This is a genomic window from Algibacter pacificus (assembly GCF_008033385.1).
GTDB lineage: Bacteria > Bacteroidota > Bacteroidia > Flavobacteriales > Flavobacteriaceae > Algibacter > Algibacter pacificus.
In genome coordinates, this window is record NZ_VOGY01000009.1 from 1 (window position 1) to 57,671 (window position 57,671).

A 57,671-nucleotide genomic window follows, 5' to 3' on the forward strand; every position below is an offset into this window, starting at 1 on the left:
TTTAATTTTTATGGAAAGGGAAAGTGTTATGTGTTATTACCATTTTAGGAGGTTGTTTGTTGCCTTTTTAGAATGAAGGTGGTAACTATTGCTACAACAGGACAGAAGTGGTCTAAGATTTTATTATTTCCTTGGCTGGTGGTTGCGGGAGCGATAGTAGTGGCATCCTTTTTACGAATGACTTTATGGTATTAATGGTTTAGAGACTTTGGTTAAGCACGATTATTTATTGGCCAGTTGTAAATACACTCGTAAAAAGATATAACGGATAGCGCGGTTTTTATTTTTCTTAAAAACCCGCCCGAAATAATAATTTCAAATTTATGTTATTTTAGATGGTTTAATTCAGTTTCTGGAGCCACTTCGTAAGGTGTTTTGTTATACTCAAAAATACGGGCTGTTAAGTTTCCTTTTAGAGTGATGGAGTTTCTGGATACTGCTAGCCAACTGCCTTCGCGTAGGCCGATGACTGGATTGGTATTAAAATTATGGAATTCTTTTATACGTGTTTCTCTAGTTTCTCCCATGTGTGTACTATTTGGTTCAGGGTCTAAATAGTGAGGGTTTATGTTAAATGGAACCAAGGCTAAAGCGTTAAAACTTGGGGGGTAGATTATAGGCATATCGTTGGTGTTTTTTATGGTAAGTCCGCAAATATTACTGCCTGCACTCGTGCCTAAATATGGTGTGCCTGTTTTTATAGCGGTTTGCAACGGTTTTATGAGGTTGTTTTTGTATAACTGATTGGTGAGTACAAAGGTGTTTCCACCGCCAACAAAAATGGCTTCTGCTTGTTTTATGGCTTCAACAGGGTTTTGGTGTGTATGAATACCGGTTACTGTTTTGTTAATTTTTAAGAATGCTTTTTCAACAGTTTTTGTATAAGTATCGTGACTTATACCTCCTGGCCGTGCGTATGGAATAAAAAGTATTGTTTCGGCGTTTTTGAAAAATTCGTTTAAATAATCTAATATGTATTCTAAATATCCGGATCCGTGTACCGTTGATGTGCTGGCAATAGTTATTTGTTGCATGAAGTATGATTTAGAAAGTAAAGCTAAATAATTTTATGTTTTGAACGTAATATTTTATGTTTTACTTGAATTATTATTGTTTATAATGTACTTTTAGTAAAAAAGAGATATGAAAAATAATTTATTTTTTCTGGTTTGTTTAATAAGCTCTTTAGCTTTTTCGCAAGATTTTCAACGTTATAATGTTGATGGAAAAATTATTGTTGAAAGTAGTGAGCTTGGAGGAATTACCGTTTTTAATGCTTCGGCAAATGCGGGGACAATTACCAACGATAATGGTGAATTTACTTTAGCAGTTAGGCTTAATGATGTTATAGAGGTGAGTGCTTTGCAGTTTCAGAATATTAAGTTTACCGTTAATGAGGATATTATGGGATCCAAAAAAATGAAGATTTTTTTAATAATGGAGATTAATAAGTTGGATGAAATTATTTTGTTACCACAAAAATTAACTGGAGATTTGGCCGCAGATATGGAAGAGGCAAAACCGTTTTCGCCTAAATTGGATGCGCTTTATTATGGAATAAAACACAAAGATGAATTTGAGTTTGCTAATGACTACAGTACTAAAACGGTTAATACGGCTATAAATGGGGCGTACTTACCAATGGTTAATGGACTTAATGTAATAAATGTTGTAGACCAGTTGTTATTGCCGTTATTTAGGTCTAAGGTAAAGAATAAAAAAGAAAAAGGAATTCCAGAGGTGCCTATCGAGGCTGTTAAATATTATTTTGGTTCTGAGTTTTTGGTTGATAATTTTAATATTCCGGAGCATCGTGTTGAAGAGTTTATTCAGTTTGTACAAGGTGATAATTTTGATTTCAGCTTGCTTAATGCCGGGAAGGAAATGGCTTTTTTAGAATTGCTTAATGCCAAGAGTATGGCGTTTTTGAAAGGGAAACTTCAGGAATAAAACTGTAGGTTTAACAAAATATTACATGGGTTTTGGGCTTTTTTTAAGAAACTATAAACGTAATTCGTAGTTCTAAAAGGCAAAGTTTGAAGCAAAAATTACTTTATATCTTTTTTTTTACTACCCTTAGTATCTATAGTCAATCTATTGAAATACTTGGGAAGGTTACTGGTATTAGTGACCTTGAAAATATTCATGTTATGAATACTTCTGCACAATCATTTACTATAACCGACAAAAATGGAGAGTTTAAAATTCCCGTAAAATTAAATGATACTTTAATGTTTTCCTCAATTCAATACAAACTAAAAGATATTGTTGTTACCCACCAGATGTTAAATAATCGGGCTGTTTTAGTAAAATTGGACGAGCATATTAATACGTTGGATGAAGTTGTTGTTGGTAGCATATTAACCGGAAATTTGCTTACAGATATTAATAATATGAAAGGAGATGGGCCTATTAATTTTTACGACGTTGGTATTCCTGGGTACACAGGAAAGATTGCAACTCAAAGTGAAAGACGATTAAGTGAAGCTTCGGATTTTAAACCTAGTTTAGGAAGTTCTGGTTTTGGATTGGGGGCATCGGTTGGTTTTACGCCTATAATTAATGCAATTACGGGTAGAACAAAAAAGCTAAAAAACCGGGTTAAGATTGAAGAAAAAACAGCACTCATGGAACGTATAAAAAGCCGATTGAGTAAAGATTTCTTTGCATCGAACCCTTTGGATGAAGACTATAGAATGGATTTTTTCTATTTTTGTTCTGATGATGTTAACTTCTTGAAACGTTGTAAAAATCAGGACGATTTTAAAGTACTTATGTTTTTAAGGATGAAGTATAAAGAATATACGAGTGATAATTAATGGGTAAAGTAACATCTTTTGTTTTTGGAATGCTTTTTGAAGCTTTGAAATAATTACTTTAGCAAAAAAAAGAATTAATGAACCAGTATAAAATAGTTTTACTTCTCGCAGTATTTAGTTTTTTGTCATTCTCTAGTTTTCATAAGTATTACATAGGTGTAACTCAGGTGGAATACGTAAAAAAACAACAATCCGTTCAAATTATTTCTAGAGTTTTTATTGACGATTTAGAGAAGGCACTTCGCTTTAATTATGATGAAGATATAACCTTGGATGAGGATAACGAAACAAACTCAATAAACAGATATCTAGAGCAGTATATTAACGATAACCTTCTAATTTCTGTTAATAAACAACCAAGGATCTTTCAATTTATAGGTAAAGAATATGATGGGGATATCATGCGTTTTTATGTTGAAATACCTGAAGTTAAAACCATTAATTCGTTTAAAGTATCTAATACCATGCTTTTTGAAGTTTGTCCAACGCAGCAAAATATTATAAAAACTAAAATAAATGCCAAGCAGAAAAGCATGATACTAACAATAGATAATACCTCTGCGTTGTTAAATTTTAATTAATTTTAGGTTAATTGACTTCTAGATTTATTATTTTCGAGCGTTTTTAGTTTTAATAAGTTGATTTTTTGAAACGAAAACTAAAAACTTGAAATTTGTTAAATCTATTTACAGCTAAAATGAGAATCTTAAACTATTGCTTCCTGTTTGTTATTTCTATTTCTTCAAGTCTTTTTGCACAACAATCTACCCCAGCTAAACAACAAGGTCATACCGATCAAAATAAGTTTAGGCAAATGAAAGATTTGTTAGCTACTCCAAACGAAACAAGAACTGCTTCTGGAGCTCCAGGATATAAGTACACCCAACAACAGGTTGATTATGTTATGGATATTCGTTTAGACGAAAATACAAGTCAAATTTTTGGTGAAGAAAAAATTACTTACCATAATAATTCTAAAGATTATTTACCGTATTTATGGGTGCAATTGGATCAAAACATGCGTGCTCAAGATTCTAAAACACCAGATATAAAAACAGAAAATTTTGAAACGCCGTTTAATGGGGTTAAAAAATTTACTAAAGATCACCTTGAAAAAAACTTCGAAGGAGGTTTTAATATAGATTATGTAAAAAATAATAATGGCTCCGATTTGTCGTATATGATTAATCAAACCATGATGCGGATTAATTTACCAAAACCATTAGCTCCTGGCGAGGAATTTAAATTTCAAATAAAATGGTGGTACAATATAAATAACCATGTAACTCAAGGTGGTCGCTCTGGTTACGAAGCTTTCCCTGATGGTAATAATACTTATGTTATTGCTCAATTTTATCCAAGATTATGTGTTTATAATAATGTTGAAGGCTGGCAGAATATGCAATTTTGGGGCAGAAGTGAATTTGCTTTAGAGTTTGGAAATTTTGATGTGAAGTTAACCGTACCTGCAGATCATAAAATGGAAGCAACTGGTGATTTGCAAAACCCCAAGGAGGTTTTAACTAAAGAACAAATTAAACGTTTCGAGCAAGCGAAAAAATCGTTTAAAGATCCTGTGTTTATTGTCACGCAAGAAGAAGCCGAAGCCGCAGAAAAACAACGTAGTAATAAATTAAAAACATGGCATTTTAAAGCGGATAATGTTAGAGATTTTGCCTTTGCAACGTCTAGAAAATTTCTTTGGGACGCCATGGCTGTAGATATTAATGGTCGTTCGGTAATGGCTATTTCTTTATATTCTAAAGAAGGAAATCCATTATGGGAAGAACATTCAACGCGAGTTGTTGCCAATACACTAGAAGAATATTCCAAATTAACTTTCGATTATCCTTATAATAAAGCCGTTTCTGTTCATGCAGAAATGGGTATGGAATACCCAATGATTTGTTTTAATTATGGACGTCCAAAGCCTGATGGAACTTATTCTGAAAGATTAAAACGAGGCATGATAGGTGTAATTACACATGAAGTTGGTCATAACTTTTTCCCTATGATTGTAAATAGTGATGAGCGCCAATGGACATGGATGGACGAAGGTTTAAACTCGTTTGTTGAAACATTGGCAGAACTAGATTACGATCCAAATTTTATTACAGGAAACTTACCAAAAGATATTGTGCCATATATGGGAGGCGATCAAAGTAATATTTCTCCAATTATGTCGCAAGGGGATTATGTGCATCAATTTGGACCAAATGCTTACACCAAACCAGCCGCCGCACTATATATGTTGCGCCAAACTATTATGGGACCAGAATTGTTCGATTATGCATTTAGAACCTATTCTCAACGTTGGATGTTTAAACACCCTACACCAGCGGACTTTTTTAGATCAATGGAAGATGCTTCTGCAATGGATTTAGATTGGTTTTGGAGAGGTTGGTTTTATACTACAGATTATACCGATATTGGCATTAAAGGTGTTAAGCAGTTTTATTTAACAGATAAACCAACCGAAAAAGCTATAGAAGATGCTAAGCGTTATAGAATTAATCTAGATGATTATGAGGGCAAATTAATTTATTATGCTCAAGCTGAAAATGGTGTTGTGCCTCAAGATGCTAAGAATGTTTCAGATTTTCCAGAACTTAATTCATACCTAAGTTCTTTGTCTCCTGAAGAAAAAGCGAAGTTAAAAGAAGCTCCAAAATATTTTTATGAAGTAACTTTTGAAAAACCAGGCGGATTAGTAATGCCAATTATTTTAGAAATTAATTATGAAGATGGCTCGAAAGAAAGAAAAACATATCCTGCCGAAATTTGGAGATACAATGAAAATGAAGTATCAAAAGTCTTTAAAACAGAAAAAGCAATAGCCCATTTTGTGGTCGATCCAGATTTAGAAACTGCCGATGTTGATACAACTAATAATACTTGGCCTAAAAAAGAAAATGACACTCCTTTTAATAAATTTAAAGAAAAAGTAAAAGACTGATTAATAGCAATTCAAAATTTTACTATAGCCAACTTGTTAAAGTTGGCTTTTTTTTAAATTTAATTTGCTGTTTTGAGTTAAACAAATTAAAAAATCTTTAATCTAATAAAACAAGTTACTATATTTGTGCTGTGATACAACAAGCAACATTCTTATTTATAAGTGGCGCAGAAATAGGTTTCATACTATTTATAGTCGTGATGGTTTTTGGTGCCGATAAAATACCCGAAATAGCCAGAGGTTTAGGAAAAGGTATGCGCACCTTAAAAGATGCGACCAATGATATAAAGCAAGAAATAACAAAAACTGCCGAAAATAGTGGCATTGATACTAGTATTACTAGTGATATAAAAAAAGAACTAGATCAAGTGAAGGATGATATTGAAGACTTCGCTGGTTCGGTTAAGCGAAAATTATAAGCTTGTACAGTTTATGAGACACTGCCTTATTTCATGATTTAACTATCATAGTTAGCTTTTTTCTTTAGAATACATATCCATACAATAATTTCTACTCAAAATGATGTATATGGGAATATGTAATACCTAGTATTTTATTTGTTTTTTTAGGTTCTATTATACAATTGAGCATGTAATAAAGCCATAATGTACTTATTAAATTGATAAACGTTTTATGGTTTTATTATACCAATTATAATTTCAAATGGTAAAAGATATTATGCTAAAGGTGAATTGTAATAGTCTTAAAAAAAAAAGGAGCCCTATTACGAGCTCCTTTAATTGCTATTAAAAATTCTTATTTAAAAACTTTCGTGTAAGTGGTGGTGTTCATCAATTAGTGGTCCACCTTCTATAATTTGTTCTGAAGCTTGTGCTGAGAATTTTTCAAAGTTTAAGTGGAATGAGTGCGCTAATTGAATAGCTTTTCCAACATAATCACCTTTTTTCAACCAAGTATTCATTGGATCTAAAATTTCAGTTGGTACACCAGGACAGTATTTAGGCATGTGTAATCCAAAAATAAAGTTTTGATCGTAATCTACACCTTCTAACTCACCGTTTAGAATGGCCGTAATCATCGCTCTTGTATATTTTAATTTAATACGAGATCCTACACCGTAAGGTCCAGCACTCCATCCTGTATTTATTAACCAAACGTTAACACCAGCTTCTGTCATTTTTTTACTTAACATTTCTCCGTAAACTGTTGGGTGTAATGGCATAAAAGGTTCACCAAAACAAGCAGAGAAAGATGGTACAGGTTCTGTAATTCCAGCTTCTGTTCCCGCAACTTTAGCAGTATAACCAGAGATAAAGTGGTAAGCCGCTTGACCAGGAGTTAATTTTGATACTGGAGGTAATACACCAAAAGCATCACAAGTTAAAAAGAAGATATTTTTAGGGTTGTTTGCGTAAAGTGTTTCTTGGATATTATCAATATGATAAATAGGGTAGCTTACACGTGTATTTTGAGTAATACTACTATCTAAATAATCTGGCTCTCCATCTTCTTTTATTAAGATGTTTTCAAGTAAAGCACCTGGTTTAACAGCTCTAAAGATGTCTGGTTCTTTTTCTTCAGATAAATCGATAACTTTTGCATAGCATCCACCTTCAAAGTTAAAAATGGTATTATCTGCTGTCCATCCGTGTTCATCATCTCCAATTAGTTTTCTTTCTGGATCGGCTGAAAGAGTTGTTTTTCCTGTTCCAGATAATCCGAAGAAAATAGCCGTGTCACCTTTTTTACCTACGTTAGCAGAGCAGTGCATTGGTAAAACATTTTTTTCTACTGGTAAAACCATGTTCATAGCAGAGAAAATACCTTTTTTAATTTCTCCTGTATAGCCAGAACCTCCTACTAAAGCAATCTTTTTTGTAAAGTTTAAAATAGAGAAGTTTCCTTGACGAATACCATAAGCTTTAGGATCTGGACATTCATAACCCGGAGCGCAAAGTACTAACCAATCTTCAGTAAAGTTTTCTAGTTCGCTTGCACTTGGGCGTAAAAACATATTGAAAACAAACATACTAGACCATGAGTATTCTGTAATTGTTCTAATATTTGTTCTAAATTCTGGTTCTGCACATACATAACCATCTCTTGCATATATTTCTTTTCCAGAAAGGTATTTTGTAATTTCTTTTTCTAATTTATCAAAATTTTCTGGTGATACCGCTTTATTGGTTTTTCCCCACCAAACGCGTTCTGCAGTATAATCATCTTTTACAATAAAGCGATCTTGTGGAGAACGTCCGGTAAATTTACCTGTGTTAATGACTAAAGTTCCATTGGCAGTTTCTTTACCTTGACCTGCTTCTACTGTTATTTTTTGAAGTTCTTCTGGAGATAAATTCCAGTTTACTTTTGCGTTTTCAATACCGTACTGTTTTAAATCAGGATTTGTTTTCATGTCTTCTGTTGTTTTTATTTTACTAATTTTTAAATTTTTAAAATTGCTTATTATTTTATAATAGCCATATTATTGGCGTAAAAATTAATGTTATTAAATCTACTTAAGGTTGTTGATAAAATTAAAAGAATAAAGTAGATCATATATTTATAATTGTTTGTTAGTTTGGCACTTTATATGTGCTTTAATAATTATATGGTAAAATTACAGTAGAACTAGATAAGTAATTATGACGAAAGTCATACTTTAGATTTAGCCTCAATTTTTTCATTATTATTATATTTGCGACATATTATGTATAAAAAATAATTACGAATACGTTTGCGCAATTGTAAGTTTTATGATATTTCTAATTTTTCGTAAGTTATTGTGATTATGTATGTTGAAAAGTGATATAAAAATTAAAACGAAGTTGAAATGAAATTAGACATTCTAGCCTTTGGGGCGCATCCAGACGATGTAGAGTTGGGTTGTGGAGGTACAATAGCGAAAGAAATTGAAAATGGTAAAAAAGTGGGTATTATAGATTTAACCCAAGGAGAATTAGGAACCCGAGGAACCGCTATAACTCGATTTGAGGAAGCAAGTAATGCAGCGAAAATATTGGGTATTTCTATTCGTGAAAACTTAGGCTTTGCCGACGGCTTTTTTGTTAATAATAAAGAGCATCAATTGGAGGTTATAAAAATGATACGTAAGTATAAGCCGGAAATTGTTTTATGTAACGCTTTTGATGATAGACATATTGATCATGGTAAAGGAAGTAAATTAGTTAGTGATGCCTGTTTTTTAAGTGGTCTTATTAAAATTGAAACTGTAGATAATGGAGCTCAGCAAACTGCATGGAGGCCAAAGCAAGTGTACCATTATATACAATGGAAAAGCTTAGAACCAGATTTTGTTGTAGATATCTCTAGTGTTATAGAAAAAAAGCAGGAGGCTGTATTAGCTTATAAAACACAGTTTTACGACCCAGATAGTAAAGCTCCTGTAACACCTATTTCTAGTAAAAATTTTACAGATAGCGTAGTTTACCGCGCACAAGACTTAGGTCGGTTGGTTGGTGTGCCTTATGCAGAAGGTTTTAATGTAGAGCGTTTACCAGCTGTTGGTAGTTTGTTCGATTTAAAGTAGTTACAGCGTTGCTGTAAATTATTTTTAAATTTTTAAATAATTTGTTTAAAAAGTCTTTGTAGATAACGTTTAAATAATATACATTTGCACACGCATTACAAAATGCAAGTTACATGGTGGTTGTAGCTCAGCTGGTTAGAGCATTGGTTTGTGGTACCAAGGGTCGCCGGTTCGAATCCGGTCTTCCACCCAAAAATAAAAGCCTTTCAATTTCTTGAAAGGCTTTTTTTGTGGATTTAAGTGAATCTAATTTTAGTTAAGTTTAATTCGTTCTGCACGATTTGCTATATTCCATGCTGTATAGAATACTAATCGAGCACGAGTTTCTAATAAATCGTATCTAATTTTATCAGGTGTGTCACTTGGTTTATGGTAATCGGCATGTGTACCATTAAAATAGAATATTACAGGAATATTATTTTTAGCAAAGTTGTAATGATCCGATCTGTAATAGAAACGGTTCGGGTCGTTTTCGTCATTATAAGTATAATCGAATTCTATTTTGGTATATTCTTTATTTACAGCTTCCGAGATATCGTGTAATTCTTGACTTAGTTTATCTGCACCAATTAAATAAAGGTAGTTTGGGTTATCTTCATGTTTCGGATCTACGCGACCAATCATATCTATATTTAAATCAGCTACTGTGTTCGCTAAAGGGAAAATAGGATCTACATCGGCATAATACCGAGAACCGTACAGACCAAGTTCTTCACCAGTAACATGTAAAAATAAAATAGAACGTTTTGGACCAAAACCCTTATCGGCAGCTTTTTTAAAAGCTTCAGCAATTTCCATTACTGCAACTGTTCCCGAGCCATCGTCATCAGCACCATTATTAATCTCACCATTTTTGGATATACCAATATGATCTAAATGAGCCGAAACAATGATAATTTCATCTGGTTTTTCAGTCCCTTTAATATAGGCTAAAACATTTTCAGAAGGTTTTATACCATCTTTAAAAAAGGATGCTGGAATCTCTTGAAAATAATCGCCATCAGCAATAGGAGAGGGAATACCATTCGCTGCATATCCCTGCTTTATAAACTCTATAGCTTTCTTTTGGCCAGGTTCACCTGTTCGGCGCCCTTCATACGCATCCGAGGCATAAGTGTAAAGCATATCCTTTAATTCTGATGCCGTTATTGTTTTAGCAAAAGTTTTGGCATTAGCCATAGTTTTTGCTTCGCTTTGAGCGCTACTACAGTTCATTAGTAAGAACATCACTAAACATAGTGGAAGTAATTTTTTCATAAAAATTGATTTTATCTGCTAAGATATTATAAAATTAAAAATCGACACAGCCCAAGCTAAATAATTTAACTTGGGCTGTGCATCTAAAATTTCTTTATTATAAAGAGCAATATTATGCTTTAAATATATTCTTAAAACTCAATATCTTCTAGGTCCGATTCGTTGATTTCCATATCATCTTCAAGAATCTCTAAGTCTTTTTCGTTAATTTCTAACTTTTCAGTTTTGATATTTAATTTAGGATCATTCTCCTCTAAGTGCTCTGTTTGAATATCTAATTCGGAGTCATCAATTTCTAATTCAGCATCATCAAATTCTAAGTCTGTATCATCAATTTCTAAATCTTCTATTTCTAAGCTTTCTAATTCATCTATGGCTTCTGCTTCAGACTCCACTTCTTTAGCTTCAATAATTTCTGTGCTAGCAACTTCAGTTTCTGTAAAAACAGATTTGTAAGTTACAATAGCTAAAGCCGCAATGGTTAATAGAAACGAAAACTGAATTATTTTTTTTACTTCACCAGTCTTTTTAGAGAGATAAAAAGCCACGCCTCCAAAAATAAGCGCTGCCGCCGCAGGAAAAATAGCTAAGTTAGAAATAGGTAATACCGAAAAGATAATAGCAAAAACCGATGCTATTACCGCTAGTATGGTGAATATCTTTTTCATGGGTTATATGTTTTTTGTATTTGGTAATTAAAAATAAGTAAAAAAAAGCCGTTAGTTTTTTAAACCTGTAGCCGATTTAATTTTCAATTCGCCATTTCCAACCGGTATTTTAAATTTACCATAAACCGGAATTTTATTTTCATCGGCGGTTAACCATAAAAAGTTACTCGATCCCTCTAAACCACTGGCACTCCCTGCACCAATAGATAGTTTGTAGCAAACTTTACTACCAATAGCAGTAGAAATGGTTTCTTTACCTAAATAAGTAATCTTACCGTTAAATTCTTTTCTATCAAAAATAATGTTTAAGCTTTTGCTGCTTCCTGTGCTCATGCTAGCATAATCAAACAAACGAATGTAATATAGCGCCGAAACAATATCTTTTGTACCACTATTAATAGAAACCGTTTTGTTTTCTACCCAATTATTCTTTTTAGTTTGTACCGTTTTAACCGTATTAGATTTGTGGCTAAACGTGTATTTCATGGCTTTGTAATAGCCACCCTCGTTAATATCTCGTTTATATAAATAAGGTGTTAAAGTTTTTGGATTTACATAACTTTCATACAAATCTCTAATTTTAAAAAAGTTGTCCCATTTGCTGTAAGTAACAGCAGTGGTTTTTAAGCGCATTAAAGTCGCTTTAGAGGTTTTTACACTAGAGGTTTCCATGGTAACCTGCGCAATATCGGTTAAAATACCCGACATGTTGTACGATGCCGTATAAACTAACTTTTCATTAGGAGCAATCGCATTATTCTGTGCCTGTGTGGCTATTGTAAAAAATAAAGCTATAAATAAGGTTAAACGCATCATACGTAATTTTGTTTTAATGTTATAACGTGGCATAAATCATTTATTGTGCCAAAAATACAACAAGCAAAATATTATAGCACATTTAATTTATAAATTATTAGTGTATCGGACTGTAACAAATTAAAGAAACCACCGTCATATAAATATCAATCAACAAAATAAAATAATCATGAAAAAAGATAAGCAACTCCTTATCCTCACACATTTAAGTCAATTAATTTGTTTGGTAACAGGCTTCGGAAGTTTACTACTCCCGTTAATTTTATGGCTAGTAAATAAAGATAAAGTAGATCAAATGGACGCACACGGAAAAAGCATCATCAACTTTCAACTCAGTTTAATTATTTGGTTTGTCATTTGCGTCCCGCTAATATTATTGTTTGGTTTAGGGCTACTCGGGTTTCTAGTTTTAGGAATTCTGTCTATTATTTTACCCATAGTAAATGCACTAAAAGTAAGCCGTGGCGAAACACCTGCATATCCATTCACACTTCATATTATCTCTTAATTTTATTAGTTATTAATTAGAGATTATAAAACGTTTGCTATTTAAGTGAACGTTTTTTTTGTTTTGGGCGTTACCCTCCGGGTCAGGCTTTCCGTTGCAAGTCCTCGCACCCCGATTACATCAGGGGTGCTGTGGGCTTTCCACTGCAATCCTTAACGCGGGCGTGTGGCTATGGGGTTTTCTAAAAAAAGACATTTGTTTTTTAACCGCTAGCAAATCGTATAAATCAAAAAAAGGCTATCCGAATATAACCGGATAACCTTTTTTATCAATTTAGAATGGTATTATTATATTTTTATTTTAGCCGTTTAACATTACAGGCATGACTAGCATGGTAATACGTTCGCCCTCATCCAAACCATCAACAGGGGTTAAAATACCAGCGCGGTTAGGCATGCTCATTTCTAGTTGCACTTCATCAGAACCTAAATTGTTTAACATTTCGGTTAAAAAACGAGAGTTAAAACCAATTTGCATATCATCACCTTGGTAAGCACAAGTTAAACGTTCTTCGGCTTTGTTGCTGTAATCAACATCTTCAGCAGAAATATTTAATTCCGCCCCCGCAATTTTTAAACGAATTTGATGCGTGGTTTTGTTAGAGAAAATACTAACACGACGCACAGAATTTAAAAATTGAGTTCTATCAATCGCTAATTTATTTGGGTTTTCCTTTGGGATTACCGCTTCATAATTCGGGTATTTCCCATCAATTAAACGACAAATTAATTCCGAATTCTCAAAAGTAAACTTCGCATTACTGTCGTTGTATTCAATAGTCACTTCATCTTCACTACCCGCTAAAATGCCTTTTAATAAATTTAAAGGTTTTTTAGGCATAATAAATTCTGCTACTTGGTTAGCTTGTATATCAGCACGAGTATATTTTACCAATTTGTGTGCGTCGGTTGCAACAAAAGTTAAGCCTTCGGTAGAAAACTGAAAAAACACACCGCTCATCACCGGACGTAAATCATCATTTCCAGCAGCAAAAATAGTTTTGCTAATCGCTGTTGCTAAAACATCACCAAGAATAATGGTTTTACTTGGGTCTTCTAAAGCGACTGCTTTTGGAAACTCATTACCATCAGCATAAGCTAAAGCATATTTACCGTGGTTCGAGCTAATTTCAATGGTATTATTATCTTCAACAACAAATGTTAGAGGTTGCTCTGGGAAAGTTTTTAAAGTATCTAATAACAAACGCGCAGGAATAGCAACACTACCTTCGCTATCACTTTCAACATCTAAGGTAGAAGCCATTGTGGTTTCTAAATCACTAGCCGAAACCGTCAGTTTATTATGGTCTAATTCAAATAAAAAATTATCTAAAATAGGTAAGGTGTTCGAACTGTTAATAACACCACCTAAAACCTGTAATTGTTTTAATAAATAAGTACTTGATACTATAAATTTCATGAGTTGAAGTATATTTTTTAGAGGTTAAATGCCACATTTATTATATCATTCTAAACAGGAACTTGCAGGTTTAGTAATAAAAGGTTCATTTATTAACTTTATTTAATTTGTAAATATGCTATTTACAAATATATTCTATATGTCTTATATTAAGAAACAAACTTATTAACATTTAAGAAGCGTATTTTTTGTTTCTGAAGTAATTAAAGATAAAACTAAATATCACTAGTAATGCTAGTGGTAACAAGGTGTTTATAAGTTGCCATTTGGTTTTTTCGGCGGCAATTTTTTGCTGATTTAAAAAGGCAACGGCAATTTCTTTCGATCTAATGTTTATAAGTCCATTATCGTCCAGTAGATAATTTACCGTATTCAGTAAAAATTCTTTGTTGCCGTAGTTTTTACCAGTCCACCTATCAAAACCTAACTCTTGAGGTATATTTTTAACCACATCGTTTTTAATAACGTCGCCATCGGCAATAATGACCATTTTAGTAGCCAGGCTTTTGTCCATGTCGTTATCAAGTTTAAAAGGTTTAATTCGGTTACTATAAACCGAAGGAAATTCACCTTCCAATAAAACCGCTACATTTTGTTTGCCTTTGTTAAAATCGGCAGGATTTTGTTCTTTGGTAACTAAGTCTAAACTAATTTTTCGTGGCGTACCTTCCAGTCGGGTTAGCGGTGCTGTTTCTAAAAGAATGGTTTTTTTAAGTCCATTTTTAAGCGTGTCTATTGGGTTGGCAAAATCAAATTTCACCAAGTCTAAATTATTTACAATAGGATGATTACTGTTCGAATTCCCGAAAGGTGAATACGGCCAACGTAAATTTTGAAATTGTGCCTGGCTACCTTCTCCCATAGCCAAAGTAATGGGGGCAGAATATAGCGAAGCTACTATGAGTGGATTAATACGTGCGCCATATTTAAAGAAAAAATCGGTTAAGTTTAAATCTCGGGGTACGGCATAATTTGTTCCCGAGGCATTGTATAAACTATCCTTTTCCATAGCAACGGCATCTATAAGCCAAAGACTTTTTCCACCATTCATCGTATATTGATCTAAAACTAACTTTTCTTTTTCGGTAAAAGCTTCGGTGGGTTTAGCCGAAATTATTAAATCGAAAGCGTTTAATGCTTTTAATGTGTTTTGTGGGTGTTTGGCAACGCTATCTAAAGTAAAAGGTGCTATTAAATAATACTCGCCTAATTTTTTTACAAAATCGGCAATGTATTTATCTTCCAATTGTTGGTTCCCTTTTAAAATCGCTATTTTTTTGCGTTTTGGTTTAGTTAGTTTGCTAAAAGCATCGGCAAAAGCGTATTCTAAATGCTGAACCGAGTTGGTTACTAGTTCTTGTTGATTGCTGCCTATTTTGTTTTTAATTAGCGGAATTGTTACGGTTTGGTTGTTGTAACTCGCCAAAGCCCACGGAAAAATAATAGCTTGAGTGGACGATCCGTTTTCTTGAACACGCATTTGCATGGGAGTTAAACCGCGTTGTGTAAGTTGTTTTATAATCACATCGCGATGGGCTTCATCTTCCAACGGATTGAAAAAATTAAAAATAATATTCCCGTTTTCCGAAGCAAACTCTTCTAGCAATTGCTTGGTTTCGGTTTGCAGACGTCTAAATTCCGAAGGGAAATTTTCGCCATCCAAAAAGATATCTATAATTAGAGGTGTTTCAACATGTTTTATAATATCTAAACTTGCGGTGCTTAAAGTATAGCGTGAATCTTTAGTAAGATCAAAACGTTTATGGGTGTTGTTTAGGGCGATATTCAAAATAAATAAACCAGCAAAAACTCCCGCCATTTGTAGCCATGATGTTTTGTGTAGTTTTTCGTTTTTAATGCCTTTAATGGTTATAAATATGAAAAAAATAGTAACACTTAAAAAGTATAAAATATCGCGTGTATCAATCACACCAAGACTCATACTTTTATAATGGGAACTCATGCCTAATTGATCAATAAAAAAGCTAGAAGTAATATCGGCTAGGCCTTCAAAACCAATATAGAATAAGAAACATATAAAAACGGAACTTATAAAAGCTACAATTTGGTTATCGGTAAAAATAGAAGTAAATACACCAATGGCGGTGTAGGCAGCTACTAAAAAAAGCAACCCAAAATAGGAGCCAACTGTACTCCCAAAATCTAAATTTCCTTCCGGGTTTTCTAATTGATTTACAGTGTAAACATAAAGTAGTGTTGGAGCTAGTGCTATTAAAATTAAAATAAGAGCTCCAAAATATTTCCCCAATACAATCTGCGTGTGCGAAATGGGTTTTGTGAGTAAAAGTTCTAAAGTGCCTTGTTTTTTTTCATCGGAAAAACTGCGCATAGTAACCGCAGGAATTAGGAAAATTAAAATCCAAGGCGCCAGTAAAAAGAAAGACGATAAATCGGCAAAGCCATAATCTAAAATATTAAAATCGCCTTTAAAAACCCATAAAAATAGTCCGTTTAGTAATAAAAAAATAGCAATTACTAAATACCCTATAGGCGATGCGAAAAATGCGTTTATTTCTTTTTTAAGTATGGAAAGCATGTGTTTTATTGCTATAGTAATAATTTAAAATAATTTATTTTCACGATCAATCCAAAGTCTCTAATTTGTTAACGCTCCAAGCTTCTGGTCTTATACTAAACAGTGGTTTTAATTGTTTCCAAAGCGTTCTAAATGCTTTCGATTGGCGATAGGCTTGCAATTGGCTATCACTTTCCCAATAGCTATAGGTGAAAAATACTGTTGGATTGTCTGTGGCTTGGTATAAAGCTAAAAACGTACAGCCATTAAACGCTCTAATTTCTGTTTTGTTGTTTTGAAATTTTTGTAAAAAAACATCAATATTTTGTTTGTAAAAACCCATTTTAACAATTCGGACTAACATATTTTACTGTTTTTGTAGTTTTTTAATTAAAAGCGCTCGTCTAAGGCAATATGCGTTTTTGTGGTATCAATGGGGGTGGAGGTGAAATTTACAGTCACCGTATCCATAATCCCTAAACCTAATAGTGTAGAGGCGCTTCCGTTAGTTTTGGGGTTACTTTTAAACAGGGCTATTTCCAAAAAACCACCCGAGTTAAACACGACTAATTTCCGACCTTCATCTTGTCGTTTTTCAATAGGAATATCAAAATTTACAATGTCGCTATAATTTTTATGTATTTTTTTAAATTTATAACTCCTTGCCGATATTTCAAATTCACGTCCCTTTTGTATACTTTCAAAAAAGTTTCGTTTTATATTGGTAACCACATTGCCATAATTATCAATATAAATCACGCTACCAATAATTTGGGTTTGATCCTCTTTTACAAAAGGTTTTATGTTTTGTATGGGCTTAATACTAGTTATTGTTTTTCCAATAACATCCAAAGTACCACCGCGAGCAATATGGCAAGCTACTTTAACAAACACATCCAGTACAGGGAAACTGCTTAATATTTTATCATGAATATTAATTTCTACAATTTTCTCGGGTACAATTTCCGAGCAAATCATACTCATAATACCATTATTGGCACAAATAAAATAATGTCCATCCAGTTTAACGGCAATATGCTTATTCTCCGCGTTAATTTCCGAGTCGATACCAATAATATGAATGGTGCCTTTAGGAAAACTATTATAAGCGTTTTGGATAATATAAGCGGCCTCTGGAATATTAAAAGGCGATACATTATGCGAGATATCAACAATATTAACATCGGGCAACTCACTATAGATGGCGCCTTTGGTTGCGCCAGTAAAGTGGTCTTTTGGACCAAAATCCGAAGTTAAAGTGATAATTGCCATGCAAAAAATGTTGATATGTTTTTAGCGTTTTGTCATCTAAAATTATGTATTTTTGAGATGAACACTTACGAGATACAAACCTACATAAATTTTTGTTTTTGTTTTTATATTTTAAATGAAAATTGAGAGGTTTTAATATCTAATTTTAATTAAAATTAAAACAACGCCTTTGAATGAAATCATCATTGAATTAGAAGAAATTACACCCAAAGAATTTTTTGGGACACAAAATGTAAACATTGAACTTTTAAAAAAGTACTTTCCTAAATTAAAAATTGTAGCACGCGGCAATCAAATTAAAGCCTTTGGAGAAGAAGAAATGCTCGATGAATTCGATCGACGACTTACCATGCTTTTAAAACATTTTGCCAAATACAACAAATTGGACGAAAACGTCATAGAACGCGTGTTAACTAGCCAAAGTAGTGACGATTACATAGCTTCTGCCAAAGGTGGAGAGGTTATTGTGCACGGTGTTGGTGGCAAGCTTATAAAAGCACAAACCGCCAACCAACGCAAATTGGTAGAACTCATGCATAAAAACGACATGGTTTTTGCTATCGGGCCAGCCGGAACAGGGAAAACCTATACAGGCGTTGCTCTAGCCGTTCAAGCGCTTAAAAATAAACAAGTAAAACGTATTATTTTAACGCGACCAGCCGTAGAAGCCGGAGAGAATTTAGGGTTTTTACCAGGTGATTTAAAGGAGAAATTAGATCCCTATATGCAACCGCTTTATGATGCGCTTCGCGATATGATTCCTGCCGAAAAATTAGCACAATACATCGAAAATGGCACCATCCAAATTGCACCATTAGCTTTTATGCGTGGTAGAACTTTGGATAATGCATTTGTGATTTTAGACGAAGGTCAAAATACCACGCACGCCCAAATGAAAATGTTTTTAACCCGTATGGGCAAACATGCCAAGTTTTTATTAACTGGCGATCCTGGGCAAATCGATTTACCGCGCCGTACCATTTCCGGATTAAAAGAAGCGCTTTTAATTTTGAAAAATGTCGAAGGCGTAGGCATGATTTTTCTAGACGATAAAGATGTGGTGCGCCATAAACTCGTTAAAAAAGTAATTGAAGCGTATAAAAGTATCGAGAATATAGATTAGCTTTTTTATTTGAAGCTCATCCCGCTTTCCGCTATATCTTTTTATGTGCTACATAGGTTTTTGTATCATATAAAAGTATTCGGTATATGTACAGTTTCGGTATAAATAGAGTTTAGGGACGCACATAAAAAGGATGCCGCATCAATCGGGGCTAAACCATCTGCCAAAGCTTGTGTTAATTTATTAGCAGTATCGCAGATTTGTAAAGTAAAAAGAGAAATTCATATCAAAAAAAGATAGTGAATTTAAAAACCTAAAAAAGTGTATCATTTAAGTTAAATTTGCAAATAATTAGAAATTCAACTCATAAACCAACAAAACAAAATGAGTAATACCATAATAGATACCAATTTTAATTTCCCAGGACAAAAAAGTCTGTACAAGGGAAAAGTAAGAGCTGTATATAATATTAATGACGAAGAGTTAGTCATGATTGCCACCGATAGGCTATCTGCATTCGATGTCGTTATGCCAAAAGGTATCCCGTACAAAGGACAAATACTAAACCAAATAGCCACAAAAATGATGGCTGCCACCGAAGATATTGTTCCAAATTGGCTAACCGCAACACCCGATCCTAATGTAGCTGTTGGGCACTTATGCGAGCCTTTTAAAGTGGAAATGGTAATTCGTGGCTATATGTCTGGGCATGCAGCACGTGAATATAAAGCAGGAAAACGCCTATTATGTGGTGTGCCTATGCCAGAAGGGATGAAGGAAAATGATAAATTTCCAAGTCCGATAATTACACCTGCTACAAAAGCAGAAATGGGCGACCATGATGAAGATATTTCACGTGAAGATATTTTAAAACGTGGTATTGTTTCAGAAGAAGATTATCTGGTTTTGGAAGATTATACTCGAAAATTATTTCAACGTGGCACGGAAATAGCAGCATCCAGAGGATTAATTTTAGTGGATACTAAATACGAATTTGGAAAAACTAAAGACGGAAAAATTGTGTTAATTGATGAAATTCATACACCAGATTCTTCGCGTTATTTTTATGTCGATGGTTACCAAGAACGTCAAGACAACGGAGAAGCTCAAAAACAACTTTCTAAAGAGTTTGTTCGTCAATGGTTAATTGCTAATAATTTTCAAGGATTAGAAGGGCAAACCGTTCCTGTTATGAGCGATGAATACATTCAATCGGTATCCGATCGTTATATTGAACTTTACGAAAATATCACAGGCGAAACGTTTGTAAAAGCTGATGTTTCTAATATTCAAGAACGCATTGAAACTAATGTTTTGGCTTATTTAAAATAACATAAAAATAGTTTTATGTCCAAACAAAAACTCTTGCATTGCAAGAGTTTTTGTTTTTTATATAATCATGAAGATATAAACCAGAAATATTGCGTTTTAATGCGTTTTTTATAAAATAGAAATTAAATCTAGCGGATGGTTTAATATATGTTTTGCACCATGTTCAATTAATTCATTTTTATCTCGGAAACCCCAAGTTACACCAACAGGGAGCATGTTTGCGTTTTTGGCTGTTTGTATATCAATACCAGTATCGCCAACATATATGGTTTCTTCGGGTAGTACATGTAGTGTTTTACATATTTCTAAGGCTACCACCGGATTTGGTTTTTTCAGCGCTTCTTCTTTTAAACCTAAAACGGGTTCAAAATAATCAGGAAATAAGGCTAATACTATTTTTTTTGTTAATGCATCGGCTTTGTTAGAGAATACACTTATTTTTAATGGTTTAGATTTTAAATGATTCAATAATTCAGCTATGCCATCATAAGGCTTTGTTTTGTTTGTGCACTGCTCACTGTAAACCGTCATCATGGCGTTTAAGCAAAGGTTTATTTGTAATTCACTTCTGTTAGATTTGGGCAAGGCATTCACAACTAAACTTTTTATACCACTTCCAACAAGAGTTTTGTAGGTGTCGTAAGTGTGAGTAGGATAATTGTAGTTGTTAAGAACGGTATTCATCGCGTCGGCGATATCTTCTATGGAGTTAACTAAGGTGCCATCTAAATCAAAAATAACTGCTTTATACATGTTTTAATTTATAAAGGTGAATAATTTATTTTAAGCTCTGTGGTGTAAAATTAGGTTTATTTTTTCAATAAATAACTTTCATTTGTCATGTTTCAATAGGTATTAACTACTTTTTTTAAGCAACCTTTTACGCTAAAATTAATATTTAATAGAATAGCATACCGGACTGAAATATATTTTTCAGAGTTTAGTTAAAGAAGAAGGGGATATTTAAATTTAAAAGCAAAACTTTAAATAATTTATAAAGGATGCTTTGCAAAAACAAAAACAACAGTTTTTTTTATATTAAGGTGTTTCTAAAAAATAATACATTAAAATAGAAATATGAACAATTTAAAATAATAAGGTGTTTTTTGTTACAAGACATGGAGATGTTCTTAATTTTATAGAAATTTATTATTGTTAATATATGTACATTAAGAATGCTTTTTTAATTTGGAACAATGAATTGTAAATTCAATACAAATTATTCTTGATTTTAAAAACAGACATTTAAAAATTATATTCATTTTTGCGAAAAACTCAATAATCTGTATCTAAAAAAACAAAATATGAGTTTTTTTGAAACATTTGGTGTTATAATAAAAAAAAATAATGTAAATTAGCCCTACCAAATGAAACAGTTTACTTTTTAGTATATGTTTCCAGTCCACTTATCAACACAAGTTAACTAACTAATTATACCAAGACAAACAAAGACCGAGCGAAAGCTTATTGAAGTTGAATATTAAATATGTGCAATGCTATTATTTATTTTTTATCATTCTTTCGGCGTAGAGTTCCTATTTTAAGGATGCTTTAAATACTGCTATATTTGTCGGTTTTAAACTCGGTTTTTGATTTGCTCAACAAGCCTCAATCTTTTAGGGTTTGTGGTACTTTAGCACTCATGAAGAATATTTAATAAAAAACACAAGGTTTTGCTTTGTGCGTTATATATTAGATTTTATATTGTTATGTGTGCTATATTTTATATGTAAATAGATCGTCTCATTTTAGTAGATTCAATTTTCTTTCATTTGCTAATATCGCGTTAACAGCTTGTTTGTATTTGTAAGGGGTTCCTGCTTTTTTAATGGCTTTGTATGTTTTTTGAGGATTAGAGCAAGTCTGTGAGAAAAATTCCCAAAACCCTAACATTTTCATTTTTATGGGCGTTGGGCCAGATAGATATTCGTCGTACTGTTTGTAAATGGTATTATGAAATTCCTCAAAAATATCCCAACGGTTTTCTGGATATGTTGTGCTGTTATTTTTTATCATTTGTGGTAAAAACGGATCGGCAATTAAGCCACGACCAATCATAAAATGATCTAAACTAGGAAAACGCTCTTGTATACTTTTAAAAGATGCTACACTAGTAATATCGCCGTTATAATAGAGTTTATGTTTGGTGCTTGTTATGCACCGTTCAAAAGCATCTAAATCGACCGGGCCTTTGTAAAGCTGTTTGCCAATACGGGCATGAATAGCAATATTTTTAAGTGGGTATTGATCTAAAATAGGTAAAACATCCAAGATTTCTTCAGCATGATTATAACCCATGCGCATTTTCATAGAGACCAAAATATCGGTTTCTTTATGGGTGCGTTCTAAAATAGTATCAATTTTTGAAGGGTTACAAATTAAGCCAGAACCCATACCAGATTTTGCAACCATAGGGTATGGGCAACCTAAATTCCAATTTAATTCCTTATAACCTAAACTCTGCACATATTTGGCAACGTATAAAAATTCTTCTGCATCATTGGTGATAATTTGCGGAATTACTTCTAAGCTGGAATTGTTTTCTATCAATAAATCGTTTTGATAGGAACTCTTTATTTTGAATTTTCCGTTTAATCGAATATAAGGAGAATAAAAGGTATCAATACCTCCAAAATAATGGTGAAAGGCATTTCGGAATCTAAAATCGGTAAAACCTTGTAATGGAGAGGAAAGTAATGTAAAGGCCATATTTTTATTATGAAGCTCAAAGATAACTAATATTGAAGTTCGTATTTTAAATAAAATTATGCAAAGCTCTTTTTTTAATCTGCAAATTAATTTCCTGCATATGCTTCCCTAAGTGTTTTTTTTATTTTATAAAATAATGCTAGTTTAAATCGCTTACTGTTCAGCTATTAACTCCGTTAAAATTTGTTTAAAGGTGTCAATAGGTTGCGCTCCTGTAATGGCGCTTTTTTTGTTGAAAACAATAGTGGGAACCGAGTTAACACCTAAGCTTTTCCAGTAATTTTGTTTGGTTGTTATTGTCTTTCTTGCAGACTCATTATCCAATTTGGATAAACCTTCTTTAGCATTTAAACCAACAGTTTCTAGAGCTTCTTTTAAAATGTCTCTTTTAGAAACATCTTTACGCTCACTAAAAAAAGATGTGGTTAAGCACATTTTTAGTTCGGTTTGTTTTCCGAAATCTTTGGCATATTCTAATAAAACATGCGCATCGAAGGTGTTTACCATCCGCATTTCTTTGAAATAATCGAATTTAAAACCTAGATTTTCACCTATATCAGTCATATTTTGTTGCGATTCTTTTTGCTGTTCTGCTGTAGAACCGTATTTTTCTTCAATATGTTCGGTTATATTTTGGCCTTTTGCAGGCATATTAGGGTTTAGTTCAAACGGTTGCCATGTTATATCCACTTTATTTTCAGCACCAAGTTGTTTTATTGCTTTTTCTAAGCGTTTGTATCCAATGGTACACCAAGGACATACTACATCGGAAACGATATCTATTTTTATTTTGTTTGTCATTTTTTTGAAAATGTTTTCACTTTACTAATTTCAAACTTAGTTGGTCGATTACTAATGCAATTATCATAGAAATGTATTTTATTAGCTAATAAACCTTTCGTAAATACAACGAAAGGTTTAAAGCTAATGAGCAGTTGTAAGGTTTTAAGAAATAACGTTTTCTTTAGACCAAGCAAATTCTTTAAAAGGAGCGTCTACCGGTGTATTTGCAATATGATTGGTGTAGTTGCTAATTACTTTTTGAGATAGACCTAAAATAATTTCTAATACTTGTTGTTCTCCGTAACCAGCAGCGTAAAAAGCTGTTAAATCTTCTTGAGAAACATGGCCACGATTACGAACTATAGTTAAAGTCATGCTACGTAAGGCTTCTAATTTAGGGTTTTCTAAAGGTGTTTCATTACGTAAAGCTTCGGTAATACTATCATCAACTTTCATCATTTTTGCAATTCCAGTATGTGCTGGAACACAATAATGGCAGGCGTGTTCCACGTTTATAGCTTGCCAAACTACGGTTAATTCTTCTTCATTAAAGGAGGTTTGTGTAAATAGCTCATGTAATTTTTGGTATGCCGATAGGGTTTGTGGTGAAGCCGCTAAAACACCATGTAAACCAGGAATCATTCCGTATGCTTTTAGAGAGTTTTCTAATAAAGGATTACTTTCTACAGGAGCGGTTTCAGTGTTGTGAATTTTTAAAGTGGTCATAATTTTTTTGTTTTATTATTTATGTTAATCTTATCTAAACATTCGTTTAGTTATTGTTTAAAAAAAAGGATTTATAAATTTTTAAAGGTCATTTCAATATAATCTTCAATTTCTTGTTTTGTGTTAACTCGTGCTGCGGTAGCTAAACCATGTTTTGCTAAAAGTAAATAATTAGCTTGTTTAAAAATGGTTTCTTTATTTTTTGTACCATCTGTTTCTAGCTTTTTAATTATAATTGTTTTTAAATTATTCATAAAAGCATTCATTTGCGCTTTTATCAATTCATCTTCACTATTAGAAAATTCATAGTAAGTATTTGTTACCAAGCAACCTTTTATATTGTCGTCTTTAAAATTAAAACTTACAGAATCATAAAAAAATTGTTTAATACCTTCAATGCCATTTGATGCATTTTTAAATTTTTCTAATGTACTATTTACTTTTTTTTTATAGCATTTTAAGCTTTCCAGAAAAAGGCCATGTTTGCTTCCAAAACTAGAATAGATTGAGAATTTGTTAATGCCCATTTCTTTTTCAAGCATTTGCATCGAGGTTGCTCCATAGCCATGGCGCCAAAAAAGCTGCATTGCTTTTTCGACGACAACCTCTTCGATATATTCTTTCTTTCTAGCCATTAATTTTTTAAGATAGCACAAAACTAAACAAGTGTTTAGTTTGAAAAAAAGGTTTTAACAAAGTTTTATTAAATTGGAAATAGATATTGCATTGAATTGTTGTGTTTAAACGCTTTATTGTTGAAGTTGTGAGTTTTGTTTCAAGTAAAATGTAAGAAGAGTATTGCTTTTAAAATAAATTTAATTTTTTATCAATATATTTTATTGAATATTTAAGTTTATAAGGGGGTTTAATTTATTGAAAATTAATTGTTTATAAATAATATTTCGTAATGATAAAAAAAACGAGTTTGTATTTGATAAAAATGAATATCTAAATAAAAATGTACTACCTTTCAATAGTTATATAAAAACTATAATTAGCTAAAAAATTACAAGATATATAGATTGTTTTTCGAGCAATTTTTTTCTTTAAAAAAATGAAAGTTTATAAGTTGTCCTTCTGTATAATTCGTGTTGTTAACTCAAAGCTTGCTGAGGTTATAGTAAATGAAGGTGCGGTTATAGATGAGATAGAGGTGGCTGAATATCATGATGTACTTCTTAATGTATTAGATGCTCCGTTTTCTTTATTGATAAATAAATTGCATGCGTATACTTATACCTTTAAAGCGCAAAGAAGTATAACGGATTTAAAGGAATTAAAGGCTGTCGCTATTGTGGTTAAAACAGCAGGCGCCATTCTTTCAACCGAAACACTTATTCAAGTTAGTCGTGAAGTTCATGATAATATAAAGCTCTTTAGAACTCGAGAAGAGGCACTGAATTGGTTGAAGAAAAAATAACTATTATTATTTTTCAAACGTTTTAGTTGTTGTTGTTGCCAAATAATAACGCATCTACTTGTCTGTCCATATATAAAATGTAAATTTGCTCCTTCAAAAAGAACTAACCATGACAGATTTTATAAGGAAAATTATTCCTAATGCTAAAGATGATGTTTTAGCAGGTATTACAACTTCATTAGCCATGATTCCAGAAGTTGTGGCTTTCGCTTTTGTGGCTCAAATTAGTCCTATTGTAGCGCTTTTTGGAGCCTTTGTTATCGGGATAACTTCCGCCGTTTTAGGAGGAAGACCAGGGCTTATTTCAGGTGCAGCTGGTGCGGTCGCTGTTATTTTTGTTCATATGATACAAGAAGGCCATGCCAAGGGTTTATTGTTTGACCAACCCGTAGAAAATATGGGGTATTTTTATTTGTTAGCTGCCGTAGTTTTAATGGGGTGTATTCAAATATTGGCGGGTATTTTTAAGTTAGGTAAGTTTGTACGGCTTATTCCACATCCTGTTATGTTGGGCTTTGTAAATGGTCTAGCTATCGTTATTTTTATGGCTCAATTAGGAATGTTTACCGAGAATACTAAGGATGTTTTTGGTCAAAATATGCGTAAAACGGAGTCTAAAGAACTTATCTATAATGTTAGCGATGGGGCTGTAAAAGATATAGCTTCTAATATAGAGGTGTTTTCAATTCATGATAAATTGGTTAAAAACATTAATACAGGAGAAGTTGTTTATATCATATCCGATACTCAAGTTTTCGATGCTAAAACCAAAAAAGTAGTATTCAATATAAAAGATAATGGGTTTTACTCTGTTAAAGATAGTGGTGTTGTAAAATCTACATTGCAAGGAAAACCATTGTATATCATGGTAGGTCTAGTTCTATTAACCATGCTTATTGTGTGGGGGTTACCTAAGTTAACAACCAAAGTTCCGGCGGCTTTAACAGCTATTTTAATAGTTACCTTAATTGCTGTTTTTGGTGGGCTTCAAACAATAAACGTAGGTGAATTTATTAGAGACGGTGGAGGCGCTGGTTTAAATGGGTTCGACGAATTATCTAAAAACCTTAACCTAAAAGAACTTTGGAGCAACTTACCTTTTAATTTAGATACTTTAAAATTTATTGCACCGTATGCTTTTTTAGCCGCTTCTGTTGGTTTGATTGAAACTCTTATGACGATGAATTTAGTCGATGAGCTAACTGAAACTAGAGGTGATGGTAATAAAGAATGTATAGCGCAAGGCACCGGAAATATTCTTAGTGGGTTATTTGGAGGTACAGGTGGTTGTGGCATGATTGGACAAACAGTAATTAATGTGAATGCAGGTGGGCGTGGTCGTTTATCAGGTGTTATGATGGCCGTAACCTTATTAACTTTTATTTTATTTGCCGATAAGTATATCGAACAGGTACCAATTGCTGCTTTGGTTGGGGTTATGTTTATGATGGTGATTGAAACCTTTGCATGGTCTAGTTTTAGAATAATGAAAAAAATACCGAGATCTGATGCTTTTGTGTTAATTATTGTATCGGCTGTAACGGTTTTCTTCGACTTAGCGATAGCTGTTTTTGTAGGGGTAATTATTTCTGCGTTGGTGTTCGCATGGGAAAATGCTAAGAAAATTAGAGCACGAAAACGTACCTCAGAAGATGGAAATATTAAAACTTACGAAATTTGGGGACCTTTGTTTTTTGGGTCTATACAAGCCTTTAATGAAAAGTTTGATGTTAAAACCGATCCACAACAAGTTGAAATTGATTTTATAGAATCTCGAATTAGCGACCACTCTGCTATAGAGGCTATTTATAATTTAGTTGAAAAATACAAGGCCGAAGGAAAATCTATTAAATTGAAACATTTAAGTGAAGATTGTAAACTTTTACTTTGCAAATCTAACCCTAAATTTAGCGAAGTTATCGTTGAAGATATTGATGATCCACGTTACTATTTAGCCGAAAACCCAGAAGCTTTTCCTAAAGGGCTTGCTGAATATAAATTTTAAGGATTTAAAAGTGGGGCATGGCTTTACGTTTGTAAACCATACCCCCACTTTTGTATATGTTAATTAAAATTATTCTTCACTTTTAATAACCTCTAAAAAGGATTGTAATTCTTTTCCATACTTAGAAGCTTTAACCTTTTCTGTAAGCGATACGTTAATAGTGTCTAATAGGCTAGTTTTGGCATTATAAATTTCGGTTAGTGCTAAATAAGGTGCTACTTCACTGTCTTTATTATTAAGAGCAAAATTAACTGTAAATAAATATTTTCGTCTTAAAATATTTTCGGCTTGTTTTTGTAGGCTATTTAATTTAGCGGTGTCTTTTGCTATTTGTGCTTCAAACTTTTCTTTTATTAAATCCAAGTTATTTCCGTTAAACTTTCTAATCATTTCTTGATATTGTTCCCAAACCTTTTGTTGTTCAGATCCGTTAATCTTAGCATCAAAAATAAAGTTTTTTAGTGTCGTGTTAATTTCTGTGGTACCTTTATCGGCAAAGAAAGAAATGGCATCTTCTCTTTTACTATTTTTATTTAAAAATAAAAAATAAACTTCTGGTGTATCCAACGAACTATGTAATTCAAAATTAGGGTTCCCGTTTATCTTTAAAGAATCTACACTAACAAGTCCAGAGTCTTTTATTTTTTTCAAATAAACAGTGCCTTTCTTTAAACCTTCAATATGGCCTTTAACCGTTAAATCATGCTGTTTCTTTCCGCAAGACATCATTAAAGAAACCAAAAAAATTCCAAGTATTTTATTCATATAAAAATGTGATTTTTTAAGAAAAGCAAATATCTCACTTTTATATTTTAAATACTAATGCCCGTTATTGAATTATTTTAATAAAAAAAACGACTTAAAAAGGTTAATATTATAAGTTTGGCATATAATTTGATAATATAAAAACAGTTATGCTTTTAGAAAATAGTTTATTGAGTGGTTACTTTAAACTTAAAAGTTTAACTCATATTTTGATTGGTTAGTTAGAGAAAAAGCACCCGTTTTACGGGTGCTTTTTTTGCTTTAAATATTTAATTCGAAAAACAATTAAAGTGTGTTTTGTCGATAATTAGAGTGTTTTAATCTGATAAATGTTAAATTTCCGTGCGTTTTATCGATTTAATAGGTTTTTTATCCCTGTTTAAACTTTCTTATTTTATATTTGCTTCGTTCTAAAAATATTTTTTTTTAGATAATGGGTTAATTATAGTTTTTGCATTATTTATTGAAACGGGTTTCCAGATCCAATTTCATGAAAAAAGCAAATAAGGTCAGCCGAGTTTGAGAAAACTCGGTTTTTTTTGTTTATTGTTTTTTGAAATTCGTAATTTTAGCTAACTTAGCTATTATGAAGCTTAAATTTCTTTTTTTAGTCTTATTACATTCCGTATTTTCATTTGGACAATTGCCTGAAGACTTTGTATATGTAAAAGACATTATTCCAGATTTGGAAGTAGAATTACGTTATCATACCTCGTTTAATTTTGTTGGGCATCCGATAGATGCTTATAAAACAAATTGTTTAATTTTAACGAAACAGGCTGCCGAAGCTTTACGTTTAGTACAAGAAGAATTGGAAACTAAAAACTTATGTTTAAAAGTTTATGACGGCTATAGACCACAACAAGCTGTAAATCATTTTATGCGTTGGGCAAGAGATTTAAACGACACCATTAATAAAGCTATTTTTTATCCTAACATAAAAAAACGGAATTTATTTAAAGCGGGATATATTGCTACAAGATCGGGACATAGCCGCGGCAGTACCATAGATTTAACCCTAATGGACAGCCGTACAGGAATGGCCTTAGATATGGGAAGTCCTTTTGATTTTTTTGGGGAAGTCTCTTGGGTTAATTATCCTCATATTTCAGAAAAACAAAAAGAAAACCGTCAAATACTTCAAGCGGTAATGTTAAAACATGGTTTTCGTAATTACTCAAAAGAATGGTGGCATTTTACATTAAGAGGGGAACCTTTTCCTAATACGTATTTCAGTTTTCCTATAGAGTAAAATTGTTTTTTAATACATGGTATTATTCAATAATTTCACAATCACGAATAAAAATATTTTGTAAGGGCCAATCGCCTTCACCGGTTTTTACCGCTGCAATTTTATCAATAACATCCATTCCACGAGTTACACGTCCAAAAACGGTATAGTCGCCATCGAGAAAATGCGAACCGCCATGCTGTTGGATAATAAAAAACTCGAAAGGGGATGCTAATTTATGCGGATTGTCTATTTCGCTACTCGGCATGGAAATAACACCGCGGTCATGTTTAAAGCCACGTTTGGTGTCTGGTGGAAGTAAATATTTACCTATTTTACCTCGTTTTTTAGAAATCTTAATATCGTCACTATTTCCAGCTTGTACCATATAATTGTTAATTACCCTGTAAAATTGCGTATCAACAAAGTACTTCCTTTTGGTTAAAAAAATAAAGTTAGATCTATGAAATTTCGTTTCGTTAAAAAGTAGGATATCAAAGCTACCAAAATCTGTAGTAATGCGAACTTTATTTTCTTTATGCTTCTTATCGTATGCTAAAAAAAATTCCATAGCACTTCTAGAATCTAGCTTTTCAAAAGTATCAGGATCTTCAGAAACGGTATCCTTTTTATTAATTTTTGTTACTGGATTTTCGGGTGTTATTTTCTTCTTAGATTGCTTATCTTCACAATTCAGAAATAAAAAAAAGAAACAAAAAAGCAATACAATACGCATATCAATGAATTTTGATGAATTTTTAAAATCTATTTCAAAAATAAAAAATATACCGCTACCAGCCGAGGCTTCTCAGTTTAAAATGGTACCTCCTTTTCGTCACGAGCTGTTAAGACAACAAAAAGATGCTATTAAAAAGGCCAAACAAGCAGGTGTTTTAGCTTTATTTTATCCAAATGAAAATAATGAAACATCCTTTGTTTTAATATTACGGAAAATATATAAAGGAGCACACTCTGGTCAGGTAGCATTCCCTGGAGGAAAGCTGGAAACTAGCGATATATCTTTAGAAGCTGCCGCGGTGCGAGAAACCTTCGAGGAGGTTGGGGTAGCCATAGAACATATTAAAATAATGCGAGGTTTAACGAAAGTTTATATTCCGCCAAGCAACTTTTATGTGCATCCTTTTTTAGGAATTACTTTTGAAAAGCCTAATTTTGTAAAACAAGATAAAGAAGTAGAGCGCATTATAGAAATAAAATTAAAACATTTTTTAGATGAAAAAAGTGTGATAAAAGAATTTGTGAAAACATCTTATAGTGTTGAAGTTGAGGTGCCTGCATTTAATTTAAACGGACATGTGGTTTGGGGTGCCACGGCTATGATGTTAAGTGAAATTAAAGACTTATTAAAACAGCTTTAGTAGTTTGCCAGAATTGTTACATTTGTAAACACTATTTAACTAATCAATTTGACGCGTGATTTATGGGATTGTTTAAGAAAAATCCATTCGGACATATATTATTTTTAAAAAAATGGCTCATTAGAATCTTTGGTGTTATAACACATAGAAGGTTTCGTGGCTTTAACGAACTACAAATTGAAGGTTCGGAGATTATAAAAGATTTACCAAATACCAATGTACTATTTGTTTCAAACCATCAAACTTATTTTGCCGATGTAGTGGCCATGTTTCATGTATTTAACGCTAGTTTAAGTGGTAGGACAGATTCCATTAAAAACATAGGTTATATTTGGAAACCAAAACTTAACATCTACTATATAGCAGCAAAAGAAACGATGAAAGCGGGGCTTTTACCAAAAATTTTAGCCTATATGGGTTCGATAAGTATTGAAAGGACTTGGAGATCGCAAGGTAAAGAAGTTAACCGTCAGGTTAAAATGAGCGATATATCGAATATTGGGAAAGCGTTAAACGATGGTTGGGTAATTACCTTTCCGCAAGGCACAACCACTCCTTTTAAACCGATTAGAAAAGGTACGGCACATATTATTAAACGCTATAAACCAATTGTTGTTCCTATTGTTATCGATGGTTTTCGTAGATCTTTTGATAAAAAAGGACTATTTATTAAAAAGAAAAATATTCTTCAATCTTTTGAAATAAAAGCACCTTTAGAAATTGATTACGAAAATGATACTCACGATGATATTGTGAAAAAAATAGAATATGCCATTGAGCAGCACACCTCTTTTTTAAAAGTGGCATCTCAAAAGGATCTAGCAGCACTTGAAGCTTTGAATAAAAAACGTGAATGGTAACACTTTTTACGAGATACATTTACCTATTTATAATTTAGTTAATGCCAGAAACAACCACCAGGGAACAGGTGTTTTCAAATTTAAAAAACTATTTTGGTTACGATAGTTTTAGAGCCAATCAGCAAGAAATTGTTGAAGCTGTTTTAAACAAAAAAGATTGTTTGGTAATTATGCCAACTGGTGGCGGGAAATCCATGTGTTTTCAGCTTCCGGCTTTATCTTTTAAAGGCGTTACTATTGTTATTTCTCCTTTAATAGCTTTAATGAAAGACCAAGTGGATGGTTTAAATGCTAACGGAATTTCTGCGGAATATTTTAACAGTAGCCAAAGCGGCGAAGAGCAGTCGGTCATTATAGAAAACGTTATTCGTGCCGAAATAAAACTCCTTTACGTGGCGCCCGAGAGTTTAGCGTCTCTACAAAATATTTTAACCGAAAAATATATTAGTTGTATTGCCATAGACGAGGCGCACTGTATTTCCTCTTGGGGACACGATTTTCGTCCGTCCTATCAGCAACTAGGGTTTTTAAAATCCACGCTTCCAAATATTCCATTTATTGCATTAACTGCAACAGCCGATAAAGCCACACGAGGCGATATAGCAAAACAGCTTCGTATAGAACATGCACAACAATTTATTTCATCTTTCGATAGAAAAAATATTGCGTTAGAAGTGCGTGTGGCCAATAACCGTATTTCACAAGTTGTAAAATTTATAAACACAAGACCCAATCAGTCTGGTATTATTTATTGTTTAAGCCGAAAAACAACAGAGCAACTCGCTAAAAAGTTAAAGGCTAATAAAATTCCTGCGGAAGCCTATCATGCGGGGTTAAATTTTGAAAAACGAAGCAAGGTTCAAGAATCTTTTATTCGGGATAAAACGCAAATTGTTTGTGCTACGGTTGCGTTTGGTATGGGAATCGATAAATCTAACGTGCGTTGGGTGGTGCATTACAATATGCCAAAAAATATCGAAGGCTATTATCAAGAAATTGGTCGTGCTGGTCGCGATGGATTAAAATCTCATGCCTTGTTGTTTCATAGTTATGCCGATGTAATTCAGCTACAAAATTTTGCAAGTGGCGCTTCTAATGAAGATGTTCAAATTGCCAAATTGGACAGGATGAAACAGTTTGCCGAAGCCAATACTTGCCGACGAAAAATTTTACTCAGTTATTTTGGTGAGTTATTGGGCGATAATTGTGGTAATTGTGATGTTTGTAAAAATCCACCTCAGTTTTTTAATGGAACTATTATTGCTCAAAAAATTCTTTCAGCAGTCTATCGCTTGCAAGAAAAGGAAGCCATGGGCATGATTATCGATGTACTTCGAGGTTCGCAAAATGCGGCGGTTTTAGCAAAAGGCTATCAAAATGTGCGCACCTTTGGTATTGGTAAAGATATTGCCTGGAAACACTGGCAACATTTTGTAATTCAACTTATCAATCAAGGGTATTGCGAAATAGCTTTTCATAAAAATAATGCGTTGCAGCTCACTGAGTTTTCTAATAATGTCTTGTTTAAAGGCGCACAAGTGGCACTAACAAAACCTGTTGTGGTTACCGAAATTAAACCTGTAATTAAGGAAAAACGTACGCGAGCAACTAAAACAAGAACTAAAACGCGGGCTAAAACTAAAGCTCCAGCCGATAATTTATTTGAACGTTTACGCAGATTGCGTTATAAAATAGCGCAGGAAGAAGATATTCCAGCGTATTTAGTGTTTAGTGATGCTACGCTGAAAGAAATTGAAAAGGAACGCCCTTTGAGTGAAGACGATTTTTTACGAATTAGCGGCGTAGGGCAACGTAAGCTTGAGGTTTATGGCGATGAGTTTATGGCAGAAATTATGAATTTCATGGGCTCTAAACCTAAAAAAGCAAAACGAGGCGATACCTATTTAAAAACTTACGAGCTTTATAAATCGGGTTTATCTATAGATGAAATAGCCATGCAACGCAAACTTGGCACAACAACTATTTATTCGCATATTGCAAAATTATATAGCACAGGCAAAAAAATAAATATTTACGATTTTGTCAGTAAAAGTGAAGTTGAAGCTGTTAAAAAAGCAAGAAAGGAATTGAAAGGACCGAAAGCTTTACGAGCCTATTTTGACTATTTTAATGAATCGATTGATTATTTTAAAATCCGCTTGGCATTGAGTGTTATTGATAAAGATTAGGGGGTAGCCACGAATCCAAGAATCTTATTTAAAAACACTATTATTCATTTCACGAATAAAATATATGATAATGTTGTATTACAGACTTTATGTGTTTTAGTGTAAAATGAATTAACTTCGAATTTATAAAAGCTGAAAAATATGCCGAAAGATTTAATTGAAGATAAAATTTTTGAGAAACAGGATTTTTCTAAAAACCGATTGGAAATAGCCGATTATGAATATTGCATCTTTAATAACTGTAACTTTTCCGAAGGATTTTTATAGGGCGTTCGCTTTTTAGAATGTGAGTTTATCGATTGTAATTTAAGTTCGGCAAATATTGCGGGTTCTACCTTTCAAGAGGTGAAATTTGTTGGTTGTAAATTATTGGGTTTGCATTTTGAAAGTTGCAACCCATTTGGTTTTGCTGTTTTTTTTGAAAATTGCCAATTAAATCACGCATCGTTTTATCAAATGGAATTAAAATATGTTCAGTTTTCTAACACGAAACTAATACATGCTGATTTTTCTGAAAGCGATTTAAGCAAATCTAGTTTTGAGGGTTGCGACTTACAAGGGGCTACTTTTGAAAACACCAATCTTGAAAAAGCAGATTTCCGTAAAGCCATTAATTATGCTATTCACCCGGGAAAGAATAAGTTGAAAGGCGCCAAGTTTTCCTTAGATGGTGTTGCTGGATTATTAACCGTTTATGGTGTTGATATTGACGCTGTTTAATGTTTTTTGTAATCCTATCACGAAATTTTTCAAGTTAATTAATCTTAGTGATGTCATAATAAGTGTGTTATAGTGCAAAATTATTCATCAGAAAAAAATAAAATACCTTTCTATCTTTAAACTCTATGGAAACAATAGCTTTTAAATCATTTTTGAAAAATATCGCTCCAAAAGCATTTGGTGTTTTAGGGGTGTCCATTCCTAAAAGTAAATTTACGGCCATAGATTTATCGGAAACCAATAGCACTTTAAATACTGTGGATGTATCCTCCTCGGAGAAGTTAGCCGTTTTTGTAAATCATCATATAAATATAAACGACGCACAAGTGGCTTTTGGTGGTTATTTGGAAGTTAGAACTATTTATAAACGCAGTGAATATTTTAATAGTCAGGCTGAAGAGGAGCGCAACATTCATATCGGGATGGATTTATGGTGTCCTGCAGAAACACCTATTTATGCCGTATTTGATGCCACGGTGCATAGCTTTAAAAATAACACGAATTTTGGCGATTATGGTCCAACCATTATTTTAAAACATACTATTGAAGGTGTTCCGTTTTATACACTTTATGGGCATTTAAGTTTGGGGTCTATCGCCGATTTAGAAATTGGGACTCCTATTAAACAAGGCGAATCTTTTGCTGTTTTGGGTGATGCTTCGGTAAATGGGGATTATCCACCGCATTTACATTTTCAAATAATAAAAGATATTCAAAATTATGTTGGCGATTACCCTGGGGTTTGTGCTAAAAAGGATTTAGAGTTTTATAAGAATAATTGTCCAAATCCTAATATATTGTTAGGACTTTAAGTCAATGCTTTGGGGTAAATTAAGTAGGTATCATGTTATATTTAGTAAACTATAATACACTTCTTTTGTTTAAATGAAAATTACCTAAGCATGGGCACTTCCATTAAAAGCACGCGTGCAATGTTGATCGCTTTTAAATATATAGATTTGGTATCCCAAATACCGATACCATCTCTATGGGCTAGTTGGTTGTCGTTAATTTCTACTTCACCTTCTAAAATAAAAGCATAAACGCCATTACCTGCTTTTTTTATGTTATAAGTGTCTGATTTTCCTTTTGCGAATTGACCAATATGAAACCAAGCATCTTGATTTAACCAAAGGCCTTGGTCATCTTTATTTGGAGAAAGTACTTGGTAAAATACATTTTCTTTTTCAAGGTTTTTAATAGTAATTTGACCGTAACGCGGGCTTACATTTTTTAATTTTGGGAATATCCAAATTTGTAAAAACTTCACCGCTTTGTCTTTACTTTTATTGTATTCAGAATGTGTAACTCCCGTTCCAGCACTCATTATTTGTATATCACCTTCTTTTATTACGGTTACATTTCCAAGACTGTCTTTGTGTTCTAAATCGCCTTCTAATGGTATTGAAATAATTTCCATATTGTCATGTGGATGGGTGCCAAAACCCATGCCTGCTTGTACGCAATCGTCATTTAAAACGCGAAGTACACCAAAATGCATGCGTTCCGTATGGTGATAATTAGCAAAGCTAAACGTGTGGTTTGAATTTAACCAACCATGATTTGTTTTTCCTCTGGTTTCTGCTTTATGAATTATGGTTTTCATAGTGTGTTGGTTTTAATTATTAATTGCAATACAAAAATGAGGCCATTTGTAAATTTATGGAATATGAAAAACAGGTCTAAACTTATGAAAATCCGTTATTCAGACCTATTTTCTTTCTTTTTAAAGTTCAAAGGCGATAATTGGGTATGTTTTTTGAAAAAAGCACTAAAGTTAGCAGGTACATTATAACCTAATTGATAACCAATTTCTTTGTTAGATAAATTAGTAAAATAAAGCAGTCTTTTAGCTTCGGTAAGTATTCTAGATTGAATATATTCTTTAGCAGTTTTTCCTATTTTAGTTTTTACATTTCTGTTTAAATTATCAGGTGTCATATGAAGTTCCGTAGCATAATAAGAAGTAGAATGTTCTGTTTTGTAATGTTTATCAACTAAAGTTTTAAAATTTTGGATTAGGTGGTCTCTCGTGAAATTAACGTCTAATGATATTGGATTCATGGCGCAAATATCATTACATTCTATAAGTAGTAATTTTAGAAAAGATCCAATGGATAAATATTTCATTTTAGCATGGCTGAAAAACAAAGTAAAGATTTGGTTGCTATAGTTTTCAATAGTATCAAATTGAGCTTCATTTGGTAATAATGGTGGTGTTTGTCCATAATTCTGAAAAAGATTTAAGCTATTTATAAATGATAGCGGGATAGAATTTTCTACTAAAAACTGATTAGAAAATGTCATAGCGAAACCTATAGATTTCTCAGTTTCTATAACTTGGTGTACTTGTCCAGGAGCAACAAAGAAAATTTGTCGATTAGCTAATGGATACGAATTAAAATCTATTTTATGAAATCCGTTTGCTTTCTTAATAATTAAAACGGTATAGTAATTGTGCCGGTGTGGGACGTCTATTTTTCCACCGCGGTTGTTGTAGATTGTTTCCATTTTTGAAATTCCAAAATGGATATTTTTTTTTTCGGAATTTACGTTTTTATATGTTTTAACAGTTTCCATTTTTTCTGTTTTCTACACGTATTTAAATATGTAAGTTTGGTTTTTATATTATAGTTAAAACGAAGTTATCGATTTTTTTTTGAAAAGTTTTAGTTTGCTTCTAGGATTAATATTTAGGAATTGTACCCACGACTAATGTTAGTATTTATGTTTTATAGTTCTTTAATATAGTATAGAATTCAGCATATCAAACTTGTTACACCCAAATTATTTTACGGCGATTTCTGATAAAAAACTTTCGATTAAATTTTTAGGATGTGTGGTTGGGACAACTGGAAAATTGAACCATTTTTGTAAGGGGACATCAAATCCGGCATTGTTTAAATAGTTGTGTAAAGCAAGGTTTAGCCCTTTGGTATATTTTGGATGATTGGCGCCTTGGGGATCTTTATGGTATAAATCGTTTTGAGCGAAACCTTCGAATTCTGGACCTGTTATTTCAATACCAAAAGCTTCGGGGTTTTTTCCAATTGGGCTATGAATTGTGGTTGTAAACTGATGCCAAAAAGCAGATTGAATACAGTTTTTTTGGAATAGTTGACGCACAATTTCGAGTGAATCTATAGTTTCTTGTTCGGTTTCTGTTGGGAAACCATACATGAGGTAAGCGTGAACCATGATGTTATTTTGCGAGAAATGATGAGTAACTCGGGTAACTTGAGCGATATCGACACCTTTTTTCATTTTAGATAATAAGCGGTCCGAGGCAACTTCCAAACCGCCAGTTACTGCTATGCATCCCGATTTTGCCATGAGTTGGCATAGTTCGAAATCGAATGTTTTTTCGAACCGAATGTTGGTCCACCATGTGATGTTTATGTTACGTTCTATTAACGTATTGGATAGGGCGCGTAGCATTTTTGGTGGTGCGGCTTCGTCAACAAAATGAAAGCCCGTAATGCCGGTGTCTTTAATTATTTTTTCAATTTTATTTACTAAATCGTCTGCGGTGGTGTTTTGGTAATTGCCAATATAATCGAGGTTAACATCGCAAAAGGAGCATTGTTTCCAATAGCAGCCGTGCGAAATAGTGAGTTTGTTCCATCGGGCATCAGTCCACATGCGGTGCATGGGGTTTACCACATCTAGAAACGACACGTATTTGTGATAGGGTAAACCTGAGTAATTTGGTGCCGGCAAGTTGCGGTGGTGGTAAATGGTGTTGGGGATTTTGTTTTTGTAAACTACTTGATTGTTTTCTAAAACAAAGGTGCGTTCCAGTTGGTTTATATCGACTTTACCTTCGAGATAATTTACTATTTTTAGTAGCGGACCTTCGCCATCATCTAAAGAAATAAAATCTATAAATTCGAAAATTCTTGGATCTTCGAGAGCACGTAATTCGGTGTTGCAATAACCTCCACCAAAAGCCACATGGATATCTGGAAAAAGCTGTTTTATAAATTGTGAACAGCGTAGGGCAGCAAATAAATTTCCTGGAAAAGGAATGGTAAAACATACCAGTTTTGGTTGGTGATATTCTATTTGTGCTACTAAAATATCGAGCATTTTTTCTTCGATAAGGGTAGGTTGGTAGCTTAGGAATTCATCTATTTGGTCGAAGCTACTTGCTGAGGTTGCTATTTGCTCGGCGTATTTGGTGAATGCAAAAAACTCGTCGACATTGGCTTGAATAAAATCGCCTATTTCTTCGATAAAAAGGGTGGCATAATGTTTGGCTTTATCGATGATTCCGATGTCGCCAGCGGCCCATTTAATTTCTGTATTAACATGTTTTAAGCGATGCCCAGCGGGTAAAAAATCTGTTTTTAATATGTGTTTTGCCGTTGATATATCGTGTTTTTGTAGAAAAGCAATAACAATATCTACGCAAGCAATATACTGTGCTTTCATGTTGCTCACTTCTGGGTAATGGTTATTCTCCAAGGCTTGTGCCTCCTCGAACATCTCCTGTAAAAAGGTGCTCGAAAAAACAGAGGTAAACAGCTCGATGCTTAAATCGCAATGTGGAACAGCTATATTGTGTATTTCCAGAAACCCCTTTAAATAAGCGGTTGCTGGATATGCTGTGTTTAACTGCGTGAACGGTGGTGTTATAAAGAGGACTTTGGGTTGCATGCTGCAAATATAGACTTCTTTAAAATAATGGAATTAAAATCTTGTGTTTTATAAATGTTGGTTCGTGGTTAAATGCCGTTTCTTAAAAAAAAGATGATTTGAAAAGGCTTGTTATACTTGATAAAGCGGTTCTTTACGGAATTATAAATGAGATTGGTTTTAATCTAATAGATAGATTATAATAAGCTTATACTAATGCGGTAAAAAATACTTAGCGGTGAGGTGTAAACAAAACAGCGTACTTTTTAAGCTTGTTCTCTAGAGGATTTCGTTATAAATTAGTTTTTTTATAATCTGAAACAAAAAAATCCCAATAGAAACTATCGGGATTTTTTGTTATTTCGCAGTAGCGAAATTATATATTAAGTTTTAATCTTCAACTAAAACCCATTCGCCTTTAGCTAAAAGGGGTTCGGCTTGTTTGTATTTAACCGTTTTGTTTTCACCGTTCATGACGTTTTTAATAGTAACACGATCGTTACGTCCAATTTTTGGCTGATCGCGTACTATCGTTTCCGTAACTTGCTGTTGTTGCGGTTGCGTATTTCCGGCAGCTCTACTTTGTGCAGAACGTTCGTCCAAATTAGGAATTTCGTCCTTTTGCGTTTTTAATTGTTCTTGTTTACGTTCACGCGCTTCTTGAATAGTATCTTGAGTTTCTTGAGGTAATTCTCCCTTGAATAAGAATGAAATTACATCTTTATTCACTTCATCAATCATGGCTTTAAACAATTCGAAAGCTTCAAACTTATAGATTAGTAAAGGATCTTTTTGTTCGTGAACTGCCAATTGAACCGATTGTTTTAATTCGTCCATTTTACGTAAATGCGTTTTCCAAGCATCATCAATAATGGCTAAAGTAATATTCTTTTCAAAATCGGTAATTAATTGTTTTCCTTGAGTTTCGTAAGCTTTTTCAAGATCGGTAACTACATTTAACGTTTTAATACCATCGGTAAATGGAACAACGATACGTTTAAATTTATCACGTTGTGTTTCATATACATTTTTAATAACAGGGAATGCAATGTCTGCATTACGTGTCATTTTTTCTTTGTAATTCTCGAATGCTGCTTTGTAAATTTTACCCGTAATATCTTGGGCCGAAAGTTTTCCGAATTCCGCTTCCGTTACCGGAGAACTCATTGAGAAATAACGAATTAATTCGAATTCAAAGTTTTTGTAATCGTTTGCACCTTTGTTAGTTTCCGTAATGCCTTCCGAAGTATCGAAAATCATGTTAGCTAAATCTACACGTAAACGCTCTCCGAAAAGGGCATGGTGACGACGTTTGTAAACCACCTCACGTTGGGCGTTCATAACATCATCATATTCTAATAAACGCTTACGAACACCAAATTGGTTTTCTTCCACTTTTTTCTGTGCACGCTCAATAGATTTCGAAATCATAGAATGCTGAATCACTTCACCTTCTTGTAATCCCATTTTATCCATCATTTTGGCAATACGTTCACTACCAAATAATCGCATTAAATTATCTTCTAGCGATACGTAAAACTGAGAACTTCCTGGATCTCCTTGACGACCAGCACGACCACGTAACTGTCTGTCTACACGGCGTGAATCATGACGTTCTGTACCCACAATGGCTAAACCACCCGCAGCTTTAACTTCGGCAGATAATTTAATATCGGTACCACGACCAGCCATATTGGTTGCAATGGTTACTTGTCCAGATTTACCAGCTTGATCTACAATTTCAGCTTCTTTTTTGTGTTGTTTGGCGTTTAATACATTGTGTGGAATTTTTCGAATGCTAAGCATTTTTCCTAATAATTCCGAAATTTCTACCGATGTAGTACCAATTAAAACTGGGCGTCCAGCTTCGGATAATTTAGTAACATCATCAATAACGGCATTGTATTTTTCGCGTTTGGTTTTGTAAACTAAATCTTCTTTATCATCACGAGCAATCGGGCGATTGGTAGGAATTTCAACAACATCTAATTTATAAATTTCCCAAAACTCACCAGCTTCTGTAACCGCAGTACCCGTCATACCAGATAGTTTACGGTACATTCTAAAGTAATTTTGTAATGTTACGGTTGCAAAAGTTTGAGTGGCATCTTCAATTTTTACATTTTCTTTGGCTTCAATGGCTTGGTGTAATCCATCAGAGTAACGACGGCCATCCATAATACGACCTGTTTGCTCGTCTACAATCATCACTTTATTTTCCATCACCACGTATTGGGTGTCTTTTTCAAATAAAGCATAGGCTTTTAAAAGCTGATTTAAAGTATGGATACGTTCAGATTTCACACCGAAATCTTTATAAAGGTCTTCTTTTTTCTCAGCTTCTTCTTCTTTAGAAAGGCCTTGTTTTTCAATTTTTGCAATTTCAAGTCCAATTTCTGGTAAGATGAAAAAATCTGGATTATCCTTTCCAGAAATATATTCTACGCCTTTATCTGTTAATTCAACTTGATTGTTTTTTTCTTCAATTACATAGTAAAGTTCTTCATCAACCTTTGGCATTTCGCGGTTGTTGTCTTGCATGTAATAGTTTTCCGTTTTTTGAAGCAGTTGTTTTACACCTTCTTCAGATAAAAACTTGATTAAGGCTTTGTTTTTAGGAATACCACGGTACACACGTAACAGTTTTAAACCACCTTCTTTAGTGTCTCCATCTTTAATTAGTTTTTTAGCCTCGGCCAAAACACCCGTTAAATATTTACGTTGTACCGATACAATATCGTCAACTTTTGGTTTAAGCACTGTAAATTCATGGTGCTCACCTTGAGGTATAGGACCAGAAATAATTAAAGGTGTACGGGCATCATCTACTAAAACCGAATCCACCTCATCCACAATGGCGTAGTGGTGTGGGCGTTGCACTAAATCGTCTGGCGAATGTGCCATGTTATCACGTAAATAATCGAAACCAAATTCGTTATTTGTACCATAAGTAATATCGGCATTATAAGCTTCTTTACGTTCTGGCGAGTTAGGTTTAAAGTAGTCTATACAGGATACGCTTAAGCCATGGAATTCGAAAATTGGAGCCATCCACGCGCTATCACGTTTTGCTAAATAGTCGTTAACCGTTACTAAATGCACGCCTTTACCAGCAAGGGCATTTAAGTAAACTGGTAGGGTTGCCACAAGGGTTTTACCTTCACCTGTTTGCATTTCTGCAATTTTACCTTGGTGCATGGCAATACCACCAATAAGTTGTACATCGTAATGCACCATATCCCAAGTAATGGGTTTTCCAGCAGCATCCCAAGAGTTTGCCCAAGTAGCTTGATCGCCTTCTAAGGTAACATAGCCTTTATTGGCAGAAATAGATCTATCGAACTCGTTAGCCGTAACTTTTATTTCAGTATTGTTTGCAAAACGTTTTGCGGTTTCTTTTACCACAGCAAAAGCTTCTGGTAAAATAGTGTTTAAAACATCTTCTGTAATTTTGTAAGCGTCGTCTTTTAATTTATCAATTTCTTGGTAAATATCCTCACGGCGGTCAATATCGTCTGTAGATTCGGCTTCGTTAGTTAAGCTGGCAATGTTATCGTTGGTAGCTTGAGTAGCTTCGGCAATTTTAGCTTTAAATTCGGCTGTTTTAGCTCTTAATTGGTCGTGCGATAATGCTTCTAAAGCGGCCTCGTATGTAGTAATTTGTTTAACAATAGGTGTAATGGCTTTTACATCTTGTTTCGATTTATCGCCAACAAATAGTTTTAGTATAGAATCTAAAAATGTCATGTTTTTAATTTTATATAAATATGTTTTCTAGGACAATCCTAGGTGTTATTCGGTTAAATTAAAGTATTAATACAAGCTCTTTTTCGGACAGATAAACGCAACCTGTAAGTCCTACTTGTATTAATGCCAAAGATACCTTTTAGAACAAAAAAAAAGCCTCAATCCGAGACTTTTTAACTATTCTTTATGCTATATTCTTAATATTCATCTTCATTCCACAGATAATCTTCATCTGTAGGATAATCCGACCATATTTCTTCAATCGAATCGTACGAATCCCCTTCGTCCTCAATCGACTGTAAATTTTCTACAACCTCTAAAGGTGCACCAGTTCTAATGGCGTAATCTATCAATTCGTCTTTGGTCGCTGGCCAAGGCGCATCACTTAAATAAGATGCTAATTCTAAAGTCCAATACATGTGTTAATGCGTTTAATTTTTTTGCAAAAATAAATTTTTAGTTTAAACACACAAGAAAAAAATGAATTATTTAATCATTAATTTTAAGAACGTATCTTTTTGTACTCTAAACAGTTGAAATTTATTATTGCTTTGTTAATATTACTAGCAATTTTGTTTGCCGTTTTTTTTTTTTTTTTTTTTTGGCGTTACCACAAGGGTCGGGCTTTCGGCAGTCGCTTTTTTTGAGAAAAACAAAAAAGAGCTTCAACAATGCCTCAATCCCTAACGCAGTTTTCGCTTCCAAATTAAAATAAGGCTTTTTAGCTTAAAGTTCCTTTAAAATAATTAATATTTTTCAGGAATCCATTTAATTTCATTTGCTTGCAGGTCTAAAGACAACTTTCGTGCCAATACAAAAAGATAGTCCGAAAGGCGGTTTAAATACTTCAAAGCATTGGCTTCAAAAGACTCAATGTCGTTAAGTGCCGTGGCTAAACGCTCCGCTCTACGGCACACACAGCGTGCTATATGACAAAATGACACGGTTTGATGGCCGCCTGGCAATACAAAGTGTGTCATTTCGGGTAAAGCTTCATTCATCTGATCCATGGCTTGTTCTAAATGCTCAATATCTTGAGTAGATATTTTCTCAATATTAAGTCGGTCTTTGCCATTTTTTAAAACAGCTTTCTCAGGGTCGGTAGCCAAAATAGCCCCAACGGTGAATAATTTATGCTGAATTTCAGTAAGCAATTCCTTGTAATCTTCATGAATGTCTTGGTCGCGAATAAGTCCTAAATGCGAGTTTAACTCATCGATGGTGCCATAACTTTCAATACGGATATGGTGTTTGGGTACCCGAGTGCCACCAAATAATGCGGTGGTACCGTTATCTCCTGTTTTAGTATAGATTTTCATAAGTTACGCAAGTTAAAAGTTAATGGTTTAAAATAAAAAAAATAGGAGCAAAACTTGAGTACAAATTAAAACTTAAACTCGTATTTTAAAATGTTCTTTCGGCTGTTCTTTTCTAAAAAACACAAAGCCCCAGAAAAAGGTATCAATGGTTACGGTTACTTTTGGGTGTTTTTTTATAAGTTCCCAAGCAGCTTTCATGTCTTCAGACCAATAAATGTCGTCAAATATAAACACAGAATTGTTGTGTACGGTTTCTATTAGCGTTTCAAAATATTGTAAAGTGGGTTGTTTTTGGTGGTTGCCATCAAAGAAAACAAAATCGAAAGTGTTGGTTTTAAAATGATTAAGTTCATCATTAAAATCACCTGTTTTTAAAGTGATGTTTTTCAAGTTAAACTTTTCAAAATTCTGTTTTGTAAATTCCGAAATATTTGGGCAACCTTCAATAGTGGTGATATTTGCATTGGGGTTTCCTAAGGATAATGCCGATGTAGAAATTCCTAACGATGTTCCTAATTCCAGAACCGTTTCAGGGTTAAAATACTGGGAAAGGCGGTATAAAAGTTTGGTGCGTTTATAGGTCGATCCAGCAGTTTTTGCCATTTGTGAAATTTGGCGATTTTCCTGTGTCATGGTTTGCGAACCTGCGCCTAAATCGGTTACGGCTATAGTCTTTTTATTATTTAAAAGTGCTTTTCGGTAGTTTTTTAATGTTTTATAATCGCTGTATTTCGTTTTATCATAAAAACATTTAGTAACCAAATTGTAAACAAAAGGGGAGTGCACACCGTGTTGGTTAGTTGATTTTAAAAGAAATTTAAAATATTGGATAATTTGATACACGTTTTTTTAGGGTTTTCGGTGAGTGCCGTTTGTGTTTTTAAAGGTTTCCTTTTGTTGAAAATATTCGCTAAAATAAGTCTAAAAATTTAGTTGCAAAACTGACAGGTAAGCAAAGCTAGTGAAATCTTTTCCCTTTAAAAATAAATGATTTTAGTAAGTAAAGTTTCAACAGAGTAAACCTCCGAGAAAAACCAATATAAATTATTTCATTTTAAATGAGTCCTCTAGTGGTTGTATGGCAATATATATTTCTGTAATCCAATCTGCGGGATTTGGTAAGTTGCGTTCTAAGTTACTGTATACTTCAATAGTCGGGCCTTGTTCTAAAGTTTCTAAACCGTTTTCTTGAATATAGCTAGCGCCTTTTGCCCAGGCTTCATTTAGATAGCTGTAGTTTCCTTTTAATATGGTTTTAACTGCTGAAAATGGCGGTAATTGCCCTGTTAAAATATCACTCTCAGTCGAGATCATTTTCTCGGTGGTTGGTATGCAACAGGAAAACATAACGGCATTATTTTCCTCGTCCCATTTGTGATAATTAACAAAAGGTATCCCGTTTGTTGAAATGTTGTTTTTGTATACGTATGCCGCTATTGTTGGCAACATGGTTTGTGTTTTATTGGGTAATTCGCTTATTTTACAAGAGGTTGTTTTGTATAAATAATAACCACCGCCGTGTTGGGTAATTCCCATAACTTTAATGCTGTAGGCTTTCATGCTTGCCATGGAAACACTGTCTAGTTTAAATAAACCGCGTTCAAAATCGGGACCAACCGTTTTTTCAAAAGGCGCAGAAAAGGTGGTGTACATTTTAGACATAAAATCTAATTTTCCACTCATAGTCCAAGTGACTTTTGTACTATCATTTTGAGGTTCAAAAGTCCAGTGAATATCAGATTCACTTTCAAAAGGCTTAATAAAATTAATTTTTTGAGCAATCGATTTATTTTCAGAAACGGCTAAAGTGGTCATCTTTCCTTCACCTAAAATAGTACCCTTCCAAGCGTAACCAGCGCCAATATCACTCGTTTTTTCTAAGTAAGTAAGTTGGACTTCGGGTTCTTGTTCTAGCCATGGCGAAAAATGAGGCCAATTTTTGTAATCGTTAACTTCATTGAAAATCACTGGGGTAGGAGCCGCAATAATTCGGCTTCGTGAAAAGGTATATGTGTTTGGCTGTACCTCTATATAGATAGAAGCCCCAATAATGATAATAAGTAGAAGAAATAATAGATACTTAAAAGCTTTCATGGTGTTTTTTTAGTGAGAAAATATCTACCCAAAGGTAATCAATTTAAAAATTCCAAAACTAACTTTAATAAGGTATACTATTTTTTTGTTGGTGAAATAAGCTTTTTAAGGGAAAAAAAGTGAATGTAAAAGTTGAAAAAATAATTTTTTGGTTTTTAAAAGCTATTCTACTGCAATAGTTATAGTATTTCCCTTAGGTAAACTAAATATAAAAATTACTAATAAAAACAAAAAGACCGAATCTTTAATTCAAGGTTCGGTCTTTTTGTTTACACTAAAAGCTAAAAGTAGCAAGTTAAATAAAATAAGCGCACCGATAATGATTAATAGATTCATAATTGATTTATTTTAATAGCATATCTTATAGATACACTATTAGAAAAAAGGTTGCGTCAAAAAACATATAAATTTTTATAAATCAGCGGAACAAGCTTATTTGGTTTAAATAATGTTGCTGAAAAATTAATGTTTTGCCAAGGTGTATAATGACCATAAATTAGACTAAGTGAGAGCTATAAATAATACCAATGAAATCTGTTTATTGTTTGCTTTAATCTATTTGAAGAAAAATTTAATAGCCGCAATAGAAAGAATAAAAGCAATAAAAGCAAACAAAACCCAAATACTTCCTTTGTAAAATTGTTTGTGTAGTTTTAAATCTTTTCGATACATAAAGCCTATAATTATAGCAAATACTATAAAGAATACTGCTCCAAAAATTTTTTGTTCTGTACTAAACATATCGTTTTTTTTGCAAATTTACTTAATAGTTGCTAGATTTCTATCTTCGTAGAAATTAAAAATTAGAAAGAAATCTTATGAAAAATAAAATAGAAGCAGTAAAAGCCTTTCATACCGCCTTTAAAATAGGTCATAGAGAAACACCAAAAGCAGATTTAGGTAACGCTAAAAACACCTTGCGTTTCGATTTAATGAAAGAAGAAAACGAAGAATATTTAGAGGCTGCAAATAATAACGATTTGGTTGAGGTTGCCGATGCTTTGGGCGATATGCTTTATATATTATGTGGCACCATTATAGAACATGGTATGCAATATAAAATTGAAGCAGTTTTTGATGAAATTCAACGCAGTAATATGAGTAAATTAGGAGAGGGCGGAGAACCTATTTACCGAGAGGACGGAAAAGTATTAAAAGGACCAAACTATTTTAAACCGAATATAGCTGAAATTTTAAAGAAATAGATGAATACAAAAAAGAGAGAAAGCTATTTTTAGAATTCTCTCTTTTTTTTTATCTTAATTCAAGGTGAAAAATTATTTCACAGCGTAACGCCATCCAAAAGGATCTTCAGATTTATTCGTTTGAATATCCGTAATGCGCTTTTTTAAGTAACTTGCGTAAGTATCTTCTAATTCTGGTAAATCAAAATCTTCATCTTTATATCCAAAACCAGAAATTGGAGAAATTACAGCAGCTGTACCTGCGCCAAACATCTCTTTTAACGAGCCGTCTTTGGCAGAATCGATAACTTCTTTAACGGTTATTTTTCTAACTTCAACTGGTATATTTTCAGATTCAGCTAATTGAATAATGCTTTTACGGGTAATACCATCCAGAATTCTATCGCTTGTAGGGCCTGTTATTAAGGTGTCGTTAATACGTACAAAAATATTCATAGCGCCAGCTTCTTCAATATATTCGTGGGTATTGTCATCGGTCCAAATAACTTGTTGGTAGCCTTTTTCTATGGCTAATTGTGTTGGGTAAAATTGCCCAGCATAATTACCGCCAGCTTTTGCAAAACCAACCCCACCGTTAGCAGAGCGTGAGTATTTTTCTTCAATTAAAACGTTTACCTTTCCAGAGAAATAAGCGCCAGATGGTGCGGTGCAAATTATAAATTTATAAGCATCGGCAGGCGAGGCATGAAAACCATTTCCTGAAGCGAAAATAAACGGACGAATATATAACGAACTCCCTTCGTTTTTAGGAATCCAATCGCTATCAACTTCTAATAATGCTTTTAAACCATCCATGAAATAATTTTCAGGTAATTCTGGAATTGCTAAGCGTTTTGCTGAAATATTTAAACGTTTAAAATTATCTAACGGACGAAATAACCAGACCTTTTCATCAACATCTTTATAGGCTTTCATTCCCTCAAAAATAGATTGTCCGTAATGGAAAATCTTAGACGATGGGTCTAAAGTGATAGGTTCGTAAGGGGTTACCTTTGGAGCTTGCCACTTGCCATTTTCATAGTTGCACACTAACATGTGGTCTGAAAAAACACTTCCAAACTTTAAATCATCAAAATCTACATCGTTAATTTTTGTAGATTTTGTTTTTATAATCTCGACGTTGTTGATTATAGCACTCATATTCTTTTAATTTAGACGGTAAATTTAAGTAAATTCGTTTTTAAAATTTAGGTATATTTACATAAATTGTTTAAAATAGAAACATTCAGTAAGGTAAGTTCTTTTTCTTGCTAATTATTCATGCTTTTTAAGTGTTATCTTACAAAAATTAAATAAAAGACAATTGTGTAAATAATAGAACCTTAGAAACGTTTTCTTTTAAAACGGTAAGAGTTCTCTAAAAATAGTATTTTTGAAAAGAGAAGTTGTCATAACGGCCGATGGTTCATCAACCATTCATTTGCCAGATTGGGACGAGCAATATCATTCTAAACACGGCGCTATACAGGAAGCTTATCATGTATTTATAAAACATGGTTTGCACTATTTTTATTCTGAAAATATAAAGTCTGATAAGGCTCTTTCTATATTAGAAATTGGTTTTGGCACCGGATTAAATGCTTTTATCACCCTTTTAGAAGCTGAAAAGTTAAACTTAAAAATAGATTATGTTGGCGTAGAAGCTTATCCCGTTTCCACGGAAGAAATCCGTTTGTTAAATTATATAAACGAGTTAAAAGCAGAAGCAAACGAGTCTGTTTTTAAGAGGTTACATGAAGTGGCTTGGAATAGAAAACAAGAAATAACGACCTTTTTTTCAATTGAAAAACAGCAGAAGTTTTTTGCAGAAATAGAAGATGAAGCTGTTTTTAATCTCATTTATTTTGATGCTTTTGGCGCGCGTGTGCAACCCGAATTATGGACAGAACCTATATTTAAAAGCATGTATAAAGCCTTAAAGCCAAATGGGGTTTTGGTAACTTATGCTGCAAAAGGTAGTGTGCGTCGTGCTATGCAAGCTGTTGGTTTTACCGTAGAACGTTTAGAAGGGCCTCCTGGAAAACGGGAGATGTTGCGGGGCTCTAAATTAGTTTAAAAATTAATTTTTATGTTCAATAAAAAAAAGGAAACTTTATAATAAATAGTGTGTTAAACCTTCTATAAAAAGTAATAAAAGCCTGGAGTTTTTTTGTAAATTTAAAAAAAAAGATATGCGCGTTTTAATTACTGGGGCAACGGGATTAGTTGGACAAAATATTGTGAATCTCTGCCACATACAAAATATTCAAGTTAACTTTTTAACCACGAGTAAATCTAAACTTGTGAAAAATAAAAATTATCAAGGTTTTTTTTGGAACCCTGAAACGAAAGAAATCGATTTAGAGTGTTTTAAAAATGTAGATGCTATTATTAATCTAGCTGGGGCTACAATTTCAAAACGATGGACTACCTCGTATAAAAAAATAATTTTATCTAGTCGAGTAGATAGTCTTCAGTTACTCTTCGATAGTCTAAAAAAAATACCACATAATATTACTCAAATCATATCGGCAAGTGCTATTGGTTTATATCCGGATTCTTTAACCAAATATTATACTGAGGATTTTGAAAATAACACCCCCAATTCGTTTTTAAGTCAAGTTGTGAGTGCTTGGGAAACAGCCGTTGATCGATTTTCAGAATTAAATATTAAAGTGTCTAAAGTTAGAATTGGTTTAGTTTTAGCCGAAAATGGCGGGGCATTATCCGAAATGATAAAACCTGTAAAAGTGGGTTTAGGGGCTGCTTTTGGTAGTGGAAAACAATGGCAATCGTGGATTCATATTGAAGATTTATCACAGATTTTTATGTTCGTCTTTTTAGAAAAATTAGAAGGCGTGTTTAATGCGGTTGCTCCAAATCCAACCACTAATTACGAATTAATTAAAACCATAGCCACCACAATGGAACGCCCGTTTTTTATGCCTAATATTCCAAAGTTTGTAATGAGGTTAGTGCTTGGAGAAATGCATGTGTTATTGTTCGAAAGTCAGCGTGTAAGCGCTACAAAAATTGAAGATGCTGGATACGAATTTAAATTTCACCATTTGCAACCCGCATTATCAGACCTACTTATTTAAGAGATAGGTATAAAAAAAAGCAGCTCTTAAAATTAAGAACTGCCTTTTTAGGATGTTATTTTTAATAGATGCTCTAATTAAGACTTTCCAGCTTTAACAGTTATTTTTAATTCAATATCGTCGTTAATAAATTTATCACCTAAATTATCAAAAATAGATTTCGATCCGTATTGTACGTTCCATTTTGTTCTATCGATAGAGAAAACCTCACTGGTAATAGTAGTAGCTCCATCTTGGTTTGCAATAGTTACAGGAAAAGTAACATTGTTTTTAACGTCTTTAAGTGTTAAATTTCCAGAAAGCATAGTTTTTCCAGCAACTTCTTTAACCTCGGTAATTGTAAAAATAGCATTCGGGTATTTTTCAACATCAAAAAAGTCGGCATTTGTTAGGTGGTTATACAATTTAGCATGGGCTTTATCATCAGCAGGAATATCTAAAACCTTAATAGATTTCATATCAATAATAAACGATCCTCCAACAACTTTTCCGTTAGAAACATTAAGCATTCCTTCTTCTATACTAATGGTTCCATTGTGCGACCCTGTAGGTTTAAAACCTGTCCAAGCTATAGATGATGCCGCAAGATCTACGGGGTAAACTTCAATGTTTTCAGCTTCATTTTCAACAGGGGTTTCAGCTTCAGTTGTCGTTGCTTCTTTAGCTTTGTTTTTACAGTTAAAAACAGAAAGACTTAATACACTAATAAATAAAATACTAACAAATTTCTTTTTCATTGTTAAATGGTTTAATAGTTTAGTGGGTAAAATTACACAAAACGAATTTTAATGTAAAGAATTTACAATAAAATAATTTAGTGACATTATGGCATTTTAATAATATTGGCAGTACTTTTGCCAACTAATTTTAAGAATTGCAAAACCGAAATTACAATGAGTAATAAAGATAAAAAGGATAAAGAAAACGAGCAAGTTGAAGAAAATCAGGTTGAAAACGTAGTCGTTGAGGAACAAGAGGTTGAGGAACAGACGGTTGAAGAAAAATTACAAGAAGAAGTAAAGCAGGAAAAAGACAAGTTTTTACGTCTGTTTGCAGAATTTGAAAACTATAAAAAAAGAACATCAAGAGAACGTATTGAATTGTTTGCAACAGCAAGCGAGGATGTTATGAAAACCTTATTACCTGTTCTTGATGATTTTGAACGTGCTTTAAGCCATATTGAAGAGGATAAAGAAGCAGAAGAATTAAGAAAAGGAGTGCTTTTAATTTATCAAAAATTGGTAAACACCTTAGATCAAAAAGGCTTAAAAGCTATTGTAGTAGAAAAAGGCGAAGTCTTTAATGCTGATAATCATGAGGCTATAACTCAAATTCCTGCACCAACCGATGATTTAAAAGGAAAAATTATTGATGTGGTTGAAAAAGGATACAAACTTGGCGAAAAAGTAATTCGTTTTCCAAAAGTGGTTATCGGACAATAAGAACGTATTATTAACTAAAACAGATTTTTCCTTTTCGGAAAAGTTCACACAGCAATGGCAAAGAGAGATTATTACGAAATATTAGGCATTAGCAAAGGAGCGTCGGCAGCAGAAATAAAAAAAGCGTATCGAAAAAAAGCAATTGAATTTCATCCAGATAAAAATCCAGATGATAAAAGTGCTGAAGGTAAGTTTAAAGAAGCAGCCGAAGCGTATGAAGTTTTAAGCGACGAAAATAAAAAAGCACGTTACGATCAATTTGGACATCAAGCCTTCGAGAATGGCGGCGGTGGCGGCTTTGGCGGCGGTGGCATGAATATGGACGACATATTCAGTCAGTTTGGTGATATTTTCGGCGGCGGTGGCGGCGGCTTTGGTGGTGGTTTTTCTGGTTTTGGCGGTGGCGGCGGCCAACGTCGTGTTAAAGGCAGTAACCTACGTATTCGTGTAAAATTAACATTAGAAGAAATTGCTAACGGCGTAGAAAAGAAAATAAAAGTAAAACGAAAAATACAGGCGCCAGGTACTACTTATAAAACTTGTTCTACTTGTAATGGTAGCGGACAAGTAACCCGTATTGCGAATACTATTTTGGGTAGAATGCAAACTTCTTCACCTTGTAATGTTTGCGGTGGATCTGGTCAAATTATTGATAAAAAACCAGCCGATGCCGATGCACAAGGATTAAAAGTATCGGAAGAAACAGTGAGCATTAAAATTCCTGCAGGTGTTGTAGATGGTATGCAACTTAAAGTGTCTGGAAAAGGAAACGAAGCTCCTGGAAATGGTGTCTCGGGAGATTTATTAGTGGCTATTGAAGAGGCAGAGCATGAAACCTTGCAACGTGAAGGTGATAATTTACATTACGATATGTACATTAGTTTGCCAGATGCTGTACTTGGTACATCGCAAGAAATAGATACCGTAACGGGTAAAGTACGTATTAAAGTAGAAGCCGGTGTGCAATCTGGAAAAATATTACGCTTACGCGGAAAAGGGATTCCAAGTATTAACGGTTATGGAACAGGAGACTTATTAGTACATGTTAATGTATGGACACCAAAAACATTAAACAAACAGCAAAGAGAGTTTTTTGAAGCCATGAAAAGTGATGATCATTTTTCTCCAAAACCAGAAAAATCTGATAAATCTTTTTTTGAGAAAGTAAAAGATATGTTTTCTTAAAAAATGTTGTGTTTTTTTTGATAGGACAAAGAATGTAAAATTGAATTCGAAATAAAAAATCCACTATTTTTAGTGGGTTTTTTTGTTTAAACAGGAATAATTGATGCAATTTTATTGATAATTATCAATAAAAAGTTATATTTGAAGAATCATTAATGAAGTTTAATGATAATTTTTCTTTTTCATAGCAATTTTTTTTCCCATCCTTAAATCGTTTTTTTAAGGGTGGGTTTTGTTTTTAGAACCCTCACTTTTTTTATTCATATAAACAAATACGCAAAAACAACGAGATATGTTTAAAAGCGCACATCGTTAATTATTCTTAAAACCACATAAGCACTCCCATAAACATTTAATACCTTTACGGCAAACAAGTCAACTATAATATTAATGAGTAATTTATTAGAAGTTAATGAAGTTTCTAAAAATTTCGACAACTTTACAGCATTAAACAAAGTCTCACTTTCGGTTCCAAAAGGGAGTATTTTTGGGCTTTTAGGTCCAAACGGTGCAGGGAAAACCACCTTAATACGTATAATTAATCAAATTACGATGCCCGATTCTGGAACGGTTTTTTTAGACGGAGAAGCCTTGCAGGGAAAACACATTAAAGATATTGGATATTTACCCGAAGAACGCGGTTTATATAAAACCATGAAAGTAGGCGAGCAGGCACTTTATTTAGCACAACTTAAAGGCTTAAGTAAAACCGAAGCTAAAGCACGATTAAAATATTGGTTCGACCGGTTGGATATTGGTGATTGGTGGAATAAAAAAGTTCAAGAGCTTTCAAAAGGTATGGCACAAAAAGTTCAGTTTGTGGTTACGGTTTTACACGAACCTAAACTACTTATTTTCGATGAACCTTTCTCTGGTTTCGATCCTATAAATGCCGATATCATTAAAGATGAAATTTTACATTTAAGAAATCAAGGGGCAACTATTATTTTTTCAACACATAGAATGGAATCGGTAGAAGAATTATGCGATGATATCGCTTTAATTAATAAATCGAATAAAATATTGGAAGGTAAACTGGTTGATGTAAAACGACAGTTTAAATCCAATACTTACGAAGTAGGAATTCGATCAAATAATCAACCAGAATTAAGACAAGAGTTAGCTCAAAAATTTAACGTTTCCAATGCTACCTTTAAAACCTTAGAAAACGAGTTAAAATTAAATATTAAACTTCAAGATAACGAAAAATCAAACGATTTACTAGGCTTTTTAGCAAGTAAAGGCGAGCTCTCTCATTTTGTAGAATTAATACCAAGTGTTAACGATATTTTTATTCAAACTGTAAAGAATAATTAATTTTTATGAATCATTTACCACTTATTATAAAACGAGAATATCTTAATAAAGTTAGAAATAAATCGTTTATAATTATGACCTTTTTAAGCCCTATTATTTTTGTAGTGCTTATTGGTGTTGTTGCTTATTTAACCCAGTTAAATAACGATAAAATACGAGTTATTTCGGTGCTAGACGAATCTGGTTTAGTAAAAAATATTTTTAAAGATACGGGCCATACAGTCTATCATGTTTTAGAACAGATGTCTTTAAAGGACGCTAAGGCTTTATCTAAAGAAACAGAGGCGTATGGTTTATTGCACATCGATAAAATGAACGATGTAAAAACAATAGCCAAACATATCACGTTTTATTCTGAAGAATCACCGTCTATAAATACCATTTCAGACTTAGAAACTCAAATAGAATCTAAGTTGACAAATATGACGCTTCTTAAAAATGGCGTGGATTTGGATATGATTAATGCTTCTAAAATTCCAGTAGAAATAGCCCAAGAAAGTTTCGATGGCGAAAAAACATCAAAAATTGATAGTGTCATTAAAATTGCTTTTGGTGGGGCGTTGGGGTATTTACTTTTTATGTTTATCATTATTTATGGTAACATGATTATGCGAAGTGTTATTGAGGAAAAAACCAGTAGAATTATAGAAGTTATTATTTCTTCAGTAAAACCAGTACAACTTATGTTGGGAAAAATTTTCGGAACATCTTTGGCTGGAATTACACAATTTTTAATTTGGACTATTTTAGGTTTTGTATTAATGTTAATTGTATCGGCTGTTTTTGGGATAGATTTAGCACAAGTACAAACGCCACACCAACAAGTGGTAAGGCAAGCTATGGAAAATCCCGAATTAAATATGAAAATTCAAGATGTGTTAACCGCATTTTACAACCTCCCGTTATTTAATTTGGTGGTGGCTTTTATCTTGTTTTTTATTGGTGGTTATTTATTATACAGCTCGTTTTACGCAGCTATTGGTGCTGCAGTAGATAACGAAACCGATACCCAACAATTTATGATGCCGGTAATAATGCCGTTAGTTTTAGCAGTTTATATTGGTATATTTACAGTGGTAGAAGATCCACACGGTACTATTTCAACTGTTTTTTCGTTTATACCATTAACATCGCCTGTGGTAATGCTTATGCGTATTCCTTTTGGTGTACCTATTTGGCAACAAGTGTTGTCGTTCTCAATTTTAGTAGGTACCTTTATACTTACGGTTTGGTTTGCTGCAAAAATTTACCGTGTAGGTATTTTAATGTACGGCAAAAAGCCAACTTACAAAGCGTTAATTAAATGGATGAAGTATTAAAATGCAAGACAAGGTTATAGATAAATTAGAAGATACGCTAGAACAAAGTTCCCTATGGGAGCAGTTTATGGGGTTTCTTAATTATAACGTTTATACGTACACCATTACCGATGGAAGTGGGGTAGAAACCGGCGTATTAAAGGTTAAATCTATTCTTGCTGTTATCATCATTTTAATAACGACTACGTATTTTTTACGTTTTGCACGTAATTTATTAACCCGTAAATTACCTAAAGAGGATAAAGCCAAGTTTATTACGGTTTTTTCATTTGCAAGATGGTTAATTTATTTAATCGTTTTGTTGGTGGCGCTAGATTCTATAGGCATTAATGTTACTGCCGTGTTTGCGGCTTCGGCAGCTTTATTAATTGGTGTGGGGTTGGCGCTGCAAACCTTGTTTCAGGATATTATTTCTGGAATTTTTATATTAATAGACCAATCGGTTCATGTTGGCGATATTATTGAAATTGAAGGTAAAGTGGGGCGAGTTGAAGAAATTAAACTTCGTACCACTAGAGCCGTAACTATCGATAATAGGGTTTTAATAATACCCAACCATTTGTATTTAGCAAATAGTTTGTACAATTGGACTCAAAATGGTTCAACAACCCGAGAAGGAGTCGAGATTGGTGTTGCTTATGGAAGCGACGTACAATTGGTTAAAGAATTACTTTTACAAGCCGCTACAAGTCATCCGTTGGTTATGAAATACCCCGCTCCGCTGGTTTACTTTTTAAATTTTGGAGATAGTGCTTTAGAGTTTAAAGTGGTTTTTACTTTAAATGATAGTTTTCAAAGTGCCATTCCGAAAAGTGATATCCGATTTGAAATAGATAGGTTATTTCGAGAAAATAACATTTCAATCCCTTTCCCGCAAAGAGATATTCATATCAAAAAATAATAGATATTTGATAGGTTTTGATTAAAAAACAGGAATTTAAAACGGCGTTAATTTTAGTGTTTATTGTAAGTTTTCAATTTGCGAATGCACAATTAACAGATTTGGCGCGTTTAGAATATTCTTTTATTCCTAAAAGTAAATCAGAAGATCAATACACCAGATTAAAAGCGCTTATAAATTATCCAATTAAACTTAAAAAGGATGCTTATTTTATCGTGGGAGGCGAGTACAATCGTATTCTATTAAATTTAGAAGATGATTATGATTTTGAAACCTCAAGTTTAAATAAAATTCATGTTATCGATTTAAATTTTGCTTATACCTTTAAGTGGAATAAAAAATGGCGTTTTGGAGTTAAGTTTAGTCCCAGAATTGCATCCACCTTGACACACTCTTTAAGTTCTGAAGATTTTTTTATGAATGGCGGTGTGTTTTTTGTAAACAGAAAAAAAGCCGATGAAAATATAAAACGCGATAGCCGAT

At 33.2% G+C, this 57,671-nt stretch carries 54 protein-coding genes, 1 tRNA gene and 1 pseudogene (1 of these 56 running past the window's edge); 29 read left to right on the top strand and 27 right to left on the bottom strand.

Annotated elements, in window-relative coordinates; genetic code table 11:
* Positions 1–326 precede the first annotated feature (326 nt).
* Complete coding sequence (pepE, locus tag FQU21_RS13420) at positions 327–1,034, bottom strand: dipeptidase PepE (RefSeq protein WP_147678526.1); 708 nt, start codon at positions 1,032–1,034, stop codon at positions 327–329.
* Positions 1,035–1,143: 109 nt separating this feature from the next.
* On the opposite strand from pepE, the gene FQU21_RS13425 reads away from it, so the two are divergent.
* From FQU21_RS13425 to FQU21_RS13445, 5 genes are all read left to right on the top strand, one after another.
* Complete coding sequence (locus tag FQU21_RS13425) at positions 1,144–1,950, top strand: hypothetical protein (RefSeq protein WP_147678527.1); 807 nt, start codon at positions 1,144–1,146, stop codon at positions 1,948–1,950.
* Positions 1,951–2,036: 86 nt separating this feature from the next.
* The gene (locus FQU21_RS13430; protein WP_147678528.1) at positions 2,037–2,819 is read left to right on the top strand and encodes a carboxypeptidase-like regulatory domain-containing protein; all 783 of its coding nucleotides are present in this window, start codon (positions 2,037–2,039) and stop codon (positions 2,817–2,819) included.
* A gap of 77 nt (positions 2,820–2,896) precedes the next feature.
* On the top strand, positions 2,897–3,400 hold the full coding sequence (locus tag FQU21_RS13435) for a DUF6702 family protein (protein ID WP_147678529.1): 504 nt from the start codon (positions 2,897–2,899) through the stop codon (positions 3,398–3,400).
* A gap of 116 nt (positions 3,401–3,516) precedes the next feature.
* Positions 3,517–5,775, top strand: a complete 2,259-nt coding sequence (locus tag FQU21_RS13440; protein ID WP_147678530.1) for a M1 family metallopeptidase — start codon at positions 3,517–3,519, stop codon at positions 5,773–5,775.
* A gap of 131 nt (positions 5,776–5,906) precedes the next feature.
* Positions 5,907–6,194: a Sec-independent protein translocase subunit TatA/TatB gene (locus FQU21_RS13445; RefSeq protein WP_147678531.1), complete on the top strand. Its 288-nt coding sequence runs from the start codon at positions 5,907–5,909 to the stop codon at positions 6,192–6,194.
* Between the two features lie 341 nt (positions 6,195–6,535).
* Here FQU21_RS13445 and pckA read toward each other — a convergent pair whose 3' ends face one another.
* Positions 6,536–8,149: a phosphoenolpyruvate carboxykinase (ATP) gene (gene pckA / locus FQU21_RS13450; protein ID WP_147678532.1), complete on the bottom strand. Its 1,614-nt coding sequence runs from the start codon at positions 8,147–8,149 to the stop codon at positions 6,536–6,538.
* A gap of 417 nt (positions 8,150–8,566) precedes the next feature.
* Here pckA and bshB1 point away from each other — a divergent pair, with 417 nt between their 5' ends.
* Together bshB1 and FQU21_RS13460 are read left to right on the top strand one after the other, a co-directional pair.
* Entirely contained in the window at positions 8,567–9,283 is a 717-nt protein-coding gene (bshB1, locus tag FQU21_RS13455) for a bacillithiol biosynthesis deacetylase BshB1 (RefSeq protein WP_147678533.1), read from the top strand.
* Between the two features lie 115 nt (positions 9,284–9,398).
* Positions 9,399–9,474, top strand: a tRNA-His gene (locus tag FQU21_RS13460).
* Between the two features lie 61 nt (positions 9,475–9,535).
* Here the strand turns inward: FQU21_RS13460 and FQU21_RS13465 are convergent.
* From FQU21_RS13465 to FQU21_RS13475, 3 genes are all read right to left on the bottom strand, one after another.
* Positions 9,536–10,540 carry a M28 family metallopeptidase gene (locus FQU21_RS13465; RefSeq protein WP_147678534.1) on the bottom strand — a complete coding sequence of 335 codons (1,005 nt, stop codon included), beginning with the start codon at positions 10,538–10,540 and terminating at the stop codon, positions 9,536–9,538.
* 131 nt (positions 10,541–10,671) lie between these two features.
* Positions 10,672–11,208, bottom strand: coding sequence for a hypothetical protein (locus tag FQU21_RS13470; RefSeq protein ID WP_187269385.1), 537 nt, complete (start codon positions 11,206–11,208; stop codon positions 10,672–10,674).
* A 51-nt stretch (positions 11,209–11,259) separates the two neighbouring features.
* On the bottom strand, positions 11,260–12,024 hold the full coding sequence (locus tag FQU21_RS13475; RefSeq protein ID WP_147678535.1) for a DUF3108 domain-containing protein: 765 nt from the start codon (positions 12,022–12,024) through the stop codon (positions 11,260–11,262).
* Positions 12,025–12,193: 169 nt separating this feature from the next.
* On the opposite strand from FQU21_RS13475, the gene FQU21_RS13480 reads away from it, so the two are divergent.
* On the top strand, positions 12,194–12,532 hold the full coding sequence (locus FQU21_RS13480) for a DUF4870 domain-containing protein (RefSeq protein WP_147678536.1): 339 nt from the start codon (positions 12,194–12,196) through the stop codon (positions 12,530–12,532).
* A 300-nt stretch (positions 12,533–12,832) separates the two neighbouring features.
* On the opposite strand, the gene dnaN is transcribed toward FQU21_RS13480, so the two are convergent.
* The 4 genes from dnaN to FQU21_RS13500 all read right to left on the bottom strand — a co-directional run bounded on the left by dnaN (position 12,833) and on the right by FQU21_RS13500 (position 17,759).
* Complete coding sequence (gene dnaN / locus FQU21_RS13485) at positions 12,833–13,951, bottom strand: DNA polymerase III subunit beta (protein WP_147678537.1); 1,119 nt, start codon at positions 13,949–13,951, stop codon at positions 12,833–12,835.
* Positions 13,952–14,123: 172 nt separating this feature from the next.
* Positions 14,124–16,508: a gliding motility-associated ABC transporter substrate-binding protein GldG gene (gene gldG, locus FQU21_RS13490; protein WP_147678538.1), complete on the bottom strand. Its 2,385-nt coding sequence runs from the start codon at positions 16,506–16,508 to the stop codon at positions 14,124–14,126.
* Positions 16,509–16,554: 46 nt separating this feature from the next.
* The gene (locus FQU21_RS13495; protein ID WP_147678539.1) at positions 16,555–16,851 is read right to left on the bottom strand and encodes a putative quinol monooxygenase; all 297 of its coding nucleotides are present in this window, start codon (positions 16,849–16,851) and stop codon (positions 16,555–16,557) included.
* A gap of 26 nt (positions 16,852–16,877) precedes the next feature.
* The gene (locus tag FQU21_RS13500) at positions 16,878–17,759 is read right to left on the bottom strand and encodes an SAM hydrolase/SAM-dependent halogenase family protein (protein ID WP_147678540.1); all 882 of its coding nucleotides are present in this window, start codon (positions 17,757–17,759) and stop codon (positions 16,878–16,880) included.
* 169 nt (positions 17,760–17,928) lie between these two features.
* Here FQU21_RS13500 and FQU21_RS13505 point away from each other — a divergent pair, with 169 nt between their 5' ends.
* Together FQU21_RS13505 and FQU21_RS13510 are read left to right on the top strand one after the other, a co-directional pair.
* Positions 17,929–18,882, top strand: a complete 954-nt coding sequence (locus FQU21_RS13505; RefSeq protein ID WP_147678541.1) for a PhoH family protein — start codon at positions 17,929–17,931, stop codon at positions 18,880–18,882.
* A 324-nt stretch (positions 18,883–19,206) separates the two neighbouring features.
* Positions 19,207–20,154: a phosphoribosylaminoimidazolesuccinocarboxamide synthase gene (locus FQU21_RS13510; protein ID WP_147678542.1), complete on the top strand. Its 948-nt coding sequence runs from the start codon at positions 19,207–19,209 to the stop codon at positions 20,152–20,154.
* A 108-nt stretch (positions 20,155–20,262) separates the two neighbouring features.
* Here FQU21_RS13510 and FQU21_RS13515 read toward each other — a convergent pair whose 3' ends face one another.
* From FQU21_RS13515 to FQU21_RS13535, 5 genes are all read right to left on the bottom strand, one after another.
* Positions 20,263–20,907 (bottom strand): HAD family hydrolase, encoded by a 645-nt coding sequence (locus FQU21_RS13515; protein WP_147678543.1) that lies wholly within the window; start codon positions 20,905–20,907, stop codon positions 20,263–20,265.
* 990 nt (positions 20,908–21,897) lie between these two features.
* A complete protein-coding gene (locus tag FQU21_RS13520; protein ID WP_147678544.1) occupies positions 21,898–22,863 on the bottom strand; it encodes a tRNA dihydrouridine synthase in 966 nt (321 codons plus the stop codon).
* Positions 22,864–23,016: 153 nt separating this feature from the next.
* Positions 23,017–23,664 (bottom strand): DsbA family oxidoreductase, encoded by a 648-nt coding sequence (locus FQU21_RS13525; protein WP_147678545.1) that lies wholly within the window; start codon positions 23,662–23,664, stop codon positions 23,017–23,019.
* A gap of 144 nt (positions 23,665–23,808) precedes the next feature.
* Positions 23,809–24,372, bottom strand: a complete 564-nt coding sequence (locus tag FQU21_RS13530; RefSeq protein WP_147678546.1) for a carboxymuconolactone decarboxylase family protein — start codon at positions 24,370–24,372, stop codon at positions 23,809–23,811.
* Between the two features lie 71 nt (positions 24,373–24,443).
* The gene (locus FQU21_RS13535; protein WP_147678547.1) at positions 24,444–25,007 is read right to left on the bottom strand and encodes a TetR/AcrR family transcriptional regulator; all 564 of its coding nucleotides are present in this window, start codon (positions 25,005–25,007) and stop codon (positions 24,444–24,446) included.
* A 434-nt stretch (positions 25,008–25,441) separates the two neighbouring features.
* Here FQU21_RS13535 and FQU21_RS13540 point away from each other — a divergent pair, with 434 nt between their 5' ends.
* Together FQU21_RS13540 and FQU21_RS13545 are read left to right on the top strand one after the other, a co-directional pair.
* The gene (locus FQU21_RS13540) at positions 25,442–25,792 is read left to right on the top strand and encodes a hypothetical protein (RefSeq protein ID WP_147678548.1); all 351 of its coding nucleotides are present in this window, start codon (positions 25,442–25,444) and stop codon (positions 25,790–25,792) included.
* A 109-nt stretch (positions 25,793–25,901) separates the two neighbouring features.
* Positions 25,902–27,797, top strand: a complete 1,896-nt coding sequence (locus tag FQU21_RS13545; protein WP_147678549.1) for a SulP family inorganic anion transporter — start codon at positions 25,902–25,904, stop codon at positions 27,795–27,797.
* Between the two features lie 69 nt (positions 27,798–27,866).
* Here the strand turns inward: FQU21_RS13545 and FQU21_RS13550 are convergent, their stop codons facing one another.
* A complete protein-coding gene (locus FQU21_RS13550) occupies positions 27,867–28,562 on the bottom strand; it encodes a DUF4369 domain-containing protein (protein ID WP_147678550.1) in 696 nt (231 codons plus the stop codon).
* A gap of 586 nt (positions 28,563–29,148) precedes the next feature.
* On the opposite strand from FQU21_RS13550, the gene FQU21_RS13555 reads away from it, so the two are divergent.
* Entirely contained in the window at positions 29,149–29,814 is a 666-nt protein-coding gene (locus tag FQU21_RS13555; RefSeq protein ID WP_147678551.1) for a M15 family metallopeptidase, read from the top strand.
* A 22-nt stretch (positions 29,815–29,836) separates the two neighbouring features.
* Here FQU21_RS13555 and FQU21_RS13560 read toward each other — a convergent pair whose 3' ends face one another.
* Positions 29,837–30,529, bottom strand: coding sequence for a peptidylprolyl isomerase (locus FQU21_RS13560; RefSeq protein WP_147678552.1), 693 nt, complete (start codon positions 30,527–30,529; stop codon positions 29,837–29,839).
* A gap of 4 nt (positions 30,530–30,533) precedes the next feature.
* On the opposite strand from FQU21_RS13560, the gene FQU21_RS13565 reads away from it, so the two are divergent.
* The 7 genes and pseudogenes from FQU21_RS13565 to FQU21_RS13585 all read left to right on the top strand — a co-directional run bounded on the left by FQU21_RS13565 (position 30,534) and on the right by FQU21_RS13585 (position 35,753).
* Entirely contained in the window at positions 30,534–31,172 is a 639-nt protein-coding gene (locus FQU21_RS13565; protein ID WP_147678553.1) for an NUDIX hydrolase, read from the top strand.
* A 62-nt stretch (positions 31,173–31,234) separates the two neighbouring features.
* Complete coding sequence (locus FQU21_RS13570) at positions 31,235–32,032, top strand: lysophospholipid acyltransferase family protein (protein WP_147678554.1); 798 nt, start codon at positions 31,235–31,237, stop codon at positions 32,030–32,032.
* Positions 32,033–32,073: 41 nt separating this feature from the next.
* Positions 32,074–34,221, top strand: coding sequence for a DNA helicase RecQ (recQ, locus tag FQU21_RS13575; protein ID WP_147678555.1), 2,148 nt, complete (start codon positions 32,074–32,076; stop codon positions 34,219–34,221).
* Positions 34,222–34,362: 141 nt separating this feature from the next.
* Positions 34,363–34,488: a hypothetical protein gene (locus tag FQU21_RS17805; protein WP_262712760.1), complete on the top strand. Its 126-nt coding sequence runs from the start codon at positions 34,363–34,365 to the stop codon at positions 34,486–34,488.
* Between the two features lie 27 nt (positions 34,489–34,515).
* Positions 34,516–34,605, top strand: a pseudogene (locus tag FQU21_RS17915) (pentapeptide repeat-containing protein); the annotation flags it as partial.
* Between the two features lie 72 nt (positions 34,606–34,677).
* Complete coding sequence (locus FQU21_RS17920) at positions 34,678–34,941, top strand: pentapeptide repeat-containing protein (protein ID WP_246124838.1); 264 nt, start codon at positions 34,678–34,680, stop codon at positions 34,939–34,941.
* Positions 34,942–35,066: 125 nt separating this feature from the next.
* On the top strand, positions 35,067–35,753 hold the full coding sequence (locus FQU21_RS13585) for a peptidoglycan DD-metalloendopeptidase family protein (RefSeq protein WP_147678556.1): 687 nt from the start codon (positions 35,067–35,069) through the stop codon (positions 35,751–35,753).
* 80 nt (positions 35,754–35,833) lie between these two features.
* On the opposite strand, the gene FQU21_RS13590 is transcribed toward FQU21_RS13585, so the two are convergent.
* The 9 genes from FQU21_RS13590 to FQU21_RS13630 form a co-directional block, all read right to left on the bottom strand.
* Positions 35,834–36,547, bottom strand: a complete 714-nt coding sequence (locus FQU21_RS13590; RefSeq protein WP_147678557.1) for a pirin family protein — start codon at positions 36,545–36,547, stop codon at positions 35,834–35,836.
* Between the two features lie 95 nt (positions 36,548–36,642).
* Positions 36,643–37,521, bottom strand: coding sequence for an AraC family transcriptional regulator (locus FQU21_RS13595; RefSeq protein WP_147678558.1), 879 nt, complete (start codon positions 37,519–37,521; stop codon positions 36,643–36,645).
* 207 nt (positions 37,522–37,728) lie between these two features.
* A complete protein-coding gene (locus FQU21_RS13600; protein ID WP_147678559.1) occupies positions 37,729–39,600 on the bottom strand; it encodes a B12-binding domain-containing radical SAM protein in 1,872 nt (623 codons plus the stop codon).
* A gap of 369 nt (positions 39,601–39,969) precedes the next feature.
* Positions 39,970–43,326 carry a preprotein translocase subunit SecA gene (gene secA, locus FQU21_RS13605; protein ID WP_147678560.1) on the bottom strand — a complete coding sequence of 1,119 codons (3,357 nt, stop codon included), beginning with the start codon at positions 43,324–43,326 and terminating at the stop codon, positions 39,970–39,972.
* Between the two features lie 197 nt (positions 43,327–43,523).
* Positions 43,524–43,745, bottom strand: coding sequence for a DUF2795 domain-containing protein (locus FQU21_RS13610; RefSeq protein ID WP_019387375.1), 222 nt, complete (start codon positions 43,743–43,745; stop codon positions 43,524–43,526).
* 327 nt (positions 43,746–44,072) lie between these two features.
* Complete coding sequence (locus FQU21_RS13615; protein WP_147678561.1) at positions 44,073–44,645, bottom strand: cob(I)yrinic acid a,c-diamide adenosyltransferase; 573 nt, start codon at positions 44,643–44,645, stop codon at positions 44,073–44,075.
* A gap of 72 nt (positions 44,646–44,717) precedes the next feature.
* Positions 44,718–45,488, bottom strand: coding sequence for an O-methyltransferase (locus tag FQU21_RS13620; protein ID WP_147678562.1), 771 nt, complete (start codon positions 45,486–45,488; stop codon positions 44,718–44,720).
* A gap of 201 nt (positions 45,489–45,689) precedes the next feature.
* Positions 45,690–46,739, bottom strand: coding sequence for an SRPBCC family protein (locus FQU21_RS13625; protein WP_147678563.1), 1,050 nt, complete (start codon positions 46,737–46,739; stop codon positions 45,690–45,692).
* A gap of 555 nt (positions 46,740–47,294) precedes the next feature.
* A complete protein-coding gene (locus tag FQU21_RS13630; RefSeq protein WP_147678564.1) occupies positions 47,295–47,480 on the bottom strand; it encodes a hypothetical protein in 186 nt (61 codons plus the stop codon).
* Positions 47,481–47,557: 77 nt separating this feature from the next.
* Between FQU21_RS13630 and FQU21_RS13635 the strand changes: the two genes are divergently transcribed.
* Entirely contained in the window at positions 47,558–47,944 is a 387-nt protein-coding gene (locus tag FQU21_RS13635; RefSeq protein WP_147678565.1) for a pyrophosphohydrolase domain-containing protein, read from the top strand.
* Between the two features lie 72 nt (positions 47,945–48,016).
* Here FQU21_RS13635 and FQU21_RS13640 read toward each other — a convergent pair whose 3' ends face one another.
* Positions 48,017–49,084 carry a branched-chain amino acid aminotransferase gene (locus tag FQU21_RS13640; RefSeq protein WP_147678566.1) on the bottom strand — a complete coding sequence of 356 codons (1,068 nt, stop codon included), beginning with the start codon at positions 49,082–49,084 and terminating at the stop codon, positions 48,017–48,019.
* A 232-nt stretch (positions 49,085–49,316) separates the two neighbouring features.
* Between FQU21_RS13640 and mnmD the strand changes: the two genes are divergently transcribed.
* Together mnmD and FQU21_RS13650 are read left to right on the top strand one after the other, a co-directional pair.
* A complete protein-coding gene (gene mnmD / locus FQU21_RS13645; protein ID WP_147678567.1) occupies positions 49,317–50,000 on the top strand; it encodes a tRNA (5-methylaminomethyl-2-thiouridine)(34)-methyltransferase MnmC2 in 684 nt (227 codons plus the stop codon).
* 115 nt (positions 50,001–50,115) lie between these two features.
* Positions 50,116–51,024 carry a TIGR01777 family oxidoreductase gene (locus tag FQU21_RS13650; RefSeq protein ID WP_147678568.1) on the top strand — a complete coding sequence of 303 codons (909 nt, stop codon included), beginning with the start codon at positions 50,116–50,118 and terminating at the stop codon, positions 51,022–51,024.
* 77 nt (positions 51,025–51,101) lie between these two features.
* Here the strand turns inward: FQU21_RS13650 and FQU21_RS13655 are convergent, their stop codons facing one another.
* Positions 51,102–51,761 (bottom strand): YceI family protein, encoded by a 660-nt coding sequence (locus FQU21_RS13655; protein WP_147678569.1) that lies wholly within the window; start codon positions 51,759–51,761, stop codon positions 51,102–51,104.
* A gap of 156 nt (positions 51,762–51,917) precedes the next feature.
* Here FQU21_RS13655 and FQU21_RS13660 point away from each other — a divergent pair, with 156 nt between their 5' ends.
* From FQU21_RS13660 to FQU21_RS13685, 6 genes are all read left to right on the top strand, one after another.
* Positions 51,918–52,466 carry a nucleotide exchange factor GrpE gene (locus tag FQU21_RS13660; RefSeq protein ID WP_147678570.1) on the top strand — a complete coding sequence of 183 codons (549 nt, stop codon included), beginning with the start codon at positions 51,918–51,920 and terminating at the stop codon, positions 52,464–52,466.
* Positions 52,467–52,520: 54 nt separating this feature from the next.
* Positions 52,521–53,651 (top strand): molecular chaperone DnaJ, encoded by a 1,131-nt coding sequence (gene dnaJ, locus FQU21_RS13665; RefSeq protein ID WP_147678571.1) that lies wholly within the window; start codon positions 52,521–52,523, stop codon positions 53,649–53,651.
* 390 nt (positions 53,652–54,041) lie between these two features.
* Positions 54,042–54,968 (top strand): ABC transporter ATP-binding protein, encoded by a 927-nt coding sequence (locus FQU21_RS13670; RefSeq protein WP_147678572.1) that lies wholly within the window; start codon positions 54,042–54,044, stop codon positions 54,966–54,968.
* A gap of 5 nt (positions 54,969–54,973) precedes the next feature.
* Positions 54,974–56,287: an ABC transporter permease gene (locus FQU21_RS13675; RefSeq protein WP_147678573.1), complete on the top strand. Its 1,314-nt coding sequence runs from the start codon at positions 54,974–54,976 to the stop codon at positions 56,285–56,287.
* Between the two features lies 1 nt (position 56,288).
* Entirely contained in the window at positions 56,289–57,188 is a 900-nt protein-coding gene (locus FQU21_RS13680) for a mechanosensitive ion channel family protein (protein ID WP_147678574.1), read from the top strand.
* A gap of 17 nt (positions 57,189–57,205) precedes the next feature.
* Positions 57,206–57,671 carry the 5' portion of a DUF6268 family outer membrane beta-barrel protein gene (locus tag FQU21_RS13685; protein WP_147678575.1) on the top strand. The gene runs 422 nt beyond the window's last position, so 466 of the gene's 888 nt are visible here — the first part of the coding sequence; its start codon is at positions 57,206–57,208; the stop codon falls past the right edge of the window.

What these genes read in the sequence shown, in the direction of transcription:
- FQU21_RS13510 (WP_147678542.1), top strand. Translation starts at nt 19,207, where the DNA reads ATGAGTAATACCATAATAGATACCAATTTTAATTTCCCAGGACAAAAA.
- FQU21_RS13425 (WP_147678527.1), top strand. Translation starts at nt 1,144, where the DNA reads ATGAAAAATAATTTATTTTTTCTGGTTTGTTTAATAAGCTCTTTAGCT.
- FQU21_RS13655 (WP_147678569.1), bottom strand. Translation starts at nt 51,761, where the DNA reads ATGAAAAAGAAATTTGTTAGTATTTTATTTATTAGTGTATTAAGTCTT.
- FQU21_RS13675 (WP_147678573.1), top strand. Translation starts at nt 54,974, where the DNA reads ATGAATCATTTACCACTTATTATAAAACGAGAATATCTTAATAAAGTT.
- FQU21_RS13565 (WP_147678553.1), top strand. Translation starts at nt 30,534, where the DNA reads ATGAATTTTGATGAATTTTTAAAATCTATTTCAAAAATAAAAAATATA.
- FQU21_RS13515 (WP_147678543.1), bottom strand. Translation starts at nt 20,907, where the DNA reads ATGTATAAAGCAGTTATTTTTGATTTAGATGGCACCTTAGTTAACTCC.
- FQU21_RS13475 (WP_147678535.1), bottom strand. Translation starts at nt 12,024, where the DNA reads ATGATGCGTTTAACCTTATTTATAGCTTTATTTTTTACAATAGCCACA.
- FQU21_RS13635 (WP_147678565.1), top strand. Translation starts at nt 47,558, where the DNA reads ATGAAAAATAAAATAGAAGCAGTAAAAGCCTTTCATACCGCCTTTAAA.
- dnaN (WP_147678537.1), bottom strand. Translation starts at nt 13,951, where the DNA reads ATGAAATTTATAGTATCAAGTACTTATTTATTAAAACAATTACAGGTT.
- FQU21_RS13615 (WP_147678561.1), bottom strand. Translation starts at nt 44,645, where the DNA reads ATGAAAATCTATACTAAAACAGGAGATAACGGTACCACCGCATTATTT.
- pckA (WP_147678532.1), bottom strand. Translation starts at nt 8,149, where the DNA reads ATGAAAACAAATCCTGATTTAAAACAGTACGGTATTGAAAACGCAAAA.
- FQU21_RS13480 (WP_147678536.1), top strand. Translation starts at nt 12,194, where the DNA reads ATGAAAAAAGATAAGCAACTCCTTATCCTCACACATTTAAGTCAATTA.
- FQU21_RS17920 (WP_246124838.1), top strand. Translation starts at nt 34,678, where the DNA reads ATGGAATTAAAATATGTTCAGTTTTCTAACACGAAACTAATACATGCT.
- gldG (WP_147678538.1), bottom strand. Translation starts at nt 16,508, where the DNA reads ATGCTTTCCATACTTAAAAAAGAAATAAACGCATTTTTCGCATCGCCT.
- dnaJ (WP_147678571.1), top strand. Translation starts at nt 52,521, where the DNA reads ATGGCAAAGAGAGATTATTACGAAATATTAGGCATTAGCAAAGGAGCG.
- FQU21_RS13465 (WP_147678534.1), bottom strand. Translation starts at nt 10,540, where the DNA reads ATGAAAAAATTACTTCCACTATGTTTAGTGATGTTCTTACTAATGAAC.
- FQU21_RS13470 (WP_187269385.1), bottom strand. Translation starts at nt 11,208, where the DNA reads ATGAAAAAGATATTCACCATACTAGCGGTAATAGCATCGGTTTTTGCT.
- FQU21_RS13500 (WP_147678540.1), bottom strand. Translation starts at nt 17,759, where the DNA reads ATGGCAATTATCACTTTAACTTCGGATTTTGGTCCAAAAGACCACTTT.
- FQU21_RS13660 (WP_147678570.1), top strand. Translation starts at nt 51,918, where the DNA reads ATGAGTAATAAAGATAAAAAGGATAAAGAAAACGAGCAAGTTGAAGAA.
- FQU21_RS13590 (WP_147678557.1), bottom strand. Translation starts at nt 36,547, where the DNA reads ATGAAAACCATAATTCATAAAGCAGAAACCAGAGGAAAAACAAATCAT.
- FQU21_RS13640 (WP_147678566.1), bottom strand. Translation starts at nt 49,084, where the DNA reads ATGAGTGCTATAATCAACAACGTCGAGATTATAAAAACAAAATCTACA.
- FQU21_RS13550 (WP_147678550.1), bottom strand. Translation starts at nt 28,562, where the DNA reads ATGAATAAAATACTTGGAATTTTTTTGGTTTCTTTAATGATGTCTTGC.
- FQU21_RS13600 (WP_147678559.1), bottom strand. Translation starts at nt 39,600, where the DNA reads ATGCAACCCAAAGTCCTCTTTATAACACCACCGTTCACGCAGTTAAAC.
- FQU21_RS13440 (WP_147678530.1), top strand. Translation starts at nt 3,517, where the DNA reads ATGAGAATCTTAAACTATTGCTTCCTGTTTGTTATTTCTATTTCTTCA.
- FQU21_RS13585 (WP_147678556.1), top strand. Translation starts at nt 35,067, where the DNA reads ATGGAAACAATAGCTTTTAAATCATTTTTGAAAAATATCGCTCCAAAA.
- FQU21_RS13555 (WP_147678551.1), top strand. Translation starts at nt 29,149, where the DNA reads ATGAAGCTTAAATTTCTTTTTTTAGTCTTATTACATTCCGTATTTTCA.
- FQU21_RS13525 (WP_147678545.1), bottom strand. Translation starts at nt 23,664, where the DNA reads ATGACAAACAAAATAAAAATAGATATCGTTTCCGATGTAGTATGTCCT.
- FQU21_RS13570 (WP_147678554.1), top strand. Translation starts at nt 31,235, where the DNA reads ATGGGATTGTTTAAGAAAAATCCATTCGGACATATATTATTTTTAAAA.
- FQU21_RS13680 (WP_147678574.1), top strand. Translation starts at nt 56,289, where the DNA reads ATGCAAGACAAGGTTATAGATAAATTAGAAGATACGCTAGAACAAAGT.
- FQU21_RS13595 (WP_147678558.1), bottom strand. Translation starts at nt 37,521, where the DNA reads ATGGAAACTGTTAAAACATATAAAAACGTAAATTCCGAAAAAAAAAAT.
- bshB1 (WP_147678533.1), top strand. Translation starts at nt 8,567, where the DNA reads ATGAAATTAGACATTCTAGCCTTTGGGGCGCATCCAGACGATGTAGAG.
- FQU21_RS13650 (WP_147678568.1), top strand. Translation starts at nt 50,116, where the DNA reads ATGCGCGTTTTAATTACTGGGGCAACGGGATTAGTTGGACAAAATATT.
- FQU21_RS13535 (WP_147678547.1), bottom strand. Translation starts at nt 25,007, where the DNA reads ATGGCTAGAAAGAAAGAATATATCGAAGAGGTTGTCGTCGAAAAAGCA.
- secA (WP_147678560.1), bottom strand. Translation starts at nt 43,326, where the DNA reads ATGACATTTTTAGATTCTATACTAAAACTATTTGTTGGCGATAAATCG.
- FQU21_RS17805 (WP_262712760.1), top strand. Translation starts at nt 34,363, where the DNA reads ATGCCGAAAGATTTAATTGAAGATAAAATTTTTGAGAAACAGGATTTT.
- FQU21_RS13520 (WP_147678544.1), bottom strand. Translation starts at nt 22,863, where the DNA reads ATGGCCTTTACATTACTTTCCTCTCCATTACAAGGTTTTACCGATTTT.
- FQU21_RS13670 (WP_147678572.1), top strand. Translation starts at nt 54,042, where the DNA reads ATGAGTAATTTATTAGAAGTTAATGAAGTTTCTAAAAATTTCGACAAC.
- FQU21_RS13435 (WP_147678529.1), top strand. Translation starts at nt 2,897, where the DNA reads ATGAACCAGTATAAAATAGTTTTACTTCTCGCAGTATTTAGTTTTTTG.
- FQU21_RS13560 (WP_147678552.1), bottom strand. Translation starts at nt 30,529, where the DNA reads ATGCGTATTGTATTGCTTTTTTGTTTCTTTTTTTTATTTCTGAATTGT.
- pepE (WP_147678526.1), bottom strand. Translation starts at nt 1,034, where the DNA reads ATGCAACAAATAACTATTGCCAGCACATCAACGGTACACGGATCCGGA.
- FQU21_RS13530 (WP_147678546.1), bottom strand. Translation starts at nt 24,372, where the DNA reads ATGACCACTTTAAAAATTCACAACACTGAAACCGCTCCTGTAGAAAGT.
- FQU21_RS13545 (WP_147678549.1), top strand. Translation starts at nt 25,902, where the DNA reads ATGACAGATTTTATAAGGAAAATTATTCCTAATGCTAAAGATGATGTT.
- FQU21_RS13630 (WP_147678564.1), bottom strand. Translation starts at nt 47,480, where the DNA reads ATGTTTAGTACAGAACAAAAAATTTTTGGAGCAGTATTCTTTATAGTA.
- FQU21_RS13625 (WP_147678563.1), bottom strand. Translation starts at nt 46,739, where the DNA reads ATGAAAGCTTTTAAGTATCTATTATTTCTTCTACTTATTATCATTATT.
- FQU21_RS13495 (WP_147678539.1), bottom strand. Translation starts at nt 16,851, where the DNA reads ATGTTAGTCCGAATTGTTAAAATGGGTTTTTACAAACAAAATATTGAT.
- FQU21_RS13610 (WP_019387375.1), bottom strand. Translation starts at nt 43,745, where the DNA reads ATGTATTGGACTTTAGAATTAGCATCTTATTTAAGTGATGCGCCTTGG.
- recQ (WP_147678555.1), top strand. Translation starts at nt 32,074, where the DNA reads ATGCCAGAAACAACCACCAGGGAACAGGTGTTTTCAAATTTAAAAAAC.